Raw genomic sequence first — 57,671 nt, 5'->3', positions numbered from 1 at the left:
AGCTATCCCTAATATAGGAGAAAAAAAATATAAAAAATACATGCCCTATCTACTAACGGTATTTTTCTTTATATGGTTAAATAACGTTATGGGATTAATTCCTTTTTTCCCATTTGGAGCTAATCTAACTGGAAATATCGCAGTAACTTTTACATTAGCGGTTATCACATTTATAATAACCAATATTAGTGGAAATAAAAATTACTGGAAACATATATTCTGGACTCCCGGAGTACCCGTTCCCATGAAACTATTTTTAGCACCTATAGAAGTTATTGGTATTTTTACAAAACCATTTTCTCTAATGGTACGATTATTTGCTAATATAACTGCTGGACACATAATAATTATAAGTTTAATATCACTAATTTTTATATTCAAATCATATTTTGTAGCCCCGGTTTCTGTCGTTGCAGTTGTCTTTATAAGTGTAATCGAAATTTTAGTTACCGCTTTACAAGCATATATATTTACAACCTTGTCTGCCCTATACTTTGGTATGGCAACAGAGGATAGTCATGAAGAACATTAATTTTTAATACATAATAATATGGGAATGTCAGTAATAGGAGCAGGCTTAGCTGCTATTGGAGCAGGGATTGGAATTGGTCTTATCGGAGGAAAAGCGATGGAAGCAATTGCAAGACAACCTGAAGCTCAAGGTAAAATTCAAGCTTCTGCATTAATCTTAGCAGCATTAGTTGAAGCAGTTGCATTATTTGCAATTGTTGTATCGTTGATTAAGTAAGAAGAAAAATATTAGAAAACTCGAAATGATAACGGTTGGTTATTCGAGTTTTCTTTTAATAATTTAGGTAAACTCTTTTATAAAAAGTTAAAAAGATATAAAATATGGATTTATTAACTCCTTCAATCGGCTTAATATTTTGGATGACCATTTCCTTTATAGTTTTATTAATTATTTTAAGGAAATTTGCATGGAATCCCATTTTAAAAGCCTTAGAAAACAGAGAGAATTCAATACAGAAATCTTTAGATGAAGCAAAAAATGCGCGAGAAGCTATGGCAAAACTTACCTCTCAGAATGAGCAGATTTTGAAAGAAGCTCGTATGGAAAGAGACGCAATATTGAAAGAAGCTCGCGAAATTAAAGATAAAATTGTCAGCGAAGCAAAAGATGAAGCTATAGCAGAGGGTAACAAAATTATTCAATCTGCAAAAGATACTATCAATGCTGAAAGAATATCTGCCATTAATCAAATAAAAAGTGAGGTAGCAGATTTATCCATCGATATAGCAAAAAAAATTCTTCAAAAAGAATTATCTAATCCTGAAGAACAAAAAAAGCTTATAGAATCATTAGTTAACCAAGCTAAATTGAACTAATATGTCAGTTGTAAAACTCGCCAAACGTTATGCAACCGGATTATGGGAATATGCTTTATCTTTAAATGAAGGCGAAGCAATCGTTAAAGAAATGCATTCTTTAACTGACTTAATCAGACAGAGTAAAGATTTACAATTTTTTTTAAAATCTCCGATTATTGAAACCCCTAAAAAGGTTCAAATCATAAATGAGATTTTTAAATCTTTTTCCCCTACTTCTCGTAATTTTATCACTCTTGTTGTAAAACATAAAAGGGAAAATGATTTATTGGAAATAGCACAACAAGTTTTGGAATTGTACGATAAATATAATGGTATACAGCGTGTAGAAATAGTTTCTACCTTTCTATTAGATAAAGAAACAACAAGTCAAATTTTAAATACCTATCCTAAGATCAATCAAGAAAAAGCAATAATCGAAAATAAAATTGATGAATCATTGATCGGAGGATATATTTTACGTATTGATGACCAGCAAATTGATGCTAGCGTAAAATCAGAATTAAATAATATTCAGAAAAAATTAAGTAATAAAATATTTTAATATTTTACCTATAACTTATAAATATAGACCACAATGGCAGATATAAAACCCGCAGAAGTTTCTGCAATCTTAAAACAACAATTATCAAATTTTGATCAAAATATTTCCCTTGACGAAGTAGGGACTGTTTTACAAGTTGGTGACGGTATTGCACGGATTTATGGACTTAGTAATGCAGAACAAGGAGAACTTGTAAAATTTTCCAATGGTTTGGAAGGAATGGTTCAGAATTTAGAGGAAGATAATGTAGGAGTAATTCTATTGGGTAAATCCAACGGTATTAAAGAAGGTGATATCGTTAAAAGAACTAAAACCATTGCCTCTATTGATGTAGGGGAAGGTATGATAGGAAGAGTTGTTGATACCTTAGGGGCTCCCATAGACGGAAAAGGACCGATTACCGGAGATTTGTTTAGAATGCCTTTGGAAAGAAAAGCTCCCGGAGTATTATTTCGTCAGCCCGTAAATGAACCTTTACAAACAGGTATTGTAGCTATAGATTCAATGATTCCCATAGGAAGGGGACAAAGAGAATTAATAATTGGAGATCGTCAAACCGGTAAATCAACGGTAGCTATCGATACTATTCTTAATCAAAAAGAATTTTATGATCAGGGAAAACCTGTTTATTGTATTTATGTTGCTATAGCTCAGAAAGCTTCTACAGTTGCACAAATCGTAAAAACTTTGGAAGATAAGGGAGCAATGGCGTATACCGTAGTAGTTGCAGCTAATGCATCAGACCCTGCCCCTATGCAGGTTTATGCTCCCTTTGCCGGAGCTTCTATTGGAGAATTTCTTAGAGATACTGGAAGATCTGCATTAATAATTTATGATGACCTTTCAAAACAAGCAGTTGCTTATCGTGAAGTTTCTCTATTATTAAGAAGACCACCGGGTCGTGAAGCCTATCCTGGAGATGTTTTCTATTTGCATTCGCGGCTATTAGAACGAGCTGCTAAAATTATTAATAATGATGAAGTAGCCTCTAATATGAACGATTTACCGGACTCTTTAAAGGGTATGGTAAAAGGTGGAGGCTCCTTAACTGCTCTCCCAATTATTGAAACACAAGCTGGAGACGTTTCTGCTTATATTCCAACGAATGTGATATCTATTACAGATGGACAAATATTCTTAGAATCAGATTTATTCAATTCAGGGGTTAGACCTGCAATCAACGTTGGAATTTCTGTATCTCGAGTGGGTGGTTCTGCGCAGATTAAACCTATGAAAAAAGTATCGGGAACTCTTAAGATCGACCAAGCTCAGTTTCGTGAATTGGAAGCATTTGCTAAATTTGGTTCTGATCTAGACCCTGCTACTGCTGCAGTTATTGCTAAAGGCGAAAGAAATGTGGAAATTTTGAAACAATCTGTAAATTCGCCAATGCCTGTAGAAGAGCAGATTGCCATCATATATGCCGGAACTCAAAATTTACTACGGGAAGTTCCTGTAAATAAAGTTCAGGATTTTAAAAGAAATTTGACGGAGACATTACGTACTCAACATGCAGATTTATTACAAACTTTAAAAGCCGGAAAAATTGATGACTCTATAACGTCTTCTTTAGATAAAATCATAGCTGGAGTTGTTAAAAATTATTCTTAAAAAAATAAAAGACGATAATAGAAAATGGCAACATTAAAAGAAATACGAAATCGAATTGCATCAGTAAATTCTACCATGCAAATTACAAGTGCAATGATGATGGTTTCTTCTTCTAAACTGAAAAGAGCTCAGGATGCAATTTTAAGGCTACGTCCTTATTCAGAAAAAATGCAGGAACTATTATCCAATGTTAGCTCTTCTTTTGACAGCGATTCGGGAGGAGCTGAATACATAAAAAAAAGAGAACTTAAAAAAGTTTTACTTGTTGTCATTACTTCTAATAAAGGATTGGCAGGAGCTTTCAATTCAACTGTAATTAAAGCAGTTAAAAATCTTTTGGACAATGAGTATAAAAATATTCAAGTGGATATTTTAACTATAGGCAAAAACGGATATGAAAACTTAAAAAAAGTAGTATCAGTTTATAAAAACAGTAGCTCACTTTGGGATGCACCTACTTATGAAAATACTTCAGCTATATCTGATGATTTAATGAACAAATATGTATCTGGAGAATATGACAGAATAGAGTTAATTTATAACCGATTTAAAAATGCCGTTGTACAACTTTTACAAGTAGAACAATTCTTGCCTATTGAACTACCTGAAACTACTAATAATACTTCTACGGTAAATGATTATATTTATGAGCCGTCTAAAGAAAGCATTTTATCACACCTTATTCCTACCTCTTTAAAAACTCAACTTTTTAAAGCTATTTTGGATTCAAATGCGGCAGAACATGGAGCAAGAATGTCTGCTATGCAATCAGCCACAGATAACGCTAAATCATTAAAAAGTCAATTATCTATATCTTATAATAAAGCTCGACAAGCCTCTATTACTAATGAATTAATTGAAATAGTGAGCGGCGCACAAGCATTGGAAAATTAAAATTCATTTGTTTATATAAAAAAAGGTTACCTAAATTGGTAACCTTTTTTGTTTTTATCCAGATTTGGTTCAAATTTTGAGAGACTAAAAACAGTTAAAAATTGAATAATGAATAATTTTGCTTTTGTTAATCCTGTAAAAATTTTGTTTGGAAAGAATATGATTTCCGAAATAACAAAAGAGATACCTTCACACTATAAAGTTTTAGTTATATACGGAGGAGGTAGCATCAAAAAAAATGGTGTTTATGATCAGGTAAAAAATGCATTAAAAGACTATCAGTGGTTTGAATTTTCAGGTATTGAGCCTAATCCTCATTATGAAACTTGTATGCAAGCAGTAGAGGTAATAAAACAGAAAAATATTGATTACATTTTAGCTGTGGGTGGCGGATCTGTTATTGATGCTACAAAATTTATTGTTGCTGCCGCTTGTTTTGAAGAAGGGGATCCATGGAGAATTCTTGCAGATAAGCCGAATGTGGTAATTAATAAAGCGCTTCCATTTGGAACAATATTGACTCTTTCTGCTACTGCATCGGAAATGAATGCGGGAGCTGTAATTACTAAAAAAGAAACCCTTGAAAAGTTGTCATTTAGTTCTCCCCTTGTCTACCCTAAGTTTTCCGTTTTAGATCCAAGTGTTACTTTCACACTTCCTCCTGTGCAAATCAGTAATGGAGTTATTGATTCGTTTGTACATGTAATAGAACAGTATTTAACCTATCCTGTAAATGGTTTATTACAGGATTTTATGGCAGAATCCATATTAAAAGTATTGATTATTGATGGTCCTAAAGCATTAAAAGACCCTTTAAACTATGATATTCGCGCAAATCTAATGTGGGCTTCCACCTGGGCATTGAACGGTTGGATTGCTTGCGGGGTTCCTCAAGATTGGTCTACGCATTTGATTGGTCATGAGTTAACCGCTTTTTATGGAATTGATCATGCACAAACACTAGCAATAGTATTGCCCGGAGTCATGAAATTACAGAAAGAAGAGAAAAAAGAAAAAATACTTAGATTAGGAAGAGAAGTTTTTTCTTTGCAATCCGATTCTACGGAAGAATTAATAAACGATTCCATTACTGCTGTTGAAAGCTTTTTTCATAGTATGAATATTAAAACCAGACTTTCCGATTACAATTTAGGAGATGATGCTATCCAAAAAATTTATGACCGAATGGAAAAAAGAGAATGGAAATTAGGAGAACACAAAAACATTACGGCAAATGAAATTAAGAAAATATTAGAATTAAGAAAGTAAGAAAATATCAATTAATTAAAATCAGGATATTGCTATCCTGATTTTTTATTCTTTCAAGAGATAAGTAAATTAAAATTTTAAATCCCTATCTTTTGAAAATAAATTAAAATACTTTAGCGCAATAACTTAATAGATAATATTTTATAATTAATAATAAAATTTGACATAATTTTACTTCAATTTATTGATCAATTATCTTCATGGCAAAATCTATGATTTCATCCGTATTTAGATAGTTAAACCAATGCACAGATTCATCTTTTCTATACCAGGTTAACTGTCTTTTGGCATATCTACGACTATTTTTCTTTATTTCTTCTATAGCAAATTCTAATGAAATATTCCCATCGAGATACTCAAATAATTCTTTATATCCGACCGTTTGAAGGGCATTCTTATGCCTATAATTTTTTAAAGAAATCACTTCTTCTAATAGACCATTTTCAATCATTAAGTCTACCCTTTTGTTTATTTTATCGTATATAATTTCTCGAGGAGCCGTTAATCCAATTTTTACGGTAGAAAAATTTCTTTTTCTTAGTAAATTATTTCTATAGGAACTGTAAGGTCGACCGGTCCCCCTGAAAATTTCCAATGCTCGTATCATGCGCGTAGGATTGTTACAATCTACTTCTGCATAATATTCTGGATCATTCTTTTTCAATTCATCTTGTAAATAATCCAATCCTTTTTCTTGAAATTCCTTAATTAATTCTTTTCTGATATTAGGATCTACATCGGGGAAATAATCTAAGCCTTCATTTACCGCTTTTTCATATAGCCCAGAGCCTCCAACCATAATCAATTGATTATACTTATCAAAAAGTTCGGAAATCTTTTTTAGGGCATCTTTTTCAAAATCCCCTACTGAATATTCTTGATCTATACTTAAATTATTTATGAAATGATGTGAAACTAAAGATAATTCTTCTAAGGATGGAGAAGCCGTACCGATTTTCATCTCCCGATAAAATTGTCTGCTGTCACAAGAAATAATTTCCGTATTTAGTCTTTGTGCTAATATAATTGAAAGAGAAGTTTTACCAATTCCTGTAGGGCCAACAATAGAAAATAAAATTTTCATATTATTGTTCAATAATACTAGTATAGTGATTTCGATTTTCCCATACCAAATATTTATCTACTTCCTTAAATAATTTGGAGAAAGCAAAATAGGCGATTGTTAAATCATCCAAAATTCCTATCCCTACCAAAAAATCGGGTATAAGGTCAATGGGAGATATTATATAGAGTAGTAAAAAAGTAAATATAAACAGATTTTTGAAACCTGGCTTATATTTCCCTTTTAAGGACGCTTTTAGCATCCTGAATAAAATAGGAATTTTGGATATAAAATTTTTATCCTTAGAAACTATTCCTAGTAAATGTTTTCCTTTCATATCAAGATTCTTGACTGACTAATAAAAATCAATTTTTATTCCAAAACCTAATCTCTGCCACATTTACAATTGGCTCCTCCTCCACATTTTTTCTTTTTGGAAAAAAAAGTATCCTTAAATAGTTTTATCAAATACCATACGGCAAATAGTAAAGTAATTGTCACAAATGTATATTGAAGATAAATATTCACAATCAGTTGACTATTTAGATTAAATCTATGCAAAGATACCGTTTTTATTTTAAATTTTTATTTTAAAAATGATTAGTTGCATTTCAATATTGTAATGGTTTTCAACCAAAAAAACTTATTTTTGTAGAAATTTAGATTTTTTTTATTATGTTTAATAAAGAAGACGAAGAACTTGAACATTTTTCACATACAGAATACACACCTATTCGATCGGATGCATTTGTTTTATCTCCTGAAGAAAAGCAAAAAGCTATTCAGGATCATTTTGCTAAGATCATGCAAATTCTTGGCTTGGATATGAATGATGATAGTTTGAAAGATACGCCTAAAAGAGTTGCAAAAATGTACGTTAATGAAATTTTTGGAGGTCTACTTCCCGAAAATAAACCCGAAGTATCTACATTCAAAAATAGTTATAAGTATCGTCAAATGTTGATTGAAAAAGACATTACTGTTTATTCAACCTGTGAGCATCATTTTCTGCCTATTATAGGAAGAGCTCATGTGGCATATTTTTCAAACGGAAAAGTCATCGGTTTATCTAAAATAAATCGAATTGTAAACTATTATTCCAGAAGACCTCAAGTTCAAGAGCGTTTAACCAGACAGATTGTTGAAGCTTTAAAAGAGGTATTGAACACAAATAATGTGGCTTGTGTAATCGATGCTAAGCATTTATGCGTAAATTCCAGAGGAATACAGGATACGGAGAGTAGTACGGTAACCGCGGAGCTAAGTGGCATTTTTTTAAATAATCCGACAACAAGACAAGAATTTTTACATTATATTGGGATTGATTCTCATTTTAAAATTTAATTATGCGTAACTATCTGAATAATCAAATAAAATTATACAATTCTTTACACGGAAAAAAAGAAATATTTACCCCTTTACATGAAGGATTTGTAGGAATGTATATATGCGGACCGACTGTATATAACAAAGTACATTTGGGAAATTGTCGTACTTTTTTATCATTTGATGTAATTAACAGATATCTGCGACATTTAGGATATAAAGTAAGATATGTTAGAAATATTACTGATGCCGGGCATCTTACAGATGATAATTCCGAAGATAAGATATCCAGTCGTGCCCGTTTGGAAAGAATTGAACCCATGGAAGTAGTTCAAAAGTATACGCTTAATTTTCATAAAGTTTTAGACTCATTTAATATGCTTCCTCCGGATATAGAACCTACTGCTACTGGTCATATTGTAGAACAAATAGAACTTATAAAAAAATTAATAGATAAAGGATTAGCTTATGAGATAAACGGCTCAGTATATTTTGATGTCAATAAATTTGATTCGGAAGGGGGAAATTATGGCGAACTGAGTGGAAGAAAGATTGAAGACATGATTGCCAATACTCGCGATTTGGATGGCCAGGGAGAAAAGAGAAATCCTCAAGATTTTGCTTTATGGAAAAATGCTTCTCCTGAACATATTATGAGATGGCCCTCTCCGTGGGGAAATGGATTCCCGGGTTGGCATTTGGAATGTACTGCTATGAGCACCAAATATTTAGGTAAAAAGTTTGATATTCACGGAGGAGGCATGGATCTAAAATTTCCTCATCATGAATGCGAAATAGCCCAAGCGAAAGGCTCTTTTGGTGAAGAACCTGTAAATTATTGGCTTCATACCAATATGCTTACTTTAAATGGACAAAAGATGAGTAAGTCTACAGGAAATACTATTTTACCTGAAGAATTATTTAACGGTAATAATAATTTTATTGAAAAGCCTTTTCATCCGATAATTGTTCGTTTTTTCTTTTTACAAGCTCATTATAGAAGCGTATTAGATTTGTCTAACGATGCAATAGTGGCAGCAGAAAAAGGATTTTTTCGGCTAACATCAGCTATTGAAAAGATACCTTCACTAGATGGTTCAGAAGTTTCAAGCTATAATATTGATGAATGGATTGATAATTGCTATACTGCATTGAATGATGATTTTAATACTCCGGTATTAATTTCTCTTTTATTCGATATAGCTAAACTTATAAATAATTTAGAATTAAAAAATGAAACACTAACCGCTACTGATTTAAATAAATTAAAAACTGCTCTTCATTCTTTTTTTTATGATATTCTCGGATTAGAGCTACTTTCTGATACATTAAACGATAATAGTAAGTTAGATCATGCCATGAAAGTGCTTATTGACTTAAGAACTAAAGCAAGGCTTGAAAAGGACTGGGCATTATCCGATGAAATACGTAATCGTTTATCAGAATCCGGTATTGTTCTTAAAGACGGGAAAGAAGGAACTACTTATGAAATTGAATAATTAAATTATTATAAAACAATGAAAAAATTCGGTTACTTGACAATTATTTTATTTCAGTTAGCTGCATTTTACGGCTGCTCGAAAATAACTAAAAAAGAAACTGCAACTGTTATTGCTCCTGAAAATGTTATGAATGTAGCTGCTTCTAAAAAAGCAAAAGCTAAAATTACCGGTGAACAAAGTGAGGTTTCTATTGCAAATGAAAAGATTAATGTATGGAATATCATTTATAGAGATGATAAAGGAAACTTACATTCTACAATTATCAGAAAAATGCCAGAGGATAAGAGCAAGATTGGTGATTCTTTATCTATCTATTATGATGAAACCAACCCTATGTCCCTTCCTATTTACGAATATCAATATATTGAACTGAGTAAATAAAATTTGATACTCAGTCCTATATAATAACACTTTAAAAATCTTAATTGATAAGTTATAAACCTTTTTGATCGTTTTATGGTAAAAAGATTTTATGCAATTATTTTTTTTATTTTATCCCTTGGGATAGGAAAAGCTCAGAAACTTGCTTCAACCGATAGTATAAAAAATATAAAAGTAATTGCTTTTTCGGATTTAAAGGAAATCATTAAAAAGAATGATGACAAACTTTTAGTTGTAAATTTTTGGGCTACTTGGTGCATGCCTTGTGTGATGGAAATTCCGACATTTATGAAAATAAACGAAAAATATAAAAATAATGTGGGTTACAAGATGGTCTTAATTAATTTAAATCAGGTAGAAAATATAGAGTTTGTTAAAAAATTTATTAAAAAATATTCCATAAGTACTGAAGTCTATCTCATAAATGATCTTAAAAATATTGAGGAATGGATTCCTTCAATAGATCCTTCTTGGGCAGGTAGTATACCCGCAACAGCTTTTTATAAGAAGAGTATAAAAATTTTATTCAAAGAACGGTCACTTAATGAAAAGGAACTTGATTCTATAATCAATCAAAATTTATAATTATTTGTATTTTTTAATTTCACAATGTATTAATTTACCCAATTTATCTGTTTGAGGTATTAAAATACAACAATAACTCTTCCTTGTATCAAGTTAATGTTTTCTTTATTCCCGTAATTATTATAAACTCCTAAATTGACATTCGAATAATTAAGCTTAAAACCTATATATTTATTTACATAATAATTTAAGGCTACCGATACATCACTCATCCTTCCTCCTTTTAAAATTTCCGTTTGATAAACCCCATCATTAAGATCCGTATGATCATATCTTACTGCCATTTCAAGAGTTTTACCATCTGGTCTTTTCAATCTTCTGTCTCCTAAATTATATCTATAGGTCTTATCTCCAAAAATTAACACACCGGATTGTATGTAGAATCCACCAGCATTATACGAATGATAATATTTTTTTCTATTAACATGTAAGTTATAATATTCTCCCAATAAAAAAATGGGTCCTGTAGTAGCAAGTAGCTCTGTTACAAATCGGTATTGATCTTTAACATTAGTAATTGTGAAATCTAATGGTTTCTTTTTTTCAACCTTAGTAATAAGATCACCAGAATAATTCATTATTCTTTTGGTTTTATTATTATCATCTAAACCATCACGATTACCGGTTCTATATTCTCCTGAAATTCCTAGATGTAGAATATTACCGTTAGAGCTTAAAGGATCATAGGAAAATTTACTAACGCAAGCGTATCCTTGATTTCCTTCTTTACTGTTGGAAAGAGCATCATTGTCAGAATAGAATCCACCGCTAACATAGATTCTTTTATTCCATTTAACATAAGTTAGCCCCAGTTGTCGTCCAGACCCGAAAACTTGTGAACTCGATGCGGGAGTCATAAATTTTTGCCAAGCTGTACTTTCCCAGTTTTCCAATCCAAGCTGCTCTCCTGCATACCCTAATTTTACCCATGAATTTTCATTAATATTATAAATTAAATGTATATCTTTAGTATTTACCTTTTTATCTGCAAAACCAAAATCTATTTTCGCATCCCATTTCTTATATTGCATTTTTGTGGTCAAACGCACATCGGATATGGTCATTCCGTTTCCTAACGTTGTTTTATCATCAAAATAAAGAGCTCCATCGAAGGCTATACGACCTCCCATTGTTACTTTAACTTTATCTTCATTATCCGGACCAGTTTTTATTTCCAATGTTTGTGAATTAATAAAATCATCTACAAAAAATAGAGATAAAATATAAAGCAAAATTTTTTTATTCATAATCAGTAAGAACATAAAATATTTCCTCTATACTATTTTTGTACAGAGGAAATAGAACGATTATTATTTCATTTTATAATCTACCGGTTTACCTATAGAACCGCTAGGCATTTGTATTTTTAATAAAGAAGAGATTGTCGGAGCAATATCAGTCATATAAACTTCATCTGAAGTACTGCCATGAGGTATTTTCCATCCCATTAATACAAAAGGAATATGCGCATCGTCTGGTCCCCAAGTACCGTGGGTACCTCCTTTGCTAGGATGATATTCCAAATCGTAAGTTCCGGCATCTAAGATTATTTGTATTTCACCTGAATAATCTCTATTATATCCATTAATAATTTTTTCTTTTATATATTGAGGAATTGTAGCAACAGCCACTTTTTTCATATCAACCGCGTATAATACACCTTTTACATCTTGAAGGTAATTGATACATTCTAATTTAAGATCTTCCAGATTTATATTCGCTTCTTTAATTGAAGTATAATTAAAGTTTACTTGATAATTATTAAAATTTCTAACTAAATCGTCTCTTCCAAATTTATTTTTAAGATAATCATTTAACTTCTTTTCATACGGAGTTAATCTATGTAAAGCGCCTGACATCTTATTTTCATTCATAAATTTAGCATTCGGTGTAGCCGCATGATCAGCAGTTAAAAACACTAAATAATTTCCTTTTCCAACTTTTGTATCAAGATATCCTAAGAGATCCGCTATTTCCTGATCTAGCTTTATATATAAATCTTCTGTTAAAATTGAGTTTATAGAAAATTGATGTGCCATTTTATCAGGAGAAGAATAACTGATAGCTAAAAAATCAGTTTCTCCTGTTTTATTATTTCCAAGCTTCTCATTCTCTATTGCCAACTTAGCTATATCTGTAGTAATTGTATTTCCATAAGGGGTATATTGAATCAATTTTACTCCTAAAGATTTCATCATTTGAGAAGTTTTCATCGGGAATGTAAGGTTATCATAGCCTTTAAATCCAATCTCATAACTACCTAATAATTTTATATCCGGACTTTGTATATAAGTGGAAATCGGATAGGTTGGATTCCAATCTTGATTAAGATATTTCTCAGGCATATTTTTAGCATTATAATCCTTTAGCCACTTAGGTAGTTCATTCATGTAATAAGTACTGGTAATCCATTTACCACTTTTAGCATCAAACCAATAAGCTGCGTCAGCTGCATGACCTGCAGGAAGAATGCTTCCTCTATCTTTCAGTGATACACCAATTACTTTTGATCTGAAATTAGTAGCATATTTCAATTGATCTGTTACTGTAGACACTTTCAAATTCTGAGGAGACATTTTCCCAACTTTATTTTCGGGATCATCCAATCCTACTCCTTTAACCTTCGGGTCTTCTGTACAATAAATGCTTCTTCCTGTACTTTGTTCAATAAAATCATTCCCGGCAATACCATGAATTGCAGGTACCGATCCTGAATATACTGTGCTATGTCCAATTGCAGTGAAGGAAGGAATATAATTTAACATACAGTTTTCAAATGAAAAGCCTTCATTTAAAAGCCTTCTAAAACCTGCATTACCATAACGATCATACAATCGGTACAAATAATCCCATCTCATTTGATCTACGATAATTCCTACAACAAGTTTGGGCCTTTCGACCTGAGATTTATTTTGCGCCCCTAATGAAGAGTAAACTGTCATTATTGTTAGCAAAATCAGAGTAATTTTTCTTATTTTCATATTTTTATTATAAGTTCATAATCTCACAAATATGGCTTTATATATATTATATAAATTACATACTTTATTTTATGTTTTTATTTTACATATATAAAAAATAAAATAATTTTTTAGAACAAAAAAAGCATTTTTACCTAATATTTCAAAAACAAAAATAAATAAATTAATTAAAATTAATTATATTATCATAATAAGCATTCATTTACTAGTTTATTTATATGATGTATCCAAATATAAAAAAAATTATAAATTAAATTAATATTTTTTCATATTAATAGAAACACTAATTTATTTTTTAGATTAGTTTAATTAAGCCTTTAATTTTCTTAACGAAATATACTATTTATATATGAAATTATATAGTATTTTCTATTATTATAATTTATTATTAAAAAATAATAAGTAATTTTTCAATAATTGTTTACTATATCGCATAAATAAAAACATATAAGTATGAATATTTATAAGTTATCTATTTTAAAACTTGCTCTTATTTATATTAACTCTCTTTGTAAATCTTAAATAATAAAAAAGATAATTGTATAAGTACAATTATCCCTTTTTTTAATAATTCTAAATAAATCCTTTGTCTACTGATTTCAAAAATTATATCTAATCTTTAACAGGTCAAGTGTTTTTACTTAAACTTAAAAACCAGAGGAGATAAAGCTAATGTAATTGCAATGAGTTTTCATCAATATTCTTTATGAAAGTCTTCGAATGAATTCACCATTTCTAACAACGAATTGTTTTTTAATCGGTTGATCTTTATCTTTGATAAATCTATTTCTAAGATTTCATCGTAATTATATTTTGAATTAGAAAAATGGTAGTGCTTGATCATTTTTTGTGAAGGAGGAATATATTCTTAAGTATCCTTAATTAATTTTAATTCACAATTTTTAATACAATCCATTGATTGCTTAATAACTATATCAATCATTAATATCATAATCCATAACATTAAAATCTACATTATTCTAAACATAAAGATGATTTTTTGTTACAATCTTTTAATTCTCCATAGGGTGGCACATTAAGGGTTGCAAGACATTTTAATACAACTGTTGTAGTTTTGTCTCCTATATTGACGATCGTCATCGTTGGAACATGATCCTAATAAGATTGGAGCTATCCATATTTTGATTTTTTCATATCATTTATTTATGTAAAGCTTTTATTAGTTAATTTTTTACTATTAATCTTACAAAAAATCAGTTTTCAACTTACATTGTATAAAACATAACAGTTATCTATATTCCGTATGAATATTGTCGATAGATGTTTACTATATATGTCTTTTAAATGATAAATGGCATATGATATAGTCTTAGAATTTAATATTAAAGATTTTTCATCATCAGCTATCTACATGAATTTGATAAAATCTTTGTAACTGTTTATAATTTTAGTAGGACCTTCAAGACTTAAATCTTTACCTTATTAGATTTAAATAATTTTTTTAATTTAGCTCATATATATGTCTGAAATTTTCGGGCTTTTTAATAATATGGAGTGTAAATTCCTCTTATTTATCGAGAGAAAAAATTTTTCTACTTTTTTATTTCGGTAATATAAATTGTAATCTTCATTTAATATTTGATGGACTACTGGACAGCCTGATTGTGGTGTTATGGTAAAGGCTTCATCTTCTTGTAAGTTTACATTCGTAATTTTATATCCTATTAATTACGGAATATCCGACTTGCATGTTTGAAATATTGAAATGTCCTCCGGATACTCTTACAAATTTCTAATTCTTAATTCGAGAATATTCTGTGATTGATTTGAATTTGTCCTCATCATTATTGTTACATGAATAGGTTAACGTTATTGCAATAACAATAATTAATAGCTTTAATTTTTTCATATTAGTAGTATTATTTGTTTAATAGATTCCATGCTAACTTTAAAAAACAACCAGCCATTACATAATAAACATATTATTAACTTATTCCCCCTATTAACGCAACAAAATAATAACAAATAAATATAGAATATTTACATTATTTACACTAATAAAAAAGGAGAATTATATAATAATTCTCCTTTTAAAAAGTCTATTAATTTTAATTCAATTACGAAAACTATTTAATCATTTTTTTCACTTGTTCATAAACATTTTCTGGTGTAAAACCTAATTTTTGGTCTAATACTGAAGCAGGAGCAGAGTATCCGAAAGAATTCATACCCCAAATTTTACCGCTTTCGCCCACCAATCCTTCTAATGTTACCGGAAGTCCTGCGGTCAATCCGAATTTTCTTTGGCTTTTTGGAAGGATAGACTCTTGATATTCCTTAGGTTGCGCTCTAAATAATCCCTCAGAAGGAACTGAAACAATTCTGCACTTTATTCCGTCTTTTTTCAATAATTCTGCTCCTTCCACCAAGGTTGATACTTCCGAACCTGAAGCCAATAGAATTATATCATACCCTTCCTCTTCCTGAACTATATAAGCCCCTTTAGAAGCTTGTAAAGATTCATTATAACGGTCTTTTATGGCCGGTAAATCTTTAATATTTTGACGGGATAAAATCAAGGCTGTCGGTGTATGAATGTTTTCCATAGCTAGTTTCCAAGAAGTAGTCGTTTCCTGTACATCAGCCGGTCTTAAAACCAACATTGAATTACGCCCTTTATGATTTTGCAGCTTTTCCATTAAACGGATTTGTGCTTCTTGTTCAACCGGTTCATGAGTCGGTCCATCCTCTCCTACTCTGAAAGCATCATGAGTCCAAATAAATTTTACTGGTTGCTCCATTAATGCTGCAACTCGTACTACAGGCTTCATATAATCAGAGAAAACGAAGAAAGTTGCACAAGCGGGAATTACCCCCCCATGAAGACTCATTCCTACACATAAACAAGCCATTGTAAATTCTGCAACGCCGGCTTGTAAAAAAGATCCAGAAAAATCATTTTTGGTGAAGGCATGAGTCTGTTTTAAAAACCCATCTGTTTTATCAGAATTGGATAAATCAGCAGAAGATACGATCATATTTTCCACTTGCCTTGCAAGGGCCTCTAAAACGGTTGAGGAAGCCGCACGTGTTGCTGCATTTGGTTTTTGTGTTATACTATCCCAATCAACCTTAGGAGCCAATCCTGAAAACCAAATTTTCATTTTTTCTGCTAATTTGGGATTTTCTTTTTCCCATTGTTCTTTTGCTTTGTTCTTAACTTTTACAATTTCCTGCAATTCTTCTGCTCTTTTTGCATAGAGAGCCTGAACTTCGGGAAAAATAGCAAATGGTTCGTCAGGATTTCCTCCCAAATTGACAATGGTTTTGGATAAATCTCCACCGGCTTCTCCTAAAGGTTGACCATGTGTGGAAACTTTATTTTCAAAAGATTGCCCTTGCGCATCGACAGCTCCTTTTCCCATAATAGTATGTCCTATAATAAGGGTAGGCCTGCTTTTTTCAGCTTTGGCTTCATGTAATGCCTTACGGATTTCAGTAGGGTTATTTCCTTCTATGTTAATAACTTTCCATCCCCAAGCTTCGTATTTTGCCGCAACATTTTCTTGATTTACTTCTTTTACTGTGGTGGAAAGTTGAATTCCATTGGAATCATAGAACATAATCAAATTATCTAAACCTAGATGTCCGGCAATTCTACCTGCTCCTTGAGATACTTCTTCTTGTATTCCTCCATCTGAAATAAATGCATATATGGTCTGCCCCATAACATCTCCCAACCGTGCTTTTAGAAACTTTGCTGCAATGGCAGCTCCCACGGCGTAGGCATGTCCTTGCCCTAAGGGACCGGATGTATTTTCTACTCCTCGCTCTACATCCAACTCCGGATGTCCCGGCGTAACACTTCCCCATTGACGAAAATTTTTAAGATCATCCATAGTATATTTTCCTGCTAAAGATAACACGGAATATAACATAGGTGACATATGTCCCGGATCCATAAAAAATCTATCTCTCCCTTCCCATTTTGGGTTCTTAGGATCGTACTCTAAAAATTCGGAATATAATATATTGACAAAATCAGCTCCTCCCATGGCTCCTCCCGGATGTCCTGATTTCGCTTTTTCAACCATTGATGCAGCTAATATTCTGATATTATCTGCTGCTCTATTTAACGTTTTAATGTCGGTCATTTTATTTTTTATAATTTTTGGGGTTCAAATTTACGTTTTAATTACACTTGTATTCATTATTTAAAGTAATATTGTGAAAATTAAGCAATAATTTTATTAGCTTTTTTCATAATATTTTTACAAAATGTACAAATTGTTCTTATTTTACCCTATATATACTGTTTATATTTATAACAATTCTTTGATATTTTCTAAATTTAAATATTTATTAAATTCTTGGTTATAATGTTTATTATATTCTTGATTCGGATAATAAATATTTGATATTTCCATTCCCATTTTACCTTGAGCTTCAGGTAAATCCTTATATATACCTGCAACCACGGCTGCACACATAGCGACTCCTAATGCGCATGCTTCTCTTGTAGCAATAACTTTTATGGGCATTCCTATCACATCCGCCATGACTTGCATCACATAAGGTGATTTTTGAGAAATCCCTCCTACAGCAATAATTTCATTTAATTTTATCCCATTATCAACAAAACGATCAATAATGTTTTTGGCTCCATATGCAGTTGCTTCTACTAATGATTTATATACGAGAGGTGCTACACTGGATAAGGCGATTCCCGTTATGGTTCCTTTTAATTCATAATTTACATTAGGAGACCTCCTTCCGTTAATCCAATCCGTAGAAACTATATTACTATCTTTAGGCGGTATTATCTTCGCTTGTCTCGCTAAACTTGGGATCATTTCCGCATATACCTCGTCCCTTAAGTTTTGTCGTGTTTCTGGATCACCGATATTTGATTTTAGCATAATATTATCCAACGGCCACATTAATAATCTCTTAAACCAGGCATATAAGTCTCCAAAGGCAGATTGCCCTGCTTCGAACCCCACCATGCCCGGAAGAATGATATCATCTGCTTGTTGCGGAATACCCGGAACCAATTTGTTTCCTATGCTTTTGGGACCTACGGTAATGGCACAAGTAGAAGTTCCGACAATTTCCACCATAGCTTTATCTTTTACTCCTGCACCTATAGCTCCGGCATGACAATCTAAATTTCCTACAGCAATAAGTACATTTTCCGGAAGTCCTAATTTGGTTGCCCACTCCTTGGTTATTGTTCCCGCAATTTGATCACAAGTATAGGCTTCTTTATGAAAAGTATCAACTAAGCCGTCCAAAGAAGGATCCATCGTTTTAAAGAATTCATTAGGCGGATAGCCGCCCCATTCTTTATTCCACATCGCTCTTGATCCGGCAATTCCCATACCTCTTTTTATTTCTTCGGGTCTTGTAATACCGCAAAGTATAGCGGGTAGCCAGTCGCTCGATTCCACAAAAGAATAAGCCGCTTGTCTTATCTCAGGTATTCTGAAAATATGAAGTGCTTTGGTCCAAAAGTGTTCGGTTGAATAATCTCCGCATCCGGCCGATTTGGTATAATCTATATGCCATTTTTTTGAGAAATCATTTAAATACGCATTGTCTTTCTGCCCTGTATGATCTTTCCACAAAATAAACATAGCATCAGGATTTTCTGCAAATTCAGGAAGTAGTGATAAAGGCACACCTTCCTTATTTACCGCTACTGGGGTTGAACCCGTCATATCGGTGCTTATCGCTTTAACTTTTTCTGCTGCTCCCGGAACTTTATATAAAACGTCTTTGACTATGAATTCGAGAACTTCCAAGTAATCTAAAGGATGTTGTCTAAATTGGGTTTTGACGGGATTACAATATAATCCTTTTTTCCATCTGGGATATTCTTTGATAGATAAGGCTAATTCTTTTCCGGTTTCTGCATCCATTAAAATTGCTCTTCCGGAATCAGTACCATAATCCAATCCTATTACTAAATTGTTTGATAGTTGCATTTTTTGGGTTTTAGTTTGAAGTTTTTTTAAAGAGACAGAATAAATCATATTGTTTATCATTTATTCCGTATCCATATTTTTGTTATGGTTGTCCGGTTAGCTCTTTTACCTTCTCTAACCGTTTGTATTTTTCATATTCAACATTGTAATGTTTATGATTTTGTTCATTTGGATAGTAAATTGTTGATATTCCCATGCCCATTTTTTCTTGCGCATCTTCTAACCTTGAATAGATACCTGCTGTTACGGCTGCACACATGGCAACCCCCAAGGCACAGGCTTCTCTAGTAGCTATAACCTTAATAGGTTTTCCCAATACATCTGATAAAATCTGCATTACATACGGAGATTTTTGAGAGATTCCCCCTACGGCGATAATTTCATCGATTTCAATCCCATTATTAATAAATTGCTCAACAATGGATCGAGAACCATAGGCGGTTGCTTCAACGATGGATTTATATATGAGAGGGGTAGTACTTGATAAGGCTAAACCGGTTATAGTTCCTTTTAATTCATAATCTACATTAGGAGTTCTTCTTCCATTGATCCAATCGGTAGCAATAATATGACTATCTTTAGCAGGTATTAATTTTGCCTGTCTGGCCATTTCAGGAATCATCTTATCATATACCTCCTGAATTACTTTATCTTTAGTATCCTTATCTATATAATCTATCTTGGCAAATATTTCGCGTAATGGCCACATTAATACCCTCTTAAACCACGCATAGTAATCCCCATAAACTGATTGTCCAGCTTCATAGCCTACCATACCCGGAATTATTGAATCGTCTGCTTGACCGGAAATACCTGGAATTAATTTATTGTTTTCGCTTTTCGGTCCAACTATAATATCGCAGGTAGAAGTTCCTATTATTTGTACAATTGCTTTATTTCTTACTCCTGCGCCAATTCCTCCTGCATGGGCATCAATATTACCCGCAGCCACTTTAACGTTGGTAGTAAGTCCTAATCTTTCCGCCCATTCTTCTGTTAAGTTCCCTATAGTTTCAACGCAGGTATAGACTTCTTTAGAAAAAGTATCAACGATTCCATCTAAAACCGGATCCAATTCTTTGAAGAATTCATTGGGTGGATAGCCTCCCCATTCTTTATTCCACATTACTTTAAAACCGGCTGTACATATATTTCTTTTTAACTCTTCTGGTTTTTTAAGTCCGACTATAAGATTAGAAAGCCAATCGCAGGCATCTACAAAAGAATGCCCGATTTCTTTGATTTTAGGGTCTTCTCTGAAAATATGAAGCGCTTTAGCCCAGTAATGTTCGGCTGAATAATTTCCTCCTCCTCCTGCATATCTTGTATAATCGGTATGCCATTTTTTGGAAAAATTATTTATATGTTCACAATCTTTGACACCTGTATGATCTTTCCATAAAATAAACATCCCGTTAGGATCTTCAAAAAAATCTTCTCGTAAGGCTAAGGGTGTACCTTCTTTATCAACAACAACCGGAGTGGAACAGGTCACATCAATGGCTAATGCCTTTATTCTTTCTTTAGCAACGGGAACAGTATTCACCACTTCATTGACGATATACTCAAGTACTTCGACATAGTCTAAGGGATGGTGCCTGAATTGATAATTTATAGGATCGCAATACATGCCCTTTTTCCATCGTGGATATTCTTTCACGGAAAGCGCCAATTCTTTACCGGTTTCAGCATCCATTAATATGGCTCTAGCTGAATCTGTCCCGTAATCAACACCGATTACTAAATTGTTTGAAATGTTCTTCATTTTTTTGTTTATTCAGTTTGTTTGTAGTAATTATTTGTTTTTTTCTTGTCCATAATAAGCGTTTGCTCCATGTTTTCTTTCATAATGTTTATGGATCAACGCCTCTTTTAATCGCAAGGCATCAGGGTTTATTTGTCTAGTTAAATAGGCCATTTTTGCTATATTTTCCAAAACGGCACTGTTATAAACTGCTTTTTCTGCTGTCTTTCCCCAAGTAAAAGGTGCATGGCTTCCAACTAATACCATTTCCATTTCTTTATGGCTCAACTTTTTTTCTTTTAGAATGTTTATTATTTGAAAACCTGTTTGGTATTCATAATCTCCTTTAATCATCTCATCGTCCATGGGAGGAGCGCAGGGTATATCCGAAATATTATGATCTGCATGAGTTGTACCGAATATGGGTATATCTAATAAGGATTGTGCCCATGCTGTAGCATACGTGCTGTGGGTGTGTACTATTGAATTAACATCTGACCAATGTTTGTATAAAACTGCATGGGTGGGGGTATCTGATGAGGGTCTTAAATTTCCTTCAACTACTTTTCCATCAAAATCTACCACAACCATATCCTCAGCTTTTAATTTTTCATAGGGCACACCACTCGGCTTTATGGCAAAAACACCCTTATCGTGATCTGCAACACTTACATTACCCCAGGTAAATAATACAAGGTTTAGTTTTGGTAATAATCGGTTACCTTCAAATGCTTCTTCTTTTATTTGAGCATATTTTTTCATAGATTTATATTGAATGTGAATATTCTATTAAATTTCCTAATACTTCAATACTTGGCAAAACAATATCTAGTTCCGGATTTGCTTCTTCCGCATCTGCCAAAGTGGCTTCTCCGGTCAATACCAATACTCCGAATGCCCCTGCATTATGTGCCATCATCATATCGGTGTAAATTCTATCTCCGACCATAGCTACTTCATCAGATTTTAATTTTTTAGCTGACAATATACCATCCAACATTTCTTTTTGTGGCTTACCTAAAACGATATCTGGCTTTCTCCCCGTTGCAGTTTCTATAGAAGAGCAAATAGAGGCACAATCTACTAAAACTACTGGTTTATCGGTCGGACAAACTTTATCGGGATTGGTAGCTATGTACATTTTACCTTGTTTTGCCCACCAAGCTGCTCTGCATAATCTTTCATAGCACAAAGTCATATCAAAGGCTACTATCACAGCATCCGGCTCATCTTCCGCCGAATCTTCTGTAGAGATATATCCTGCCTTTTTAAATTGTTCAATCATACTGGGAGTTCCTAAAATAAACAGCTTTTTTATTTGAGGATGTTTCGATTTTAGATAATCTATGGTAGCTACAGCTGATGAATACATTTCTTCTTCTGATGCTTCTATTCCTAAACCTTCTAGTTTCTTTAAATAATCTGAAATGCTTTTAGAAGGATTGTTAGTCAAAAAAGAATAACTTACTCCTAATCTTTTTAACTGTTTTAAAAAACTGATTGTATAAGGGAATAGTGTTGAGCCGTTATAAATGGTTCCGTCCATATCTAGAGCAACGTGTCTTAGCTTTTTTATTCTTTCTAAAAGAGCATTCGGAATTGTTTTTATATCTGTGATATAATTTTCCATAAAATTTATATTTAAATGATATATAAGGCGCATATATAACTTTAGTATATATGCGCCTTTTAATTTATTTTCCTTTTAATGCTCCATTTACACCGAATAATTCATCAATCCATTGATCAAAATACCCTGCTCTGTAAGCAAAATCCAAAATTGTATATCTGCTGCGTATTTTATGTGCTCTATAAAAACTGTCTCTAAGCCTTTTTCGTGTAATTCCGATTTCTTCCGGTTCAACAGGTGCTCCCACTGCTGCTAAGCGCTTTTTAGTTTCTTCAAAAGGAATGACTTGCGCTCTAAGTTTTCCTTTTAATTGATTCCAATTATTTTTTATTTTATTAAGTTGTTCTCTTAATTCTTCTTTTGTAACGTATTTATCTGTAGTTTGGGCAATTGCAAAAGGATGTATTTCTGTTCCTGCAAACATTTCATCTATCTCTTTTAACTGCGCTTCTAAGGTTGGCCATTTTTCAACCGCGGCATCTATATTTAACTGATCTATGGATTCTTTTAGCATAACTTCATACAATGCGGTAATTGCTAAAGTACCTATTCCTACTTTAAATCCATGAGACGGTGCCTGTTCATCTTGATTGGGATATAGACCGAATTTTTTTGCCATTTCTCCTTTGAAAGTATGATGTTCCATATCCCAAAGATGGCTAAACTGATGTTCTGATCCAGATGCAGGACGGCTTACTCCTGCTCCCCAAGATTCCATGGATTGCATTGCAAATCCCCCTAACATTAAACCTTCTGTTAGTAATTCAATTGCCTTAGGATTACCTTTTTTTGCTCCTGTAGGGTCTTGTAAGGCTTCGGCTAAACCGTCTTGAACGATATTCCATGCACTAGTCATAGGTTCTATCCCTTTTTTTGGATGATTAGGATCGGCTAATTCAGCTGCTAATATCCAATCAGCTCCCGATATAACTTTAGCATATAAATCTGCATAACCGGAAGCTGTCATTAAAGGTGGAGCTGCTGCAATTATATCTATATCAGCAACTAAGGCTCTGGGAGCTTCACAGGCATGGGTAATTTTTGCTCCTTTGTTTGTTATGGAAGCTCCGGCGGATGAATACCCATCCATAGAGGCTGCTGTTGCAACACACATATAGGGACGTTTTAACTCAGAGCTTGCTCTTTTGGTCAGATCATTGATAACACCGGAACCTACCGCTATTGGGGTAACATCTTTATCTTTCAGATAATCTCTGATTTGCTCAACAAAAATATAATCTGCATACAAGTTAGGGTCATCTAAAATGTAAGGTTCTTCCCCTTCTAAACCTGCACTTTTTATTGCTTCATGAACTTTTTTTCCTGCTACTCTGTAGGTATTTGGATCTGCTATAATTATCGCTTTTTTTCCGGGGAATTGTTCTTTAAATATTTGTGGAACTTTACTGAGTATATTAGATTCGATTTCAAGAAATTTCGTTTCTTTTGCTTGTTTTAAAGCCGATTTTATACTTTCTTTAGACATTTTTTTAGTTTTTTGTGGTTGATAATTTGTTGGTCTTTATGTAATTTAAAGCTTTTTTGAGTCTTCTATAAATTTAGCTAATCCTATATCTGTTAATGGATGTTTTAGCAAATCAAGTATAGGTGCTAAAGGAGAGGTAATAACATCTGCTCCAATTTTTGCACAATTAATTATATGCATTGAGGATCTGATCGATGCGGCTAAGATTTGCGTACTATATCCATAGTTATCATAGATCTCTCTGATTTCTGAAATTAAATTCAACCCATCTGTAGAGGTATCATCCAGTCTTCCTATAAAGGGAGATACATAGGTTGCTCCTGCTTTAGCGGCTAATAGTGCCTGCCCCGGTGAAAATACTAGAGTACAGTTTGTTTTAATTCCTTTACTTGAAAAATATTTAATGGCTCGGATTCCATCGTATATCATCGGAACTTTCACCGTTATTTGTTTATCAATTTCAGCTAATTCTTTACCTTCTTTGATAATACCTTCATAATCTGTGGATAAAACTTCTGCACTTACATCTCCATCTACAATTTCGCATATAGCTTTGTAATGAGCATATATACTATTCTTTCCGGTAATTCCGACTTTCGCCATAATGGAAGGATTAGTGGTTACTCCATCAAGAATTCCAAGATCTTGAGCCTTCTTGATTTGCTCTAAATCTGCTGTATCAATGAAAAATTTCATTTTTATTTATTTTTTAATGATTTTGTAATTATATTGAATATTTTAAAACGAACTTTTTATTAATCTATTAATTAAAGTAGGGCTTAACTATTACATAAAGGGCTGCAGCTATTAATCCTCCAACTATAGGTGCAATGGAAGCGTAAATTATCCCATATCCCCAATCACTGCTTCCTTTTCCTTTGATAGGTAACAGTTGATGAACTAATCTTGGCATAAGGTCTCTAGCCGGATTTAAAGACCATCCTGTAACCCCTCCATAGGCCATACCAATAGCAAAAATCATAAATCCTGCAGGCAAAGCTCCTAGTGAACCGAATCCGACCATAGAATGTGTAAATTGCGGAATACCTGTAGTATTTTCAATAATTTCTCCCCCATGGTTTGAACTCATTGAAAGCCCTATAAATACTAAAAAGAATGTACCAATAGCTTCCGCAGCAAAATTTTGAATTGAATTATTTTTTCTAATAGATGCATTAGTAGCAAAAACACCGAGTATCTTAGAAGAATCACCGGAAGTAGCTGAAATATGCCCTTTATATACGAATGAAACTAAAAGAGCTCCAAGAAAACATCCTATAAATTGCGCGGTAATGTAAGGGAGGACAAATTTTTGATCTAATACACCTGCCGCCCATTGTGCTAGTGTTACAGCCGGATTAAACTGACCGCCGGTATCAAATGGAGATGAAATTATTACTGACATAGCTACTGCAAATCCCCAGCCCAATGGCCCACTCAATGCTGCTTTGTTTCCCTCTCCATAGGTTTTATCTAAGTTAAGGTTCATACTGATACCACATCCTAAGGCAATTAATGAAAAAGAGCCTAATAACTCTCCTATAAATTTTGTTATTACTACTGTATCCATAATCTTTAATTTTATTTAGTTTTGATTTTTATTTATTTTAATGAACTTTATGTTTTTAAAGATTTAAAACGTAACAAATGTATTTACTAAATCGAAACTAAACAACAATAAAACAAATTTTTTTTTCATAAAAATTAAAATAATTTTGTTATGAAATCCCTAAATCATTCACAAAACAATATACAAAATACTGAATTTAAAGTATTTACATATTTATTTATAGTATTTTCATTAACGAAACTGAATCTTTCTTTACTTTCTGATAATTTAAATATTTTCGTAAATTTGACATTTATAAAGTAGATATAATTATTTTACCCAATGTTATTACATGCCCAATGAAGAATAACAATATTAATAATATAAGACAACAGGAAATTCTAGAAGAATTAAATTTTAATCATTATGTATCTGTAACTGATTTATGTAAGAAATTAAATGTTTCAGCAGTTACGATTAGAAAAGATTTGACTCATCTTGAAAAAATAGGAAAATTATACAGGACTCACGGAGGAGCTACGAGAGAATCTTTTATTGTAAAGGAAAGACATGTTAATAAAAAAGAAACCTTACAAGTTGAAGAAAAATCAAAAATAGCTAAAGCCGCACTCAATTTTATTGAAGATAATGATTTTATAACTATTTCTTCTGGAACTACCACACAAATGGTTGCCCAGGTTATTGATAATAATTATACTAAATTAACCATCCTCACTTCTTCATTGAAATCTGCCATGTTATTATATGGTAATCCCAATTTTGATGTAATACAATTGGGGGGAGATGTAAGAACTAAATCAGGCTCGGTTATGGGACCTTATGCTGAATTGATGATTAGTAATTATTCTTGCAGTAAACTATTTATAGGTGGTGACGGAGTTGATTTTGATTTTGGGCTTTCTACTTCCAGTACTATGGAAGCTAAAATGAATCAACTCATGATACAAAATTCTGAAAAAGTTATCGTTTTAGCTGATTCTACTAAAATAAGCAAAAGAGGTTTCGGTAAAATAACCGACCTGGATAAAATTCATGTTTTAATTACTGATCAAGGTATTAATAATAGAGATGTTGAAAAATTTGAAGATTTAGGTATAGAAGTCGTAATTGCTAAATAAATTATCTTAAAAACTAATTTTCCAATTAACTTGAATTTTTAAATGTATACATTCGATGAAACATTATTTTTTGTTTCAGCTAATTTTTTAACTTTTAATTTTATGCCTATTTAATGTATATCATTTTATTTAGATACATATATCTCTAAATTAATTAACAATTAAGTCTTTTTATTTAAAAATTACTGAATTCATATTTCTAAGAAAAAAACTTAAAATGCTACTTAAAATGAATTTTATGCAGCATTAAACTTACTTATATTTGAGTAATTTGAAAAAAATGTTTTTTCTTCTTTTATTTTAGAATTAAAAGAAATTAATCTAATTTAATTATAATAACTTCTATAAAGTAATTGCATAAAATTACCAATCAGAATTATTAATATTATCTCATCGAAAAAATAAAAAATTATCTAAGATTAGCTAGTTCATTTAGCGATTCTTTTAAAATATTCATGTTATTTATAGCCTCCGGAAATCCTGCATAAACAGTCATCATCAGCATAAAAATTTTAATTTCATTCTCTGTAACTCCCATGTTTAAAGCTCCGTTTATATGAAACTTTAACTCCTATAGTGCATTTCCTTAGGTAGCGAATGCCACAATAGTGGCAATTTGTCTAAACTTCTTTTCTAAACCATTTCGTGAATAAATATCAATGTATTCATATTCTAAGATAAATTGTGAAAATTCAGGAGAAAAATCACGATAGGATTTTTTCATTCGCTGCATCTGCAATCTATCTAGCTGTGAAAGTGTTTCTACGCGTTTTGAATATTTATCTATTACATCTGCTTCTTGGTTTACCTTTTCCTCTAAATCATTAATACCATTTTCTTTTCGCTTAATTAAAACTTCCTTCAATCCATTCATTGCATTAATAGATTTTTGAAATCCTCTATGTACAGACATTTACAATATTGTTTCTTTTACATCTGTTATAGAACTGCCGGTATTTATGCACCGTTTAGACGAACCTTTAATTGTGAGATTGCTCCTGAAGTGATAGGTGAAAATACCGATGTAATTTCTTTTGAATTGTTATCTAAATATTTTACACAATATACATCTCAGAGCGAATATTCGACAAGAAATCGGGCTAATTCCGTTTAGATTATGTTTGATTTAGATTAACAACCGTTTTGTTTCGATTAAGTGGATGTCCAATAAATATATGTTTAGCTGTAGTTCCTATTACATTTTTGCAATATGAATTTATTTATTTTATCTGTACATGCAATTTTTCATAAAACAAATCAATGGATTAGAATATATCTTTTACAGCTTTTAGAACAATTCCAATTATGAATTTGCTTAGGATTTACAAAAAATATTTCATCTGTTTGGATTGAGTATCCTCAAGATTGATCACATATAAGCCAGTACCTTCTGTAAAACAGACTAATGAAAAAAAGAATGTCAATGTGCCCATTCGATTTCAGGATCTTCCATTTTGTCAAATTTTCCTGCATAACAGGAAATATGTTGCAAGGTCAAAGATAATATATCAGATATGGAGTATTCCTTTACTTTAAGATAAAATTATAAAAATATGGATAATCGATAAAGTTATTTCATTAATTATCTAAAACTCATTAGTTGGTTATATTGGATCTTCTCACTCGCTTACTAGGATATATACATCCGTTAATGTAAGAGAAATATAAACCTAGTCATATTTCATTTTCGTTCTTCAATAATTATATTTTGAAATTTTGTTTATAAATTATAAGCTTATCTTTCTTAATTAACGATTTAATTAGCGCTATCTTCTCGCATTATCTTCATAGTAAAATTGAGTTATCTGAATCTTTAATTTCGTAATTCCCAATTTTTTCTCTACGAAGTTTTGTAAGATATCCACCTACTCCTAATTTCTGACCAAAATCATGAGCTAAAGATCTTATATAGGTTCCTTTACTGCAATGAACTACAAATTCAACATAAGGAATTTTAACCTTTGTTATTTTAAAATCATAAATTGATATTTCTCGGGAGGGTATTTCAACCGCTAGTCCTTTTCTTGCAAATTCGTATAATCTTTTACCTTCTTTTTTTAATGCAGAATATACAGGAGGTTTTTGAATAATTGTATCACCAATAAAATATTTTGTTGCTTCTTCAATATCTTTTACCTGTAAATGACTAAGTTCTTTATGATTAATTTCTTCTGTTTCCGTATCATAGGATGGCGTTTCGACTCCTAATTTTATTTCTCCTGAATATTGTTTTGATGCATCTTGAATTTGTTGAATTTGTTTGGTAGCTTTACCTACACATACAATGAGCAAGCCTGTTGCTTTAGGATCTAATGTACCCGCATGACCTACTTTAATTTTTATTAAATTAAAATTTCTCTTTATTTTCCACTTAATTTTATTTACAACATCAAAAGAAGTCCAATCCAACGGCTTATCTATTAAATATATTTTTCCTTCTTGTATATCTTCTAAATTCATTGTTTCTTTTATTAAAAAGCAAATATAATCAACAAATAATATCCAGTTTAGAATATTGAAAATTATTGTAAATTTGCAAAAAGCAAATCAACCTTGTTGCTTCTATTGATGAATAATAGAAGAGGAAAGTCCGGACACCATAGGATATCACAGCGGGTAACGCCCGTCCATTGTAAAATGAGGACTAGTGCAACAGAAAGGAAGTACAGTTCGGCTGTAGTGAAATCAGGTAAACTCTGTGAGGTGCAATGCTATGTATACCGGATTTATAAGGGCTATCCGTCCGATGCCGGGGGGTAAGCAGATTGAAATAAGGAGTAATTCTTATTCTAGATAAATAACAAGGCTTTTCAATATTGAGAATGACAAAATCCGGCTTATTGATTTGCTTTTTTATATATAAAAATTTCACTACTTTTATCCTATCCATTCATTTACATGTACACCCATCCCTATACGTATAGCCTTTGCTGATATGGTAAATGTTTCTGTAAATGAAGACCTTCCTATACCTAATGAATCAAGTTTTTCTTTATATTTCACTACATATCCAGCTGTGAAATTTAACTCTTTAAATGGAACATTTGAATTTCTTTTCACAAAGACAATTTTTCCATCTTTTTTCTCACAACTGTCTGTCATCCATTCAAAAAATCCAGTTTCATTGGTGGATTTAAGAGTTACTTCTATTCTACCACCTCTGATTTGTGCAGAGGGTCTTCCTGTAGGGTCTGTTTCTTGTGCTAATGAATAATTTACATTTATAATATTATATTTTCTCCCTGCTACCTCTAATCGTGCTCTAAATGACATAATAATTATTTTTTAGTGTTTTTTTTTAAATTCGACAAATTTACGTATTTGCTTATACATATTATTTGATGAATCGTTAAATGCTTGTTAAATTACATATTCTATTATAGGTTGACTTAACTACTTAATTTATAATATGCTTTTTTATAAAAAGACATTTTATTAGTTTATATTTTATAACAATAAAAAAAGAGATATTCATGATATCTCTTTTTTTTGATTTATTCTTCCTGATTATTTTTCAATTAAAACATTTCCTGTCATTTCCTTAGGAATCGGTAATCCCATTAGAGTTAAAATTGTGGGTGCTATATCTCCTAATTTACCTTGTTTTAAGTTATATTTTTCATTATCAACTACAATTAATGGAACTAAATTAGTTGTATGTTGGGTGTTTGGAGATCCATCTTCATTTTTCATCTTATCAGAATTACCATGATCAGCTATAATTAAAGTCGTATAACCGTTCTCTAAGGCTGCTTTACATATTTCTCCTGCACATTCATCAACTACTTCAGCTGCTTTGACTGCTGCTTCAAATACACCTGTATGTCCAACCATATCGGCATTTGCGAAGTTAAGACATACAAAATCAACTTCTTTCTTTTTTAATTCCGGTATAATTGAGTCTTTAATATCATAGGCTGCCATTTGAGGCTTTAAGTCATAAGTAGGAACGTCTTTTGGAGAAGGAGCTAAAATTCTTTTTTCGTTTTCAAATACTTTTTCCTCTCCTCCGGAAAAAAAGAATGTCACATGCGGATATTTTTCGGTTTCAGCAATTCTTATTTGTTTCATTGCTGCATTTGCTATGACTTCACCTATTGTATTTTTAATCGTGTCCTCTTTGAATATAACATGTATATTTTCAAACGTTTCATCATATTCAGTCATCGTTACAAAGTATAAATCTAATTTTTTAATTCCAACTTCCGGATGATCATGTTGAGATAAAACATCAACAATTTCTCTCGGTCTATCGGTACGAAAATTAAAGCATATAACAACATCACCTTCTTGGATTTTTGCCACAGGTTTATTATTCTCTGTTACAACGATGGGCATTAAAAATTCATCCGTAATTCCATCTTCATAGGATTGTTGTATCGCTTGTAACGGATTCTCTGTTCTATTCCCCTCTGCATTTACCATAACGTCATAAGCTATTTTTACCCTTTCCCAACGTTTATCTCTATCCATTGCGTAATATCTTCCTACAATAGATGCTAATTTTGCATTATTATCTTTACAAAAATCAATAGTATCTTTTATAAAGCCTTTTCCACTCTGTGGATCGCAATCTCTTCCATCTGTAAATGCATGTACAAAAACATTAGGTACATTAGATGAATTGGCTGCTTCTACTAATGATTTTAAATGGCTAATATGTGAATGTACACCACCATTGGAAACCAAACCAATAAAATGTACGGGTTTATTATTACTTTTAGCGTATTCAAAAGCTTTTTTTAATTCTTCTTCATTACCTAAGGTTTCATTTTCAACGGCTAGATTTATTTTCGTCAAATTTTGATAAACAACTCTTCCGGCACCTAAATTCATATGTCCTACTTCAGAATTTCCCATTTGTCCTTTAGGTAAACCTACATCCAACCCATAGGTTACCAAGGTTGTATTAGAATATTTCTGGAAACAGCTATCCATAAAAGGAGTATGAGCATGGTCAATTGCTGATACAGATTTATCCGTAGCTATTCCCCAGCCGTCTAAAATCATTAAGATTACTTTTTTATTCATAATTTATTTTTTGGTAAAATTAATTTATTTTTATATGTTATTTTAATTTTAAAGTTATTGAATATTTATGATTTTTATTGTTTTTTTAATATAACATTTATTATACAAAAAAAGACTTGTCTACTCAAGTCTTTTTTATATACTACTAGATTATTATTCAAAATTTATTCAACCGTTACAGATTTTGCTAAATTTCTAGGTTGATCTACATTTACACCCCTTAATACAGCAATATAATAAGCTAAGAGTTGTAATGGTATCACAGTTAAAATCGGAGTAAAACATTCTGAAACATCCGGAATTTCAATTGATTCAGTAACCATTTCTTTAACTGCGGTATCTCCTTGTGTGACAATGGCAATAACTTTACCCTTTCTTGAATTGATTTCTTGAATATTACTTACAATTTTATCATAATATCCTTTTTTAGGTGCGATAACCACTACCGGCATATTTTCGTCAATTAAAGCAATTGGACCATGCTTCATTTCTGCTGCCGGGTATCCCTCTGCATGTATATACGATATTTCTTTTAATTTCAACGCTCCTTCTAATGCAATAGGATAATTATATCCCCTTCCTAGATATAAGAAATTTCCAGCACCGGCATATAATTCAGCAATTTTTTTAATTTGATCTTCTGTATTTTTTATTACTTCAGATACTCTCTCCGGTATTGTTTCAAGCTCCAAAATTAGACTATTAAATCGCTCTTTACTTATGGTTCCTTTGTGTTTTGCCAATTTAAGTGCAATCATAGCTAAAAGTGCAAGTTGGGCAGTAAATGCTTTAGTAGATGCTACTCCAATTTCCGGTCCTGCATGTGTATAGGAACCAGCGTCTGTTAAACGCGCAATGGAAGAATCAATAACATTACATATACCATAAATAAAAGCTCCTTTTTCTTTTGCTAATTTCAAAGCTGCAATCGAATCTGCTGTTTCTCCGGATTGCGAAATTGCAATAACGATATCTTTATCTGTAATGATAGGATTTCTATATCTAAATTCCGAAGCATATTCAACCTCTACCGGTATTCTTGCCAAATCTTCAATAAGATATTCTCCTACTAAACCGGCATGCCAAGAAGTACCGCAAGAAATAATTATAATTCTTTCTGCATTTAAAAATTTTTCTTGATAATCCCATATCCCAGCCATTTGGATAATATCTTCATCTACTAAAAGTCTTCCACGCATTGTATCCATAATAGATCGAGGCTGCTCATGTATTTCTTTTAGCATGAAATGTTCATAACCTCCTTTTTCTATTTTTTCTAAGCTTGTTTTTAATTCATGTATTTGAGGATTAACTTTCGAATTATCCTTAATTTTATAAACATCTATTCCTTTAAGAGTTATGGTTGCCATTTCGCCATCTTCAAGATAAACTACTTCATTGGTAAATTCAATAAAAGGAGAAGCATCAGATGCTATAAAATATTCATTTTCACCTATACCTATCGCTAACGGACTACTTAAGCGAGCAACAACAATTTCTTGTGGCTGATCTACTTCCATTACAGCTATTGAATAAGCCCCTACCACTTCATTTAATGCATACCTAACAGCCGTAGATAAATCTAACTTTTGAGAGTCTTGCATATATTGTATTAAGTTCACTAATACTTCGGTATCTGTTTCACTTTTAAAAGTATATCCTTTGGAAGTAAGCATTATTTTCAAAGTTCCGTAATTTTCAATAATACCATTATGTATTATTGCAATTTTTCCGTTATTTGATATATGAGGATGTGCATTAATATCACTGGGTACACCATGAGTAGCCCATCTTGTATGACCGATTCCTACAGTTGCTTCAGAATTTAAATCTTTACATTTTGCTATTAAATCAGATACTGAACCTTTGGTTTTTCTTAGTTTAAAAGTACCATTTTCATTTAAAACTATTCCAGCACTATCATATCCTCTGTATTCTAACCTTTTTAAACCGTTTAATATAATTGGATAGGCTATTTTATATCCGATATATCCAGTTATTCCACACATACTTTAATATTTTTAATATTTTTAATATTTATTATTTATAAGAAATATATACTTTAATTTTTAGTATATAATATTTCAAGTCTTAACTTTTTATCTCCTGAATTTTTATTTCCATAAAACGTTAAGCGAAACGGCTCATAAGCTCTAGTTGTCCTAGTATATCCTAAATATTGATTGCTATTTGTTGAACGGGAAATGAAATTACCCATTTCAACTAATATTTCATCATTAGGCTTATTTTTTTCAACAATATCTTTAACCTGCTTGGTAATATTAAGCGTGTAATATTGAGGATTAGAGTCAAAATCGTACTTTGGATTGAAGAAGTAGCCAGCTATAGCAGAATAATAAGTCAGATCAGGCAAAAACTTTTTTTGAGTATAATTATAACCATAAATATAATCCGGTTTGGATGAAACATTTTCCGTAAGATAAAATTTTAATTTTGCTCCTGTTATAGCCCAATTATGATTTTGTATAGAATCTCTGATCGCCTCTAATTGTGAGTCGTTTAATTTTATATGAATAGATGGTCCCCCCATACCTTGCAAAAATAATACTGATTCTCCATTTTGCTTATCCGGATTATTCATTTGTTCCTTAAATTGAGAACTAGCTGAATTACGATGGTAAAAATTATATTCTCCTACCACAGAGTTATATGCTGAATTCATTGAAAATGAATATGTCGCAGTGGTATAACTATCTGATGGGTTCTCTTTATATTTATAGTAAGCTACCAGAGTCATTTTATTAACAGGGAAGTTAAACATAAATTTTGAATTTTCATCAATAGGGTGTATTTTTATCCCTTTAAAATACTGAATAAATCTGGAATTATCACTTATATCGGCGCTTCCTTTTTTACCAAAGAAGTGTTCCTTGAAATAATCGGGATCTAGCTTAATTCTATAACCTGCCGTCGTAGGCTCTGTAATAACCGTTCCCTCACTTGTTCTTACTGAAATACTAGTTAAGGAATCACCGAGTACCGCAGTTCCCAATTTATCGCCTATATCAATTGTTTTACTTGAATAGAACTTTGATGAGGTTGACTCTAAAAAGGTATTTATTCTATTTACATCCACTGCCATAGCGTTACCGGATTTACCTAAAAAAGATGCTAATGTATATTTTTTAACATATTTGATGGTATCTATTCCACTTGAACTTCCGGGGTTTAGAACGATTTTTCTTTCTTTGTAGGAATATGCATTAAATGATGGATTAATGCTTAATATAACAGAATCTACTTTCTGAATTTTACCTTTTATTTCATCAGAAACACTTAACCGTACTTGTATCGCAAAAGATGCTTTGGATTTTCCAAAAGTATTATCTTCATAGACACCTATTAAACCACTACCCAAAGTGTTGTAATCAGCTCTAATGGTATCGTTATTATAAACATTATAAGCTACTAAATCTACGAATGTATTTCGCCCTTCTAATTTCCCTGGGATAAGGTCTGCTCCCACATCTGTGGTATCATTTTCACAACTTAATAAAATAAATGCAGGCAGTAAGGATAAAAAAAATAACTTTATCTTTGATTTAAGTATTTTCATATTTGTTTTACTCTTGGATCTTTATTTCACTTGTAACGTGATAAATTTCTTTGACATCTTCGTTTTGAATAAAATTAAATTTAGGATTATTCAATTGCTTGAACATATCTTCCAATTCGTCAATTAAAACTTCTTCACCTTTTACAATAGTATCCGAATCTTTCATAGCTTCTTTAATAATACTAACATATTTATTATCAATTAAATATTTTAATTTGCTAGTATTAATATTATCAAATTCCAAAATATCTTTAAGGTTACTACTAAATGTCCCGTTACTTCCTTGATTATAAACAGATGTAATAACTTTTATATCACTAAAGAATGCATCATTAGCATAATTAGTTTTTAAATAAATTGGTAAAAAGCTTGCCATCCATCCATGTAAATGAATAATATCAGGTATCCAATTTAATTTTTTTATAGTTTCTAAAACGCCTTTTGTAAAAAAAACAGCTCGTTCATCATTATCTTCAAACCACTCATCGGTTTCATCTTTATACGGCGATTTTCTTTTAAAATATTCATGATTTTCTATAAAATACACTTGCATCCTTTCTCCAGGAAGTGAGGCAACTTTAATAACTAAAGGTTGATCAAGATCATTTATAATCAAATTCATACCTGATAACCTGATCACCTCATGAAGCTGGAATCTTCTTTCATTTATTTGCCCAAATCTAGGCATAAAGATTCTAACATCATTTCCTTGTGCAAACATTTGTTTGGCTAAATTGTAAACTCCTGATGAAATTGGATTTTCGTCAAAATACGGTACTAATTCAGAAGTAACATGAAGTATTCTTTTTGAACTCATTATAAATTGAAGGCTGATTATAATTTAACAAAGTTACAAAAAATTAATCAAACTGTAGTAAGTTTGCATTTTAAACCCTGACATTTGTCACAAAAAGCTAAAATATGTTAATATTAAAAACCAGAAATGAGTTATTTGATTTTATCCAATACATTAACGCTAAAAATTTATCCCTAGGGTTTGTTCCAACTATGGGAGCTTTGCACGACGGGCATCTATCTCTTTTTAAAAGAGCTATTGAGGATAATCAATATACAATAGGAAGTATTTTTGTAAATCCTACACAATTTGACAATCAAAATGATTTGTTAAAATATCCTAGAACTGTCGAAGATGATATAAATAAGTTAAAAAGCGTAGGTTGTGACGCTGTATATCTACCAGGAGTTGAGGATTTATATCCTAATGGTTTGGAGTGTGATACAATAGCCATGAATGGTTTGGATTTAGTTATGGAAGGAGAGTTTAGACCGGGGCACTTCCAAGGAATGGCAACAGTTGTCAAACGTTTATTATTGCAAATAAATCCTACCAGAGCTTATTTTGGTGAAAAAGATTTCCAACAATTACAAATTATACGACATATGGTTCGTGCTTTAAAATTACCAGTTGAAATTGTTGGTATGCCTATTATTCGTGAATCAAGCGGATTAGCAATGAGCTCTCGTAATATGAGACTTACTCCTGATTTTAAGAAAAAATCCATATTTATTTATCAATCTTTATTAAAAGCTAAAGAATTATCTTCTCACTATACTCCTCAAAAGGTAGTTTCAAAAATTGAGAAAATGTATTTAAATACAGATTTAAAGCTGGAATATTTTACAATTGTTAATGAAGAAACACTATTAACAGCAAATACATTTGACGACTGCAAAAATTATAGAGCTTTTATTGCTGTATTTGCAGGAGATATCCGATTAATTGATAATCTCCAAATACGCTAAAATTATTTTTTTTTTATTGTTATAATTAATTTCAACTTAATTATCTTATATTGAATTAAATAACCAATTAAAATTAGTGTTAACATATTATTTTTTTAGATATTATTTTAGGGAATATAATACCATATAAATATGTAATTTGATTTATGAATAAAAAATTTAAAAGTATATTAACAATTTTCGTTTCTATATTAATTGCTGGTATATTAATGTTTTTAGTTTCAAAAAGTTTAGGTGGAGATTTCATTGAAAAAACTGTATTAACTGCTAAAAAAGCTGATTATTTTTGGATAAGCGTTGCGGCCTTTTTCGGATTAGGGGCCTATTGGATTAGAGCTATTAGATGGAATTTACTTTTAGAGCCAATGGGCTATAAGATTAAAAATTCGAATGCTTTATGGGCTCTTTCCTTTGGATATTTTTTAAATTTAGGAATTCCTAGAATGGGAGAAATTGGTAGAGCAACCGCATTACAAAGTGTTGAGAAAGTACCATTCACTAATTCATTTGGCACTATAGTAACTGAACGAATTATTGATCTTGTCTTTATGATATTTTTTATTCTTTTAGCATTGTTGTTTAATTATTCTACTCTATTATCATTTTTTGATCTATTAGGTAAAAACGAACCCCATGAAGTTGAAAAAAATTATACTTTCTACTACGTATTTATAGGTATAATTATTCTTTGCGGTATTTTACTCTATCTATTTAGAAAAAAATTACTAAAATTATCAATAACTAAAAAAATATTTTCTTTTTTAAATGGTATTTGGAATGGTTTACTTTCTGTTTTCAAATTAAAACAAAGAATGAAATTCATCCTTTTATCTTTTGGAATTTGGATATGCTATTTTTTTGCTTCGTATCTTGTGGTCTTTGCACTCCCTGAGACTTCTTCAATACCTTTACAAACTGGCTTTTATATATTAGCTGTTGGAACTTTAGGAATGCTTGTTCCTGCATCCGGTGGAATTGGCGCATTTCATCTTGCTATGATGCTAGGTTTTTCAGCTTTATATTTACAGTATGGAAAGTCTACTGATGAGGGTAAAGAAATAGGTTATTCATATGCAATTCTTGCTCACAGCTTACAAATGGTATTGATGATTATTATGGGATTACTTTCAGTGATAATGCTCGCTAGAAATAAAGAAAAAATATGAGAGTAAACTAATATATTTTAAAACTGTTCTCTTAATTAAAATATTTATTGCTTATAAAATAGAAAAAGCTGTTCAAATGAACAGCTTTTATTATGCTTGATATAGAAACTATATATTTTTGTTAGTTTGAAAACAAGATAATTCTTAACTTTCTGAATCACTATCCGCAGATGCAGCTTTAACATTTCTTGAAGTTTTCACTGCTGCAATTACTGTATTTGCCGGATGCAATATTTGAAAATCTTTTAGTTCAACTTTAGACACTTCAAATTTATTTCCTACATCTAAAGAAGTTACATCTATCACGATTTCATCAGGTAAATTTGCAGGAAGTGCTTTTACTCTAAGTTTTCTTAAGTTAACACGTAAAACTCCACCTCTTACAACTCCTTTTGATCTACCGGTAATTACTACAGGCACCTCCATAGTAACAAATTTTTCTGGATTAATTTGATAAAAATCAGCATGTATAATTTTATCTGTTACCGGATGGAATTGTAAATCTTGTAAAATAGCTTCAATTTTCTCTCCATCTATTTCTAAAGTAACTGTGTGTGCTTCAGGAGTATAAACTAAATTAGTAAAACTTCTTTCTTTAGTTGAAAAATGGATTACATTTTTTTCTCCATAAACAACACAAGGAACTTTTTCAGCATTACGTAAGGCTTTTGATGAATTCTTGCCTACGCTTTCTCTTTTTTCTCCTTGAATTGTAATTGATTTCATATAATATTACATTATAAATTTTTTGCTTATTGATTCTCTGTTGTGTACTAAGTTCATCACTTCTCCAAACAAAGGAGCGCAAGATAGTACTTTTATTTTACTTACGAAAGTATTTTTTAACGGAATTGAATCTGTTACAATCACTTCCTCCAATTTAGAATCATTTATTCGATCATATGCAGCTCCTGAAAAAATTGCATGAGTTGCCATTGCTCGAACACTGGTAGCTCCAGCATCCATGAGTATATCAGCCGCCTTTGTTAAAGTCCCCGCAGTGTCAATCATATCGTCAACTAAAATCACATTTCTCCCCTTTACGTCTCCAATCAACGTCATAAAATCAACATTATTAGCTTTTTTTCTCTCCTTATAGCAAATAACTACGTCAGCATCTAAATACCCAGCATAAGATCTCGCCCTTTTTGCCCCCCCCATATCAGGAGAAGCAATAGTTAAGTTTTCTAATTTTAATGACTTAACATAATTTATAAATATTGCGGAAGCAAATAAATGATCAACCGGAATTTCAAAGAATCCTTGAATTTGATCTGCGTGTAAATCCATTGTCATAACACGCGTTGCTCCAGCAGCAGTTAATAAATTAGCTACCAATTTTGCTCCTATAGGAACACGAGGTTTATCTTTTCTGTCTTGACGAGCCAAACCAAAATAGGGAATTACTGCTGTGATTTTATCTGCAGATGCTCTTTTAGCGGCATCTATCATCAACAACATTTCCATTAAATTATCCGCTGGTGGAAAAGTAGAGCCTATAATAAAAACTCTGGATCCTCTTACAGATTCTTCTAAACAAGGTTGGTATTCACCATCACTAAAATCAAAGAAACTCATTTTTCCTAAAGGCATTCCATAACTTTGTGATATTTTTTCTGCTAAAGAAACACTTTCTCTAGTCGAGAAAATATGGACTGGTTGAATCATTTATATGTGTTAAAAAAAATTTTCTGAAAACGAGTATTGCAAATTTATGATTTTTTTACTCACTCTATAAAAAAAACTGAACAAAAATTTGTTCAGTTTTTTACGCAAAAGCTTTATCTTTAAGGAAACTTAACTGACTGATATATATTTGGATTTACCAACGGAAGATTAGAACCATACTTTTGATTTATAGCTTTTATAAATTCATTAGCTATAAAAGCATATCCTCTTCCTGTGGGATGAATGCCGTCCAATGAAAAAAATCCCCCTGTTATAAATTGATTGGTATAATTTACTCCATCATAAATAACCCCGTCTTTAGTTTTTAATTGGCTAACCAATGATTGAATATTTGTATAGGCTAAATTATACTGTTTCGCAAGATTTTCAATTATATGGTTATATGCTTTTATTGCTTCCCTAATATTAATAATCTCTTTATCGGTTAATACATACTGATCTTCAATCGGTTTTGATGTTCCACCTCCAGCTTTTAAGATTAAAGATACGGACAAAAGGAACAAATCCCCTGAGTTAGACATTCTTATGGAAGGAAGTCTCATACTATCCAAATTTGTAAGATCCTTATCAATAATTACCGCCCCATTAGCTTGACCTTCCACAAAAATTATTTTTCGAGCAGTCAATTCCTCTGCGGAAATAATATGATTGGCTTTTGCCTGATCTAAACCGTCATTATAACTTTTATAAGATGCATTTAATTTTTTTATTTGCTCTAAAGTAAATTGATTGGCTTTAAATGGTTTTGGGGTAATTTTATTAAAATATGGAAAATCAGTAATATCTGGTAAATTAGCCACCACTCCCTTTGCAGATTTCGAAACTAAGGTTTCAATTAGTTTGGTATACACATTTTGGAAAGTTGAAATATCTGTAATAACATTAGAGCCATCACCCCCTGAAGTAGCATAACCTAAAACATCATTGATTCCGATCCATAAAGAAAAGAATGTTGGATCTTGAGCTATTGCATCTTCTAAAGCTGTTGAATTTGGATTAGATGCAAAACGCACAAAATAAGGATTTGCCTTTTTTGAGAATAAATTCAATGGATTTCCATAACCGGCTGCCGTCAAATGAAAAGATTTAGCACCCGGTATACCCATATTTTGATAAAAACTTTGTGAATAGATATTTGTCAAAGTAGTTGTTCCTTCTCCCGGAGAAGTTATTGGTGTAAGAGAACCTTCAGAAACTACCAATATTTTTTTATTATCCACCTTTGCTTCAGATATTCCTCCTAAATCATCAGCCATATAAGGACTCCTAAAATCCCCCCCTCCTATTCGCTTCATTTGTTCTGCAACAATTAAAGGAAATGATTCGTTTTGTCCGGAAATATAAAGTGCATTATCTCTAAATCCTGAAGTAAATGAGCCTCCCAAAGCTACATATCTGGAAAAGTCTGCCTCACCTGAACTAAATTTAGTATCTAAATCTTCACTAAAATCATTATTACAGGAAAGAATAAAATTAAATAATCCAAATAAAATAATTATTATATATTTTCTCATAGTTAACAGTTAAAAAGGATTCCATGATAGTCCTAAACCAAACATAAAACTGTTGAGCTTGACATCTCCTTTGAAATTATAAAATTTATTTACCACCTTTCTCGAATTACCGACATAATACATTCCTGTCATATCAAGCATTAATTTGTTATCTAAGAATTTATATCCCACCCCTCCTGTAATGGCATTATTATCTGTACTAGGCATTTCCGGACTCCAATAATCTTTACTAATCGGCGAAGGATCATAATAATATCCCAATCGAAGATCTAACTTATCGGTTACAGAATATTCCGTACCAATTCTAAATGTGTGAGTAGTATGCAAATTTTTAGGTGAGGATGATATGGTTGGATCGTTGGGATCATTGCCTACTTTATTTTGATGAAAATTTAATGTCAGCGCCTTATATTTATTCCAGCCGGAAATATTTAAATCACTAGAAATAGACCATTGAGGCAAAAGTCTATACGTTATTCCTAACGTAAATTCTGAAGCTAACGGTAATTTTGCATCAAACCTATCATTTTCTGTTGGAAATGATTCACTTCCTACCAATGAAGGAGGAATTTTAAATCGGGCTTTACCGTTTACAGCATCTATATCTATATTGGATCTATAGGCGATACTTATGTCTAAATCTTTAATTGGTTTTACATACACCCCCAAATTATATCCATTACCCGTTGCATTTTTATCTAGTAATTTTATTTTTCCGTCAACTGAAGATATTGCTTTTTGTAAGTTTACACTGCCTACAGCATAGATATATCCTGCACCTACACTTACCCAGTCAGCTAAACGATATGCTATTGTAGGTTGAAAAAAATAAGACCTCAAGGTAATTTTAGTTATTAAATCTTTTCCGGCCCAATCTTGCCCCCAATCAATTCCACTGCCGAAAGGGGTAGTTAAACTAAACGCAACAGATAGCTTATCCGTTGCTTTATATGCAACATTAAAAAATGATGGTGTACTAACAGGGTTGTCAGTTTTTGTCTTATATAATGTAGGTTTATTTTGAAAATCGGCATTCCCAAATACCATAAAAGTGCCCGCTGTAAAACTTAATTTCGAAGGAATAAACGATATTCCTGCCGGGTTAAAAAAAGTTATACTTGCATCTCTAGTATGAGCACTAGTATGAGCCATAGCAACTTGTCTGGCTCCTTGAAGAGAAATTCTGAATCCTCCACCTTGCATTATAATAGACATCAGAATAAAGAACATTAAAACTACTTTTCTAGTCATAAATATCATTTCATTAAAGCAAAACTATACGTTTTTTAACAAATCTATAATAATATATACCCTTTATTTTTAATTTAATAATATACCTTAAGATTTAGTTTTAACAATCTTTTATGCATGTTTTAAATTATAAACGATTAAATAATTTTGTATTTTATTTAGATTAAATACAAATAATCCCTATCTTTGCAGATGAACATAAGGTGTTTAGTTATAAAAATATGCTTACCAATAAATCCCTGTCATTTTTAAAACCAACTCAAGAAGCAAAAGTTATAGGATTTTCTGAAGATAATATTCCCACTAAAATTTTAGAAATGGGAATCGTTCCTGGTGTTTTCGTTAAAGTAAAACGACAAGCTCCTTGGAATGGGCCTCTTTTCATTGAATATGGTAAAGAGAAAAGTACTATAATGCTTCGTAAAGAAGAAGCAGATTGTATATTGATTGAAATGCAGTAGAAATAATGAGTATTAAAACTATTGCTCTTGTAGGAAATCCAAATGCTGGGAAAACGACACTTTTTAATCGCTTAAGCGGTTTACACCAAAAAACAGGAAATTATCCAGGCATTACCGTAGAAAAGAAAGAAGGTAAGTTTGTATACAATTCCATTGAATATAGACTTATTGATCTACCGGGAATTTATAGTCTATGTCCTTCATCTGCAGATGAAGAAGTAGTACTTTCCACACTTGCTAATCCTAAGAGTCCTTATTATCCTGATATCATTATAGTCGTAGCTGATGTTCATAATATGAAAAGAAGCTTATTTCTTTATGAACAAATTAAAGACTTAAAAATACCTACTATCTTAGTTATCAATCAAATTGATAATATCGAAAAAGAAGGAATTCTAATTCGAAAAGAAAATCTTGATGCTTATTTTAGTACACCTGTTATTTTAGTGAGTTCAAGAAAAGGTGAAGGAATTGATACTTTAAAAGAAACAATAAATAAAGGTTTTATTAATGAGTCTTTGGAAACTTTCCAATATCCTCACGAATTTAAAGATGCTGTAGATGAAGTAAAAAATTCATTTGAAATAGATGATTATCTTGCCTGGCTTTTCTTAGCTCAGACAAAAACAACTAATATTCCTTTAACCTATCGTGAAAAGGTGAAGGAAATCGTTAAAAAACATAAATTAATATCGAAAAGACTTCAAATAAAAGAAACTATTTTACGACATCGGAAAATAGATGATCTAGTTGAAAAAATTGTATATAAAGATCCCAACTATCAAACTTTCACCAATAAATTTGATAAAATTGCTACACATTCATTTTGGGGATATTTTTTATTTTTTTCCATATTATTTTTAATCTTCCAAGCATTATTTTATTTATCAAGCTATCCTCAGGATTGGATTGAAACTTTTTTTGCTTATAGCAGCGAACTATTGGAATCATATTTACCTCAAGGACCTATCTCAGAACTCCTTACTCAAGGAATTATTCCTGGTATTAGTGGTGTAGCTGTTTTTGTACCTCAAATAGCAATTTTATTTTTCTTCCTACTCGTAATGGAAGAAAGCGGCTATATGGCAAGAGTTGTATTTTTAATGGATAGATGGTTTCGACCGGTAGGATTGAATGGGAAAAGTGTAGTTCCTTTATTATCGGGAGCAGCATGTGCAATTCCCGCAATTATGTCGGCTCGTAATATTGAAAATACAAAAGAACGATTAATAACCATTTTAGTAACTCCTTTTATAACATGTTCGGCACGCCTTCCTGTTTATTCTATTATTATAGCGTTGATTATTCCTAAAGGAAATGTTTTTTTTAATTTGCAAGGAATCGTTATGATGATATTGTATTTATTAGGAGTCGTAATGGTTTTTATAAGTGCTGCTGTTGCCAATAAATTATTAAAATCTCAATATAAAAGCTATCTTATTTTAGATATGCCTAATTATAAAATTCCGTTCTGGAAAAATGTATTTTATGGGCTTTTTGAAAAGTCTTATAGCTTTGTTGTAAATGCAGGTAAAATCATTATAGCCGTAAGTGTTATACTTTGGGCATTAGGAAAATTCGGTATTTCAAAAGAAAATAACAGAACTAACTATTTTGCTGATGTTCCTTTAGAAAACTCTTATTTAGGAAATTTTGGAAAAACTATCGAACCTGTATTCAAACCTCTTGGTTATGATTGGAAAATAGATATTGGTATACTTTCTTCCTTTGCTGCTAGAGAAGTTTTTGTTGGAACCATTGCTTCCATATATAGTCTTGAAGATGATGGGAATGAAAACATTAAGCTAAAGGAATTAATGAAGAGAGATATTAATCATAATACTATGGAACCAACTTTCAATTTTGCTACAGGTATTTCCATCTTACTATTTTACGCTTTTGCCATGCAATGTGTAAGCACTTTGGCTGTAGTTAAAAAAGAAACTAATTCTTGGAAATGGCCGGCCATTCAATTATTTTATATGACCGGAATCGCCTATTTAGTAGCTTTATGTGCCTACCAACTTTTAAAATAATAAAATCTTAATATCTTTCTGATATTTTTTATTTTATCTAAAACCACAATCTAAGAATTTTTCTTGTCTTGCTGAATTTATTGAAAATTTAGGTATTCTAATCGGGAGGCAATGAATGTAAAAAAGAAAAATCATATAATTTATAATATCTTCATTTAAAAATGATATTTGGATTTCATTACCTCCCTTTTTATTGAAATGATATGAAAATATATATCTTTTCATACTATTTACTTATATTAATTTAAAAAAATATTTTAATTTAAACACCAATATGATTTAATAAAAAAATAATTAGCATAAATTTTTAATTTTTGTAAATTAGCGATTATTTATAATAATTAAGATGATATTTAAAAAAATTTGCTCTGTAAAAAATGCTCATAAATCGCAACTGCTCATTAAAGGATTATATGATTATTGCACCGTTCTTAACCCCGAAAATGAAATCATTTACAAAAATATTTCCAGATATAATTATCGAGAATTCAAAAAAAGAGTTCAACGATATGCCAATATGCTTAGAAAACTAGGAATAGATGGTGGGCAAACTATAGCTGTTATGGATTATGATAGTCATCGTTATCTTGAATCTTATTTTGCAATACCCATGACAGGAAACGTCTTGCATATGATCAATTGGAGATTATCTGCCGAACAGATTCATTACACGATCAACCATGCTGAAGATTTGGTAATAATTGTCCATTCGGATTTTTTACCAATTTTGGAAAAATTTGTAGGTAAAATGCCTTCTTTAAAATATATAATTATATGTAAAGATGAACCTACTAATGTACCCTCAGATGTCTTAGATATTTATGGCGAATATGAAGAATTAATGTCTCAAGCCTCAGATAAATACGAATTCGAAGATTTTGATGAAGATGCCGTAGCAACAACTTTCTATACTACAGGAACTACAGGAGATCCTAAAGGAGTATATTTTACCCATAGACAATTAGTATTACATACCTATAATCTAGCAGCAAGCTTCGGATTTTCCGGATCAATTGCATGCCGACTTAGCTCAAATGATGTTTATTTACCATTAACTCCTATGTTTCATGTTCATGCCTGGGGATTTCCTTATTTAGCAACAACTTTTTCATTAAAGCAAATATATCCGGGAAAATTTACGTTGGATGGGATTATTGATATATTTTCTAAAAAAAGACCAACCTTTTCTCATTGTGTTCCTACAATTCTACAAATGATATTGGAAAGTAATGAAACTAAAGATATTGATTTCGCAGGATGGAAAATCATTATCGGAGGAGCTTCATTAACTAAAAAGCTAGCTAAAAATGCCTTAGAAAGAAATATTGATATTATGACCGGATATGGAATGTCAGAAACGTGTCCGATTACAATATTAACACATATTGACCCAAAATATAAAGATTTAGACTTGGATAAACAATCGGAGATGAGGATTAGGACCGGAACTCCGGTATTATTTTCAACTGTTAAACTTGTTAATGAGAACGGACAACCGATACAAAATGATGATAAGGAACAAGGTGAAATAATTTTACGTGCCCCCTGGCTTACCCAAGGCTATTTTAAAGACGAAGAAAGAGGTAGAGAGCTATGGAGTGATGAATATTTACATACCGGTGATTTGGCTACCATTAATTCCAATAATTCTATTAACATTACAGATAGAATAAAAGATGTAATTAAAAGCGGTGGGGAATGGATTTCTTCTGTCCAATTAGAAAATATTATTACGAGTCATGAAGCCGTAGCCGAAACTGCAGTAATAGGAATACCAGATGAAAAATGGAGTGAAAAGCCTTTTGCTCTTATTGTTCTAAAACCCGATATGAATCTCAACCATGATGAGCTAAAAAATTATTTAAAACAATATACGGATTCCGGCATATTAAGTAAATGGGCTATTCCGCAAAGTATTAAATTCGTTTCAGAAATTCCTAAAACTAGTGTGGGTAAAATAAATAAAAAATTAATACGAAATCAAATGGCTGAAAATTTATAAATTATTATACAACTATAACTAAAATTAAAAATTAATAGATTACTTTATTAACCTTTACTTATTTTAATATATATAATTATTAACCTTTAATAGCTTCTTTCCTTTATTAATAAAGCGATCTTCAATAAAATTATCAAAATAAAATTAGCTTAAATATTTGTTTTACTTAACTAAGTATTATTATATTTGATACAAATCAATAGTAATTATGCAAAAAATAAAAGTACTAAATCCTGTTGTTGAAATGGATGGTGATGAAATGACAAGAATTATCTGGAAATTTATTAAAGACAAGCTCATTCTTCCCTATTTAGATATAGATTTAAAATATTATGATTTAGGTATTGAAAACAGAGATAAAACTAACGATCAAGTTACCATAGATTCTGCTGAGGCTACTAAAAAATATAATGTTGCAGTAAAATGTGCAACAATAACTCCTGATGAGGCTCGTGTAAAAGAGTTTAATCTAAAAAAAATGTGGAAATCTCCCAATGGTACCATTCGTAATATAGTAGGAGGTACAGTATTTCGAGAGCCCATTATTATGAATAATGTTCCCAGATACGTTCAAGGTTGGACTCAACCGATTGTAATCGGACGTCATGCTTTTGGAGATCAATATAAGGCAACTGATGTAGTAACTAAAGGTCCTGGAAAACTAACAATGACTTTTACTCCTGAGAATGGAGAACCGCAAACTTGGGAAGTATATGATTTTAAAAATGATGGAGTTGCTCTCTCTATGTATAATACAGATGAATCGATTGAAGGATTTGCTCATTCATCTTTTCAGATGGCATTAACAAAAAAATGGCCATTATATCTTTCCACTAAAAATACCATTTTAAAAGCTTATGATGGAAGATTTAAGGATATTTTTCAGAACGTTTATGAAAGCAATTACAAATCTAAATTTGAAGCATTAGGTATTACCTATGAGCATCGTCTTATTGATGACATGGTGGCATGTGCCATGAAATGGAACGGAGGATTTGTATGGGCCTGTAAGAATTATGATGGAGATGTACAGTCGGATACAGTTGCCCAAGGTTTCGGTTCATTAGGGCTAATGACTTCTGTATTGGTAACACCTGATGGAAAAACAGTGGAAGCGGAAGCTGCTCATGGAACCGTAACCCGTCATTACAGATTATATCAAGAAGGCAAAGAAACATCTACGAACCCTATTGCATCCATTTTTGCATGGACCAGAGGTTTAATGCATAGAGGTAAATTGGACAATACTCCTGAGGTAGTTAATTTTGCTGAAACGCTTGAAAGAGTATGCATCGAAACAGTTGAAGGAGGGAAAATGACTAAAGATCTTGCTCTATTGGTAAAAGGGAATAAAATGACTCGTGAAGACTATCTTAGCACGGAAGATTTTTTGGACGCCATAGATAAAGGTTTAAAAAATAAATTACTCCATTAAAATAGTATTTTATAATCTATGAATTTATCTTTTTGTCAAACACTTGTCATACTATTTCTTAACATAATTCTATAAAAGCAATAATATCATACATTTTTCAAATTGATTCTTGATTATTTAGAAATAAAATTGTAATTTTGCAACTCAAATTTTTAGAGAAATGAAAAAAGACATTCATCCTGATAACTATAGATTGGTCGTTTTTAAAGACATGAGCAACGACGAGGTATTTTTATGTAAATCTACTGCAGAGACAAAAGATACAATTGAATATGAAGGAGTAGAATATCCTTTAGTTAAGATGGAGATTTCAAGTTCTTCTCACCCTTTTTACACTGGAAAAGTAAAATTGGTTGATACTGCAGGTAGAGTAGATAAATTCTTTAATAAATACAAAAATTATAAAAAGTAATAAATTATTACTTTTTAGTAAAATATTAGTATACCCATAGTTAATAATTACCATGGGTATATTTTTTTATCTTTTTGGCATAAATATTGATAAACTTAATTACATTACGCACTATTGTGCTTTAATTTAAAATAACCTATTATGAATGCTAAAATTTTAATTTTATTGTTGTCTTTATCTTCCCTACTAAGTTTCGCACAAGAAAAATTTAAATACAGAGAAGAAATACAATCTACAGATGAAAAAGTACAGAAAGTTGAAGCTTTAGTACAAAAAGAATTTGGTGTGCCTTCCTCACCCGGAATCTGGACATCCACTAATTCAGATTATGGCCTTATGATCCGAACAAAAGGAAATACTTTTACTATTAGTGCTTGGCAAATATCTGACAAAACTGATATCAAAGCTAAAATTGAAAATTTCATGTCAAAAGTAAAATCTGAATTGGGATTTAATTAATTATTCATAAATATTTTAAAACTTCAGTAAAGTATTACTGAAGTTTTTTTAACTCTTAATTTAATCAATGAAATTAGATATATTAGCCATAGGTGCTCATCCCGATGATGTGGAACTCGGTTGCGGTGGAACTATTGCAAAAATGGTCTCACAACATAAAAAAGTAGGAATTTTAGATCTGACCGAAGGAGAATTAGGTACTAGAGGAACAGCAGAAACTAGAAAATTCGAATCAAATAAGGCCCGTGAAATACTCAGTATTTCATATCGTGATAATTTAAAATTTAGAGATGGTTTTTTTATTAATGATGAATATCATCAGATTGAATTAATAAAAAAAATTAGACAATATAGACCTGATATTGTTTTAGCAAATGCCCACAACGATAGGCATCCTGATCATGGTAAAGCTGCCAAATTGATTTATGATGCTTGTTTTCTTTCAGGATTAATCAAAATAAATACTTCCAATAACGGATCTTCACAAGAACCCTGGAGACCTAAGCATATTTTTAATTATATACAATGGAATGAAGAAAAGCCTGATTTTATTATAGATATATCCAATTTCTTAGATAAAAAAATTGAAGCTTGTATGGCTTATAAAACACAATTTTATGATCCTAATTCTAAAGAACCTAATACTCCTATCACATCTATTAATTTTAAAAAAAGCATTATATATAGAGCCGAAAATTTAGGACGGCTAATCGATTGCGATGCAGGTGAGGGATTTACTTCTCAAAAATGGATAGGATTAAAAGATTTTGAAAATTTTGTTTGAAAATATAAAATCTATTTCTATATTTGCATTCCCAAAATGGTGGCCATAGCTCAGTTGGTTAGAGCGTCGGATTGTGGTTCCGAAGGTCGTGGGTTCGAGACCCATTGGCCACCCAAAGCTGTAAATCTATTCTACAAAGGTTTACAGCTTTTTTTAAATTCAATATAAAGAAAATAGAGAAGCGAAGAATGACTGTCAATAATAATTGTAAAAAAATATATAAAGGATTAAATAGTAGAATATTTGCAGATTTTGATAATGAGAGATCTGTAGATTCAGATATTGTTGGTTTAAGTCAGACAGATGAAATAGAAAACTATATGGGGGAAACTATCTTCTTAAAAGAAGGTGATTATGTATATTTGTATTTGCAAACTGATGAAATTTTGCCAGAGTATGTTTTCTCTGAAGGGTTTGTTATTCCTAATCCATATGAATTTAAACCATACAAATGGTGTTGTAAATTAACAAGAGAACTTGAATATATTGAAGATTATGAATCTAGATATAGCAATGATGAAAAAACGCTGGTAGCTAAAAATTATTAATAGGGAATAAATGAAAAAACAGAAATGATGTCTAGATTTTATTCTTCCGATTTTTTATTACTATCTTCGAGCAACCACGGCTAAGCTAGTGCATGGAATTAATGAAGAGTACTTTAATTTCAAGTATCGAGAAACCCTGCGCAGCCAGGGCAGAATGCACACCAGTTTTAAATACGACCGCACCGGCCGCCTGACCGGCAAACAAACCAAACGTCCGGGAGCTGGCATCATACTGGATCGCAGCTACAGCTACGACAATCTGAACCGGCTGGCAGGCAAACAACACAACCGACAGGGACAGAGTGATTACCGCTACGACGTGACCGGTCACTATGATATCAACATCAGATTGAAAAACTTCAAAAAAGAAAAATCTTAATTGAGATTGATTTCAATGCAAATTATACAACCCTGCATTAAAAGAAACATCCTGAAGGATATCAATTTAGGAAGATAACGAATAACACTAAACTAAGACTTTTGAAGAACTAGAAAATATTTTAATTCACTACTTTTATTATTCTCCTGATATTAAATCTATTTTACACCTATTATTTTATCTAATATGTAATTTAAATCCTTGTACAGTTAGTATTAACAAAACAATTAATTACATTGATATATGAAACTATCATTTAATTTCTTAAATATTTAATTGAATTCTATATAAAATAAATAGCAATTTTTGTTTAAAAATTAATTTTTCTAAACTATATAAAGTTAGTATAACTATAAAAAAGTACTTTACTATATATTAATATAATCATTAACAAAGTTGTAAGATATTTATTTTAATTATTGCATAAAATACTTCCTTTTAAAAAATTATTTAAAAAATTCACATTAATAATTATGTAAATTAACTATTTTATTATAAATATTAATTTATTTTTTTATTTATAGGAATATTATTTCAATATATTATTTAAACAAACAATATATAAAAAAATAATGATTATTTATAACTAATTACCAACTAAAATCCAAACAAAATATAATAATTCAAGATAACTATGTTTTATTTTATAATATATTATTATAATATAAAATAATTTTATATATTTGCCACCTATTAACAATTATATATGTATATCTATGAAAAATATGAGAATTAAGTATAAGTGAAATTTATTTATTTGTAAGAATCAGTTCCTAAATTAATTATTAGGGTAAAACGCTCCTTTATATTCTAATTATTCTATCTTATTGTATGATAATTTGAATACATATAATTTAATTTGATTAAACAATATTTTATTTTTAAATACAAAACACCTTTGATTATGTTAAACATTAAACTTTTTCTGCTAGTAGCAATAGCTCTTTTATCCTCCTATGTGATAAAGGCGCAAGATATTTCAGAAAATACAGCTCGTAAAATAGCGAGTAATTTCTTAAAATTAAAATCAATTGATCCTTTAAAAAAATCCAACAAGGAATTAAATTTAATTAATATTACACCGTTAATTAATAAAAAGTATAATGGCTTCTATTTATTCAAAATAGCCGATGGAAATGGATTTTGTATTGTTTCAGCTGAAAGCGCGAGTCATCCAATTTTAGCTTATTCTACAAATTCTAACATAAAGATTAGTAAAAATATTTCTCCTGAATTTTTAAGTATATTAAATAATTACCAAGCTAACAGTGAGAAATCAAGAAGGAATTATTTAAAAAAATCTGTTGATAAGAATAGTGAATTAATAAAAAAAGAATGGGAAGAATTGCTTTCTGATAATTACAATTCTAACTCAAAAATTCTAACCAACCGAGTATCTACTAATTCATCAATGCCTATTAAAATAGAACCTCTTATAAAGACAAACTGGGATCAATCTCCATTGTACAATAAATATACTCCCTTCACCTATGAATCAGAACCAACATTCACTGGGTCTGCCGCAACAGCTATGGCTCAAATTATGAAGTTTTGGAACTATCCAAGTACAGGTAGAGATTCTATAACCTACCAAATACCTTCTTCATATTTTTATTATTTTTATAATTGGAGATGGAAAAAATTAAGTGCAAATTTCCAAAAAACTACATATCAGTGGAATAAAATGCCTATAGCACTTTCAAATTACTCTTCAGATGAACAGATTGATGCAGTTGCAACTCTAATGTCACATGCTGGTATATCTGTAGAAATGGTTTATGGGCCTGTAGGATCTGGAGCCTTTAGTGAAAAAGTACCTAATGCTTTAAAAAAATATTTTAAATATAGTCCAGATGTTCAACTAAAAGATAGATCAAATTATAATTCTGATGAAGAATGGTTAAATTTGATCAAAGGGCAAATTTCAAAGGGATATCCTGTTTATTTTTCATCTATATGTCCTGATGCTGAACATGCTTATATAGCCGATGGATATGATGAAAGAAACTTAGTTCATCTTAACTTAGGATGGAGTGGAGAAGCCAATGGCTATTATTTAATTAATGAACTTAGAGGCTACTCTTCCAGCCAGTTAGTAGTAATAAATATTTACCCTTCAGAATTTAACTGCACTGCCCCATCTGGATTCTCTACTTCTGATACATCTACTAACAGTGCTACCCTTACATGGAATAGTGATAACAATGATCAATTTTATAAAATTCAATTTAAAATAAAGAATGATAGCCTTTGGACTGTTGCCTCAGAGAAAACAAAAGGTTCTTCTTTCGTTTTATCAAACTTAAATGCTAATACTCAATACATTGCACAAATAAAGGCTATTTGCGATACAATTCACTCCGTATCAAGCAATTTCATTGAGACATCATTCCAAACCAAATCAATTGCTACCCCTCCGCAAATATCATGTATCAATAATTTTGAGCCAAATAATTCCTTTGATGAAGCTCATTTAATAAAAGTTGATTCTACATATCAAGCAGGAATTGGAACTTCAACTGATGTAGATTATTACAAATTCATTATTACCAAAAATTCTAATATAGTTATATCACTTAAAAATCTAAAAAAAGATTATGATTTAAAATTATATAACAATAATAAAGATGAAATTGGACAGGGAATTGCTGGTAATACAACAGAAGAAAATATTAAAGTTGATAATATTTTACCTGGCACTTATTACATAAAAGTATACGGATATGAAGGAGCATTTGACACCTCAACATGTTATGAATTAAAAGTTAACTCTTCTTTTTCAAGCCCTTCTTGCAGTAACAATTATGAACCTAATGAATCTTTTGAAGAGGCTTATCCTATAAGTACATATACAACTTATTATGCAGGTATAGGATCAGCTAATGATCAAGATTATTATAAATTTACTATAAACGAAACTACAGATGTATCCATAAGTCTTCAAAATGCTAATTTTATTAATGAATTTACTCTTTACAATTCATCTAAAAATGTTATTGCAAATGATACATCTGATGATATTAACAAAGTAATCAACGCTAAAGATTTAGCTTCAGGCACATATTATATTCATATAAAAGGTAATTTATATCCATATGAATGTTACAGCCTATTTGTAGATACTCAAACATCTCGAAATTCGTGTATTAATAATTATGAATCCAATGATTCTTTTGATAATGCAATTGACATTAAAGTAGGTAATGTTTATTCTGCAGGAATAAGCACTTCTAACGATCTTGATTATTATAAATTTAGCATTGACAATAAATCTAATGTAACTGTTAGTCTGCAAAATATTTTTGCAAATTATGAATTGAAAATTTTTAATTCATCTAAAACTGAAATCGGCAGTAAATATAATGAGGATAAAAGTGACGAGATTATTACTATTAACGATCTAGAACCGGGTATATATTATGTTCTAATTCAGGGGGTAAATGGTGCATTTAATGCTTCACAATGTTATAGTTTGTTAGTGAATGCAATCTCTTCTGTTACGTCATGTATTAACAATTATGAATCTAATGATTCCTTTGATGAAGCTCATTTAATAAAAGTTGATTCTACATATCAAGCAGGAATTGGGACTCCAACTGATAAAGATTATTACAAATTCACAATACAAGAAAGTTCCGATTTGGTTATTCAACTTCAAAATCTTCCTAAAAATTATGACTTAAAACTATATGATAATTTAGGATACGAAATTGATAAAAGCACTAATAAAGGTAATATTAGTGAAAAAATTGAAGCAAAAAACTTACCTGCCGGAGATTATTATGTATACGTTTATGGATATAACGGAGCTTTTGATACGGAAAACTGTTATACTTTAAATGTTGGTGCATCTACAGCAAAATCTTTATGTAGCAATAATTATGAACCTAATGATTCTTTTGAATCCGCCTATCCGATTAGAAATATTTTGACTTATTCTTCAGGTATTAGTTCTCCTGAGGACCATGATTATTATAAATTTTACATAGGAATAAATGCTGATGTACGTATTATCTTAGAAAATCTTCCATACGATTACGATCTAAAACTTTACGATTCTTCAAAAATTGAAATAGGAAGTAGCTCTAATAACAATACAAATAAAGAAATAATTAATGCAAAAAATCTCAAACCAGGTGTATATTATGTACATGTGTATGCAAAAGATAAATCATTCGATCCAACGAAATGTTACGACTTAAGTGTTAATTATCAACCTGCACAAAAAGATATAAATGGTAATACTGAGAATTCTGTCATTTTATATCCTAATCCTGTTCAAGATATTATAAATTTAAAAAATTTAGATGGATTGAATATAGATAAAGGTAAAATCACAACTTTTACTATACTAGATAGAAATGGGCGGACTGTTAAAATTCTACCAATTAAGGCTGAAAATGAAATAACTATAAATGTTTCTGATCTGCCTCCAAATCATTATATCTTACAAATAAATGGACAGAATTACAGATTTATCAAAAAATAATAACGTTTAAATTATAAAAAACCGAAAGAAATATCTTTCGGTTTTTTTTGTTTTCCACCTATCGATTTAAGCATATAATTAATAAAATTAAATTTTATTAATTTAATATATAATTTTATTTATATATATTATTATAATATTTATTATATAATTATATATGTTATCTAAATATAATTTGTTAAATTTGAATAACAATTAATTTTAAAAACAAAAAATATCTATGAATTAAATTATATTCTCTTTTAAAATATATTTTTATATAGTATAAAAATATTTAACAATATTATTATCTTTTTAAAAGATATAATAAAATACAAATGCACCCTTACTTTCTATAATTTCATGGATGATCTTTCCGGTTATATAGAATGGCACACATTCTTACTACAATTTTATTTTACAATTTTATAAACATTTATTTATTATTATGAATTTAAAATCTATTCTTTTAGGTATAACTATATTTATATCTTATTTATTCCATGGGCAGGATATATCTGAAAAAACAGCCCGTATTGTTGCTAATAACTTTTTAAATCAAAAAACTATAAAAAAAAGTTCTAACAATGAAAAATTAATTAATATCACCGCTCGTATTGATAAAAAATATGACGGATTTTACATTTTTAATAGTGAAAATGGTTTTTTTATAATTTCTTCACAAAGTGAAAACCATCCGATCTTAGCTTATTCTTTAGAGTCTTCAATTCCTGTTGGCGAAAAACAATCTCCCGAATTTTTATATATTCTTAATGAATACCAGGCAGCTAATGAATACTTAAGAAATAATAAGATAAAAAAATTAAACAATGATGAAAGTATTTTAATAAAAGATGAATGGAATGCTTTACTTAATGGAAGACAGTTACCTTCAAAAAATAGTGATGCTAAATCTGAACCGGCATTTGTATTACCTTTGATTAAAACAAAATGGAATCAGTGGCCATTATATAATAAGTTTGTTCCTAAAACTTACGAAAATTATGATTGTCCCACCGGATGTGTCGCAACTGCAATGGCTCAACTCTTGAAGTATTGGGATTACCCAACAAAAGGAAGGGGTAATCATACTTACCAAATTTCTAATTATTATTATGATTGGAAAGGAAAAACGTTAACTGCTAACTTTGAAAATACTACTTATCAGTGGAATAAAATGCCTACTTCACTTACCAATAGTTCCTCTACAGGAGAAGTAGACGCGATAGCAACATTAATGCTTCATGCAGGTATTTCAGTAGATATGATCTATAGTCCAAATGGTTCGGGCGCATATAGTTCTGATGTTCCTGATGCATTAGTAAAATACTTTAGCTACAGTACTAATATAAAGTTGAATGATAAATTTTATTTTAACAATACAGAATGGATAAACATTATAAAAAGTCAATTATCAAAAAATTATCCCATTTATTATTCAGGATTTTCTTCGACTGGTGGACACGCTTTTATTGCAGATGGATATGACACTGATAACTTAATCCATTTTAATTTCGGTTGGGGAGGCAAATCTGATGGATATTATCAAGCATCTAATCCAGTAGGTTACACATCAAGGCAAGCTATTATTATAAATATTTATCCTGATGAAAAATATTGTCAAACTCCTTCTTATCTTTTAACTTCCAATCTCACCAGTACTAGTGTTACCTTAAATTGGAAATCAATTTCCGGG

The 57,671-nt window shown here is 30.9% G+C and carries 50 protein-coding genes, 1 tRNA gene and 1 other RNA gene (2 of these 52 cut by a window edge); 28 read left to right on the top strand and 24 right to left on the bottom strand.

What is annotated here, in order from left to right; all coding sequences use genetic code 11:
• From atpB to Q0T35_RS05455, 7 genes are all read left to right on the top strand, one after another.
• On the top strand, positions 1-532 hold the end of the coding sequence (atpB, locus tag Q0T35_RS05485; protein ID WP_293916603.1) for a F0F1 ATP synthase subunit A. 572 nt of this gene lie to the left of the window's left edge; only the last 532 of its 1,104 coding nucleotides appear in the window; its start codon lies beyond the left edge, outside the window; its stop codon occupies positions 530-532.
• Positions 533-550: 18 nt separating this feature from the next.
• Positions 551-748, top strand: a complete 198-nt coding sequence (atpE, locus tag Q0T35_RS05480; protein WP_055425716.1) for an ATP synthase F0 subunit C — start codon at positions 551-553, stop codon at positions 746-748.
• Between the two features lie 104 nt (positions 749-852).
• Complete coding sequence (locus Q0T35_RS05475) at positions 853-1,347, top strand: F0F1 ATP synthase subunit B (protein WP_293916596.1); 495 nt, start codon at positions 853-855, stop codon at positions 1,345-1,347.
• A 1-nt stretch (position 1,348) separates the two neighbouring features.
• Positions 1,349-1,891, top strand: coding sequence for an ATP synthase F1 subunit delta (atpH, locus tag Q0T35_RS05470; RefSeq protein WP_293916594.1), 543 nt, complete (start codon positions 1,349-1,351; stop codon positions 1,889-1,891).
• A gap of 33 nt (positions 1,892-1,924) precedes the next feature.
• Positions 1,925-3,502, top strand: a complete 1,578-nt coding sequence (gene atpA, locus Q0T35_RS05465; RefSeq protein WP_295841282.1) for a F0F1 ATP synthase subunit alpha — start codon at positions 1,925-1,927, stop codon at positions 3,500-3,502.
• A 24-nt stretch (positions 3,503-3,526) separates the two neighbouring features.
• On the top strand, positions 3,527-4,396 hold the full coding sequence (atpG, locus tag Q0T35_RS05460) for an ATP synthase F1 subunit gamma (protein WP_295841280.1): 870 nt from the start codon (positions 3,527-3,529) through the stop codon (positions 4,394-4,396).
• 108 nt (positions 4,397-4,504) lie between these two features.
• Positions 4,505-5,665 (top strand): iron-containing alcohol dehydrogenase, encoded by a 1,161-nt coding sequence (locus Q0T35_RS05455; RefSeq protein ID WP_295841278.1) that lies wholly within the window; start codon positions 4,505-4,507, stop codon positions 5,663-5,665.
• Positions 5,666-5,846: 181 nt separating this feature from the next.
• On the opposite strand, the gene miaA is transcribed toward Q0T35_RS05455, so the two are convergent.
• Entirely contained in the window at positions 5,847-6,749 is a 903-nt protein-coding gene (gene miaA / locus Q0T35_RS05450; RefSeq protein WP_295841276.1) for a tRNA (adenosine(37)-N6)-dimethylallyltransferase MiaA, read from the bottom strand.
• Between the two features lies 1 nt (position 6,750).
• Entirely contained in the window at positions 6,751-7,065 is a 315-nt protein-coding gene (locus Q0T35_RS05445) for a DUF1232 domain-containing protein (RefSeq protein WP_293916584.1), read from the bottom strand.
• A 338-nt stretch (positions 7,066-7,403) separates the two neighbouring features.
• Here Q0T35_RS05445 and folE point away from each other — a divergent pair, with 338 nt between their 5' ends.
• The 4 genes from folE (at position 7,404) to Q0T35_RS05425 (ending at position 10,522) form a co-directional block, all read left to right on the top strand.
• Complete coding sequence (folE, locus tag Q0T35_RS05440) at positions 7,404-8,072, top strand: GTP cyclohydrolase I FolE (protein ID WP_293916582.1); 669 nt, start codon at positions 7,404-7,406, stop codon at positions 8,070-8,072.
• Positions 8,073-8,074: 2 nt separating this feature from the next.
• On the top strand, positions 8,075-9,553 hold the full coding sequence (gene cysS, locus Q0T35_RS05435) for a cysteine--tRNA ligase (RefSeq protein WP_293916580.1): 1,479 nt from the start codon (positions 8,075-8,077) through the stop codon (positions 9,551-9,553).
• A gap of 18 nt (positions 9,554-9,571) precedes the next feature.
• Positions 9,572-9,937 (top strand): hypothetical protein, encoded by a 366-nt coding sequence (locus tag Q0T35_RS05430; protein ID WP_293916578.1) that lies wholly within the window; start codon positions 9,572-9,574, stop codon positions 9,935-9,937.
• Positions 9,938-10,012: 75 nt separating this feature from the next.
• On the top strand, positions 10,013-10,522 hold the full coding sequence (locus tag Q0T35_RS05425; RefSeq protein WP_295841273.1) for a TlpA disulfide reductase family protein: 510 nt from the start codon (positions 10,013-10,015) through the stop codon (positions 10,520-10,522).
• Between the two features lie 59 nt (positions 10,523-10,581).
• On the opposite strand, the gene Q0T35_RS05420 is transcribed toward Q0T35_RS05425, so the two are convergent.
• From Q0T35_RS05420 to Q0T35_RS05375, 10 genes are all read right to left on the bottom strand, one after another.
• A complete protein-coding gene (locus Q0T35_RS05420; RefSeq protein ID WP_295841271.1) occupies positions 10,582-11,769 on the bottom strand; it encodes a porin in 1,188 nt (395 codons plus the stop codon).
• A 63-nt stretch (positions 11,770-11,832) separates the two neighbouring features.
• On the bottom strand, positions 11,833-13,503 hold the full coding sequence (pafA, locus tag Q0T35_RS05415) for an alkaline phosphatase PafA (RefSeq protein WP_295841269.1): 1,671 nt from the start codon (positions 13,501-13,503) through the stop codon (positions 11,833-11,835).
• Positions 13,504-15,590: 2,087 nt separating this feature from the next.
• Positions 15,591-17,618 carry a transketolase gene (locus Q0T35_RS05410; RefSeq protein ID WP_293916569.1) on the bottom strand — a complete coding sequence of 676 codons (2,028 nt, stop codon included), beginning with the start codon at positions 17,616-17,618 and terminating at the stop codon, positions 15,591-15,593.
• A 168-nt stretch (positions 17,619-17,786) separates the two neighbouring features.
• Positions 17,787-19,451, bottom strand: a complete 1,665-nt coding sequence (locus Q0T35_RS05405) for a ribulokinase (protein WP_295810546.1) — start codon at positions 19,449-19,451, stop codon at positions 17,787-17,789.
• Between the two features lie 82 nt (positions 19,452-19,533).
• Complete coding sequence (locus Q0T35_RS05400) at positions 19,534-21,216, bottom strand: ribulokinase (protein WP_295841267.1); 1,683 nt, start codon at positions 21,214-21,216, stop codon at positions 19,534-19,536.
• Between the two features lie 30 nt (positions 21,217-21,246).
• Positions 21,247-21,957, bottom strand: a complete 711-nt coding sequence (locus Q0T35_RS05395; RefSeq protein WP_293916563.1) for an L-ribulose-5-phosphate 4-epimerase — start codon at positions 21,955-21,957, stop codon at positions 21,247-21,249.
• 4 nt (positions 21,958-21,961) lie between these two features.
• A complete protein-coding gene (locus Q0T35_RS05390; RefSeq protein WP_295841266.1) occupies positions 21,962-22,825 on the bottom strand; it encodes an HAD-IIA family hydrolase in 864 nt (287 codons plus the stop codon).
• A 64-nt stretch (positions 22,826-22,889) separates the two neighbouring features.
• A complete protein-coding gene (locus Q0T35_RS05385) occupies positions 22,890-24,311 on the bottom strand; it encodes a sn-glycerol-1-phosphate dehydrogenase (RefSeq protein ID WP_293916559.1) in 1,422 nt (473 codons plus the stop codon).
• Positions 24,312-24,356: 45 nt separating this feature from the next.
• A complete protein-coding gene (gene fsa / locus Q0T35_RS05380; protein WP_293916557.1) occupies positions 24,357-25,007 on the bottom strand; it encodes a fructose-6-phosphate aldolase in 651 nt (216 codons plus the stop codon).
• Positions 25,008-25,074: 67 nt separating this feature from the next.
• Entirely contained in the window at positions 25,075-25,881 is an 807-nt protein-coding gene (locus tag Q0T35_RS05375) for an MIP/aquaporin family protein (RefSeq protein WP_295841264.1), read from the bottom strand.
• A 338-nt stretch (positions 25,882-26,219) separates the two neighbouring features.
• Between Q0T35_RS05375 and Q0T35_RS05370 the strand changes: the two genes are divergently transcribed.
• Positions 26,220-26,999, top strand: a complete 780-nt coding sequence (locus Q0T35_RS05370; protein ID WP_293918617.1) for a DeoR/GlpR family DNA-binding transcription regulator — start codon at positions 26,220-26,222, stop codon at positions 26,997-26,999.
• Between the two features lie 409 nt (positions 27,000-27,408).
• Here the strand turns inward: Q0T35_RS05370 and Q0T35_RS05365 are convergent, their stop codons facing one another.
• Positions 27,409-27,555 carry a carboxymuconolactone decarboxylase family protein gene (locus tag Q0T35_RS05365; RefSeq protein WP_295810604.1) on the bottom strand — a complete coding sequence of 49 codons (147 nt, stop codon included), beginning with the start codon at positions 27,553-27,555 and terminating at the stop codon, positions 27,409-27,411.
• 30 nt (positions 27,556-27,585) lie between these two features.
• A complete protein-coding gene (locus Q0T35_RS05360) occupies positions 27,586-27,912 on the bottom strand; it encodes a hypothetical protein (RefSeq protein WP_295841262.1) in 327 nt (108 codons plus the stop codon).
• Between Q0T35_RS05360 and Q0T35_RS05355 the strand changes: the two genes are divergently transcribed.
• Positions 27,901-28,113 (top strand): hypothetical protein, encoded by a 213-nt coding sequence (locus Q0T35_RS05355; protein WP_295841260.1) that lies wholly within the window; start codon positions 27,901-27,903, stop codon positions 28,111-28,113. The two genes, Q0T35_RS05360 and Q0T35_RS05355, sit on opposite strands and share 12 nt — an antisense overlap.
• Positions 28,114-28,784: 671 nt before the next feature.
• Here the strand turns inward: Q0T35_RS05355 and truB are convergent.
• Positions 28,785-29,459, bottom strand: a complete 675-nt coding sequence (gene truB, locus Q0T35_RS05350; RefSeq protein WP_295841258.1) for a tRNA pseudouridine(55) synthase TruB — start codon at positions 29,457-29,459, stop codon at positions 28,785-28,787.
• A 79-nt stretch (positions 29,460-29,538) separates the two neighbouring features.
• Here truB and rnpB point away from each other — a divergent pair.
• An RNA gene (rnpB, locus tag Q0T35_RS05345) (RNase P RNA component class A) lies at positions 29,539-29,855 on the top strand.
• 21 nt (positions 29,856-29,876) lie between these two features.
• Here the strand turns inward: rnpB and tssD are convergent.
• From tssD to Q0T35_RS05320, 5 genes are all read right to left on the bottom strand, one after another.
• Positions 29,877-30,272, bottom strand: coding sequence for a type VI secretion system tube protein TssD (gene tssD / locus Q0T35_RS05340; protein ID WP_293918610.1), 396 nt, complete (start codon positions 30,270-30,272; stop codon positions 29,877-29,879).
• A gap of 234 nt (positions 30,273-30,506) precedes the next feature.
• Positions 30,507-32,030: a 2,3-bisphosphoglycerate-independent phosphoglycerate mutase gene (gene gpmI / locus Q0T35_RS05335; protein ID WP_295841257.1), complete on the bottom strand. Its 1,524-nt coding sequence runs from the start codon at positions 32,028-32,030 to the stop codon at positions 30,507-30,509.
• A gap of 164 nt (positions 32,031-32,194) precedes the next feature.
• The gene (glmS, locus tag Q0T35_RS05330) at positions 32,195-34,039 is read right to left on the bottom strand and encodes a glutamine--fructose-6-phosphate transaminase (isomerizing) (protein WP_293918608.1); all 1,845 of its coding nucleotides are present in this window, start codon (positions 34,037-34,039) and stop codon (positions 32,195-32,197) included.
• A 53-nt stretch (positions 34,040-34,092) separates the two neighbouring features.
• Positions 34,093-35,607, bottom strand: coding sequence for a DUF4270 family protein (locus Q0T35_RS05325; RefSeq protein WP_295841256.1), 1,515 nt, complete (start codon positions 35,605-35,607; stop codon positions 34,093-34,095).
• A gap of 7 nt (positions 35,608-35,614) precedes the next feature.
• Positions 35,615-36,424, bottom strand: a complete 810-nt coding sequence (locus Q0T35_RS05320; protein ID WP_293918606.1) for a glycogen/starch synthase — start codon at positions 36,422-36,424, stop codon at positions 35,615-35,617.
• Between the two features lie 104 nt (positions 36,425-36,528).
• Here Q0T35_RS05320 and panC point away from each other — a divergent pair, with 104 nt between their 5' ends.
• Positions 36,529-37,371 carry a pantoate--beta-alanine ligase gene (gene panC, locus Q0T35_RS05315; RefSeq protein WP_293918605.1) on the top strand — a complete coding sequence of 281 codons (843 nt, stop codon included), beginning with the start codon at positions 36,529-36,531 and terminating at the stop codon, positions 37,369-37,371.
• A gap of 146 nt (positions 37,372-37,517) precedes the next feature.
• The gene (locus Q0T35_RS05310; protein WP_293918604.1) at positions 37,518-38,537 is read left to right on the top strand and encodes a lysylphosphatidylglycerol synthase transmembrane domain-containing protein; all 1,020 of its coding nucleotides are present in this window, start codon (positions 37,518-37,520) and stop codon (positions 38,535-38,537) included.
• A 144-nt stretch (positions 38,538-38,681) separates the two neighbouring features.
• Here the strand turns inward: Q0T35_RS05310 and Q0T35_RS05305 are convergent, their stop codons facing one another.
• The 4 genes from Q0T35_RS05305 to Q0T35_RS05290 all read right to left on the bottom strand — a co-directional run bounded on the left by Q0T35_RS05305 (position 38,682) and on the right by Q0T35_RS05290 (position 42,991).
• Positions 38,682-39,263: a 50S ribosomal protein L25/general stress protein Ctc gene (locus Q0T35_RS05305; RefSeq protein ID WP_293918602.1), complete on the bottom strand. Its 582-nt coding sequence runs from the start codon at positions 39,261-39,263 to the stop codon at positions 38,682-38,684.
• 6 nt (positions 39,264-39,269) lie between these two features.
• Positions 39,270-40,205, bottom strand: a complete 936-nt coding sequence (locus Q0T35_RS05300) for a ribose-phosphate pyrophosphokinase (RefSeq protein ID WP_293918601.1) — start codon at positions 40,203-40,205, stop codon at positions 39,270-39,272.
• Positions 40,206-40,324: 119 nt separating this feature from the next.
• Positions 40,325-41,740 (bottom strand): G-D-S-L family lipolytic protein, encoded by a 1,416-nt coding sequence (locus tag Q0T35_RS05295; RefSeq protein ID WP_295841254.1) that lies wholly within the window; start codon positions 41,738-41,740, stop codon positions 40,325-40,327.
• A gap of 9 nt (positions 41,741-41,749) precedes the next feature.
• Positions 41,750-42,991 carry an outer membrane protein transport protein gene (locus Q0T35_RS05290; protein ID WP_295841253.1) on the bottom strand — a complete coding sequence of 414 codons (1,242 nt, stop codon included), beginning with the start codon at positions 42,989-42,991 and terminating at the stop codon, positions 41,750-41,752.
• A gap of 221 nt (positions 42,992-43,212) precedes the next feature.
• On the opposite strand from Q0T35_RS05290, the gene Q0T35_RS05285 reads away from it, so the two are divergent.
• The 12 genes from Q0T35_RS05285 to Q0T35_RS05230 all read left to right on the top strand — a co-directional run.
• On the top strand, positions 43,213-43,452 hold the full coding sequence (locus tag Q0T35_RS05285) for a FeoA family protein (RefSeq protein WP_295841252.1): 240 nt from the start codon (positions 43,213-43,215) through the stop codon (positions 43,450-43,452).
• A 5-nt stretch (positions 43,453-43,457) separates the two neighbouring features.
• A complete protein-coding gene (gene feoB / locus Q0T35_RS05280) occupies positions 43,458-45,488 on the top strand; it encodes a ferrous iron transport protein B (RefSeq protein WP_293918322.1) in 2,031 nt (676 codons plus the stop codon).
• 346 nt (positions 45,489-45,834) lie between these two features.
• Positions 45,835-47,490 (top strand): fatty acid--CoA ligase, encoded by a 1,656-nt coding sequence (locus tag Q0T35_RS05275; RefSeq protein ID WP_295841250.1) that lies wholly within the window; start codon positions 45,835-45,837, stop codon positions 47,488-47,490.
• 208 nt (positions 47,491-47,698) lie between these two features.
• Complete coding sequence (locus Q0T35_RS05270; protein ID WP_293918318.1) at positions 47,699-48,925, top strand: isocitrate dehydrogenase (NADP(+)); 1,227 nt, start codon at positions 47,699-47,701, stop codon at positions 48,923-48,925.
• Between the two features lie 160 nt (positions 48,926-49,085).
• Positions 49,086-49,337, top strand: coding sequence for a type B 50S ribosomal protein L31 (locus tag Q0T35_RS05265; RefSeq protein ID WP_105296935.1), 252 nt, complete (start codon positions 49,086-49,088; stop codon positions 49,335-49,337).
• A gap of 141 nt (positions 49,338-49,478) precedes the next feature.
• The gene (locus Q0T35_RS05260) at positions 49,479-49,796 is read left to right on the top strand and encodes a hypothetical protein (RefSeq protein ID WP_293918314.1); all 318 of its coding nucleotides are present in this window, start codon (positions 49,479-49,481) and stop codon (positions 49,794-49,796) included.
• A gap of 67 nt (positions 49,797-49,863) precedes the next feature.
• Positions 49,864-50,580, top strand: a complete 717-nt coding sequence (gene bshB1 / locus Q0T35_RS05255; protein ID WP_293918312.1) for a bacillithiol biosynthesis deacetylase BshB1 — start codon at positions 49,864-49,866, stop codon at positions 50,578-50,580.
• A 39-nt stretch (positions 50,581-50,619) separates the two neighbouring features.
• Positions 50,620-50,693: transfer RNA gene (locus Q0T35_RS05250), tRNA-His, on the top strand.
• Positions 50,694-50,768: 75 nt separating this feature from the next.
• Complete coding sequence (locus Q0T35_RS05245) at positions 50,769-51,128, top strand: hypothetical protein (protein ID WP_295841247.1); 360 nt, start codon at positions 50,769-50,771, stop codon at positions 51,126-51,128.
• A gap of 88 nt (positions 51,129-51,216) precedes the next feature.
• Positions 51,217-51,507 (top strand): hypothetical protein, encoded by a 291-nt coding sequence (locus tag Q0T35_RS05240; protein ID WP_295841246.1) that lies wholly within the window; start codon positions 51,217-51,219, stop codon positions 51,505-51,507.
• Positions 51,508-52,411: 904 nt separating this feature from the next.
• Positions 52,412-55,996 carry a C10 family peptidase gene (locus Q0T35_RS05235; RefSeq protein WP_295841244.1) on the top strand — a complete coding sequence of 1,195 codons (3,585 nt, stop codon included), beginning with the start codon at positions 52,412-52,414 and terminating at the stop codon, positions 55,994-55,996.
• 427 nt (positions 55,997-56,423) lie between these two features.
• Positions 56,424-57,671: the 5' portion of a C10 family peptidase gene (locus tag Q0T35_RS05230; RefSeq protein ID WP_295841243.1), read on the top strand. 1,104 nt of this gene lie beyond the right edge of the window; 1,248 of the gene's 2,352 nt are visible here — the first part of the coding sequence; the start codon lies at positions 56,424-56,426; its stop codon lies off the right edge, out of view.

The organism is uncultured Apibacter sp. (assembly GCF_946479295.1).
Lineage (GTDB): Bacteria > Bacteroidota > Bacteroidia > Flavobacteriales > Weeksellaceae > Apibacter.
Note: the sequence above shows the minus strand (reverse complement) of the source record. Positions and strands in the feature narration are given on the sequence as shown.

Coding starts and splice junctions, on each gene's coding strand:
- atpE (WP_055425716.1), top strand. CDS start 551: ATGGGAATGTCAGTAATAGGAGCAGGCTTAGCTGCTATTGGAGCAGGG.
- Q0T35_RS05475 (WP_293916596.1), top strand. CDS start 853: ATGGATTTATTAACTCCTTCAATCGGCTTAATATTTTGGATGACCATT.
- atpH (WP_293916594.1), top strand. CDS start 1,349: ATGTCAGTTGTAAAACTCGCCAAACGTTATGCAACCGGATTATGGGAA.
- atpA (WP_295841282.1), top strand. CDS start 1,925: ATGGCAGATATAAAACCCGCAGAAGTTTCTGCAATCTTAAAACAACAA.
- atpG (WP_295841280.1), top strand. CDS start 3,527: ATGGCAACATTAAAAGAAATACGAAATCGAATTGCATCAGTAAATTCT.
- Q0T35_RS05455 (WP_295841278.1), top strand. CDS start 4,505: ATGAATAATTTTGCTTTTGTTAATCCTGTAAAAATTTTGTTTGGAAAG.
- miaA (WP_295841276.1), bottom strand. CDS start 6,749: ATGAAAATTTTATTTTCTATTGTTGGCCCTACAGGAATTGGTAAAACT.
- Q0T35_RS05445 (WP_293916584.1), bottom strand. CDS start 7,065: ATGAAAGGAAAACATTTACTAGGAATAGTTTCTAAGGATAAAAATTTT.
- folE (WP_293916582.1), top strand. CDS start 7,404: ATGTTTAATAAAGAAGACGAAGAACTTGAACATTTTTCACATACAGAA.
- cysS (WP_293916580.1), top strand. CDS start 8,075: ATGCGTAACTATCTGAATAATCAAATAAAATTATACAATTCTTTACAC.
- Q0T35_RS05430 (WP_293916578.1), top strand. CDS start 9,572: ATGAAAAAATTCGGTTACTTGACAATTATTTTATTTCAGTTAGCTGCA.
- Q0T35_RS05425 (WP_295841273.1), top strand. CDS start 10,013: ATGGTAAAAAGATTTTATGCAATTATTTTTTTTATTTTATCCCTTGGG.
- Q0T35_RS05420 (WP_295841271.1), bottom strand. CDS start 11,769: ATGAATAAAAAAATTTTGCTTTATATTTTATCTCTATTTTTTGTAGAT.
- pafA (WP_295841269.1), bottom strand. CDS start 13,503: ATGAAAATAAGAAAAATTACTCTGATTTTGCTAACAATAATGACAGTT.
- Q0T35_RS05410 (WP_293916569.1), bottom strand. CDS start 17,618: ATGACCGACATTAAAACGTTAAATAGAGCAGCAGATAATATCAGAATA.
- Q0T35_RS05405 (WP_295810546.1), bottom strand. CDS start 19,451: ATGCAACTATCAAACAATTTAGTAATAGGATTGGATTATGGTACTGAT.
- Q0T35_RS05400 (WP_295841267.1), bottom strand. CDS start 21,216: ATGAAGAACATTTCAAACAATTTAGTAATCGGTGTTGATTACGGGACA.
- Q0T35_RS05395 (WP_293916563.1), bottom strand. CDS start 21,957: ATGAAAAAATATGCTCAAATAAAAGAAGAAGCATTTGAAGGTAACCGA.
- Q0T35_RS05390 (WP_295841266.1), bottom strand. CDS start 22,825: ATGGAAAATTATATCACAGATATAAAAACAATTCCGAATGCTCTTTTA.
- Q0T35_RS05385 (WP_293916559.1), bottom strand. CDS start 24,311: ATGTCTAAAGAAAGTATAAAATCGGCTTTAAAACAAGCAAAAGAAACG.
- fsa (WP_293916557.1), bottom strand. CDS start 25,007: ATGAAATTTTTCATTGATACAGCAGATTTAGAGCAAATCAAGAAGGCT.
- Q0T35_RS05375 (WP_295841264.1), bottom strand. CDS start 25,881: ATGGATACAGTAGTAATAACAAAATTTATAGGAGAGTTATTAGGCTCT.
- Q0T35_RS05370 (WP_293918617.1), top strand. CDS start 26,220: ATGAAGAATAACAATATTAATAATATAAGACAACAGGAAATTCTAGAA.
- Q0T35_RS05355 (WP_295841260.1), top strand. CDS start 27,901: ATGTACAGACATTTACAATATTGTTTCTTTTACATCTGTTATAGAACT.
- Q0T35_RS05360 (WP_295841262.1), bottom strand. CDS start 27,912: ATGTCTGTACATAGAGGATTTCAAAAATCTATTAATGCAATGAATGGA.
- truB (WP_295841258.1), bottom strand. CDS start 29,459: ATGAATTTAGAAGATATACAAGAAGGAAAAATATATTTAATAGATAAG.
- tssD (WP_293918610.1), bottom strand. CDS start 30,272: ATGTCATTTAGAGCACGATTAGAGGTAGCAGGGAGAAAATATAATATT.
- gpmI (WP_295841257.1), bottom strand. CDS start 32,030: ATGAATAAAAAAGTAATCTTAATGATTTTAGACGGCTGGGGAATAGCT.
- glmS (WP_293918608.1), bottom strand. CDS start 34,039: ATGTGTGGAATAACTGGATATATCGGATATAAAATAGCCTATCCAATT.
- Q0T35_RS05325 (WP_295841256.1), bottom strand. CDS start 35,607: ATGAAAATACTTAAATCAAAGATAAAGTTATTTTTTTTATCCTTACTG.
- Q0T35_RS05320 (WP_293918606.1), bottom strand. CDS start 36,424: ATGAGTTCAAAAAGAATACTTCATGTTACTTCTGAATTAGTACCGTAT.
- panC (WP_293918605.1), top strand. CDS start 36,529: ATGTTAATATTAAAAACCAGAAATGAGTTATTTGATTTTATCCAATAC.
- Q0T35_RS05310 (WP_293918604.1), top strand. CDS start 37,518: ATGAATAAAAAATTTAAAAGTATATTAACAATTTTCGTTTCTATATTA.
- Q0T35_RS05305 (WP_293918602.1), bottom strand. CDS start 39,263: ATGAAATCAATTACAATTCAAGGAGAAAAAAGAGAAAGCGTAGGCAAG.
- Q0T35_RS05300 (WP_293918601.1), bottom strand. CDS start 40,205: ATGATTCAACCAGTCCATATTTTCTCGACTAGAGAAAGTGTTTCTTTA.
- Q0T35_RS05295 (WP_295841254.1), bottom strand. CDS start 41,740: ATGAGAAAATATATAATAATTATTTTATTTGGATTATTTAATTTTATT.
- Q0T35_RS05290 (WP_295841253.1), bottom strand. CDS start 42,991: ATGACTAGAAAAGTAGTTTTAATGTTCTTTATTCTGATGTCTATTATA.
- Q0T35_RS05285 (WP_295841252.1), top strand. CDS start 43,213: ATGCTTACCAATAAATCCCTGTCATTTTTAAAACCAACTCAAGAAGCA.
- feoB (WP_293918322.1), top strand. CDS start 43,458: ATGAGTATTAAAACTATTGCTCTTGTAGGAAATCCAAATGCTGGGAAA.
- Q0T35_RS05275 (WP_295841250.1), top strand. CDS start 45,835: ATGATATTTAAAAAAATTTGCTCTGTAAAAAATGCTCATAAATCGCAA.
- Q0T35_RS05270 (WP_293918318.1), top strand. CDS start 47,699: ATGCAAAAAATAAAAGTACTAAATCCTGTTGTTGAAATGGATGGTGAT.
- Q0T35_RS05265 (WP_105296935.1), top strand. CDS start 49,086: ATGAAAAAAGACATTCATCCTGATAACTATAGATTGGTCGTTTTTAAA.
- Q0T35_RS05260 (WP_293918314.1), top strand. CDS start 49,479: ATGAATGCTAAAATTTTAATTTTATTGTTGTCTTTATCTTCCCTACTA.
- bshB1 (WP_293918312.1), top strand. CDS start 49,864: ATGAAATTAGATATATTAGCCATAGGTGCTCATCCCGATGATGTGGAA.
- Q0T35_RS05245 (WP_295841247.1), top strand. CDS start 50,769: ATGACTGTCAATAATAATTGTAAAAAAATATATAAAGGATTAAATAGT.
- Q0T35_RS05235 (WP_295841244.1), top strand. CDS start 52,412: ATGTTAAACATTAAACTTTTTCTGCTAGTAGCAATAGCTCTTTTATCC.